Annotated in this window: 50 protein-coding genes; 27 read left to right on the forward strand and 23 right to left on the reverse strand. The window is 38.9% G+C overall.

Translation table 11 applies throughout. The annotated features are described in order from the left end of the window. Window positions 1-69: 69 nt before the first annotated feature. The 3 genes from AAEY68_RS15875 to AAEY68_RS15885 all read right to left on the reverse strand — a co-directional run bounded on the left by AAEY68_RS15875 (window position 70) and on the right by AAEY68_RS15885 (window position 2,399). Complete coding sequence (locus tag AAEY68_RS15875) at window positions 70-906, reverse strand: hypothetical protein (RefSeq protein ID WP_350586346.1); 837 nt, start codon at window positions 904-906, stop codon at window positions 70-72. A 156-nt stretch (window positions 907-1,062) separates the two neighbouring features. Continuing rightward, on the reverse strand, window positions 1,063-1,359 hold the full coding sequence (locus AAEY68_RS15880; RefSeq protein WP_024593920.1) for a hypothetical protein: 297 nt from the start codon (window positions 1,357-1,359) through the stop codon (window positions 1,063-1,065). Window positions 1,360-1,394: 35 nt separating this feature from the next. Continuing rightward, window positions 1,395-2,399, reverse strand: coding sequence for a YHYH protein (locus AAEY68_RS15885; RefSeq protein ID WP_024591658.1), 1,005 nt, complete (start codon window positions 2,397-2,399; stop codon window positions 1,395-1,397). A 206-nt stretch (window positions 2,400-2,605) separates the two neighbouring features. Here AAEY68_RS15885 and AAEY68_RS15890 point away from each other — a divergent pair, with 206 nt between their 5' ends. Further along, complete coding sequence (locus AAEY68_RS15890; protein ID WP_024591657.1) at window positions 2,606-3,364, forward strand: sulfite exporter TauE/SafE family protein; 759 nt, start codon at window positions 2,606-2,608, stop codon at window positions 3,362-3,364. Between the two features lie 179 nt (window positions 3,365-3,543). On the opposite strand, the gene AAEY68_RS15895 is transcribed toward AAEY68_RS15890, so the two are convergent. The 3 genes from AAEY68_RS15895 to mnmC all read right to left on the reverse strand — a co-directional run bounded on the left by AAEY68_RS15895 (window position 3,544) and on the right by mnmC (window position 6,763). After that, the gene (locus AAEY68_RS15895; RefSeq protein WP_007581997.1) at window positions 3,544-4,179 is read right to left on the reverse strand and encodes an SDR family oxidoreductase; all 636 of its coding nucleotides are present in this window, start codon (window positions 4,177-4,179) and stop codon (window positions 3,544-3,546) included. Between the two features lie 183 nt (window positions 4,180-4,362). After that, a complete protein-coding gene (locus AAEY68_RS15900) occupies window positions 4,363-4,686 on the reverse strand; it encodes a hypothetical protein (RefSeq protein WP_024593919.1) in 324 nt (107 codons plus the stop codon). A 67-nt stretch (window positions 4,687-4,753) separates the two neighbouring features. Then, on the reverse strand, window positions 4,754-6,763 hold the full coding sequence (gene mnmC, locus AAEY68_RS15905) for a bifunctional tRNA (5-methylaminomethyl-2-thiouridine)(34)-methyltransferase MnmC2/FAD-dependent 5-carboxymethylaminomethyl-2-thiouridine(34) oxidoreductase MnmC1 (RefSeq protein ID WP_024593918.1): 2,010 nt from the start codon (window positions 6,761-6,763) through the stop codon (window positions 4,754-4,756). A 178-nt stretch (window positions 6,764-6,941) separates the two neighbouring features. Here mnmC and fabB point away from each other — a divergent pair, with 178 nt between their 5' ends. Beyond that, a complete protein-coding gene (fabB, locus tag AAEY68_RS15910; RefSeq protein WP_007582000.1) occupies window positions 6,942-8,153 on the forward strand; it encodes a beta-ketoacyl-ACP synthase I in 1,212 nt (403 codons plus the stop codon). A 103-nt stretch (window positions 8,154-8,256) separates the two neighbouring features. Here fabB and AAEY68_RS15915 read toward each other — a convergent pair whose 3' ends face one another. After that, window positions 8,257-8,622 (reverse strand): hypothetical protein, encoded by a 366-nt coding sequence (locus tag AAEY68_RS15915; protein WP_024591652.1) that lies wholly within the window; start codon window positions 8,620-8,622, stop codon window positions 8,257-8,259. Window positions 8,623-8,673: 51 nt separating this feature from the next. Here AAEY68_RS15915 and AAEY68_RS15920 point away from each other — a divergent pair, with 51 nt between their 5' ends. After that, window positions 8,674-9,216 (forward strand): GNAT family N-acetyltransferase, encoded by a 543-nt coding sequence (locus tag AAEY68_RS15920; RefSeq protein ID WP_024593917.1) that lies wholly within the window; start codon window positions 8,674-8,676, stop codon window positions 9,214-9,216. Between the two features lie 92 nt (window positions 9,217-9,308). Next, window positions 9,309-10,982, forward strand: a complete 1,674-nt coding sequence (gene ggt / locus AAEY68_RS15925) for a gamma-glutamyltransferase (protein ID WP_024593916.1) — start codon at window positions 9,309-9,311, stop codon at window positions 10,980-10,982. Window positions 10,983-11,029: 47 nt separating this feature from the next. On the opposite strand, the gene AAEY68_RS15930 is transcribed toward ggt, so the two are convergent. The 9 genes from AAEY68_RS15930 to AAEY68_RS15970 form a co-directional block, all read right to left on the reverse strand. Further along, window positions 11,030-11,890 (reverse strand): Tim44 domain-containing protein, encoded by an 861-nt coding sequence (locus tag AAEY68_RS15930; RefSeq protein ID WP_024593915.1) that lies wholly within the window; start codon window positions 11,888-11,890, stop codon window positions 11,030-11,032. 164 nt (window positions 11,891-12,054) lie between these two features. After that, window positions 12,055-12,807 (reverse strand): DUF3379 family protein, encoded by a 753-nt coding sequence (locus tag AAEY68_RS15935; RefSeq protein WP_007582005.1) that lies wholly within the window; start codon window positions 12,805-12,807, stop codon window positions 12,055-12,057. Continuing rightward, the gene (locus AAEY68_RS15940; protein ID WP_032827217.1) at window positions 12,807-13,364 is read right to left on the reverse strand and encodes a sigma-70 family RNA polymerase sigma factor; all 558 of its coding nucleotides are present in this window, start codon (window positions 13,362-13,364) and stop codon (window positions 12,807-12,809) included. The genes AAEY68_RS15935 and AAEY68_RS15940 overlap by 1 nt, the downstream gene beginning before the upstream one ends. Before the next feature lie 61 nt (window positions 13,365-13,425). Then, complete coding sequence (locus tag AAEY68_RS15945; RefSeq protein ID WP_024593914.1) at window positions 13,426-15,084, reverse strand: BatD family protein; 1,659 nt, start codon at window positions 15,082-15,084, stop codon at window positions 13,426-13,428. Then, on the reverse strand, window positions 15,078-17,018 hold the full coding sequence (locus tag AAEY68_RS15950) for a VWA domain-containing protein (RefSeq protein ID WP_024593913.1): 1,941 nt from the start codon (window positions 17,016-17,018) through the stop codon (window positions 15,078-15,080). The genes AAEY68_RS15945 and AAEY68_RS15950 overlap by 7 nt, the downstream gene beginning before the upstream one ends. Further along, entirely contained in the window at window positions 17,018-18,004 is a 987-nt protein-coding gene (locus AAEY68_RS15955) for a vWA domain-containing protein (RefSeq protein ID WP_024593912.1), read from the reverse strand. Before AAEY68_RS15955 ends, AAEY68_RS15950 begins: the two co-directional genes overlap by 1 nt. Next, window positions 17,997-18,431, reverse strand: a complete 435-nt coding sequence (locus tag AAEY68_RS15960) for a DUF4381 domain-containing protein (RefSeq protein ID WP_004335624.1) — start codon at window positions 18,429-18,431, stop codon at window positions 17,997-17,999. Before AAEY68_RS15960 ends, AAEY68_RS15955 begins: the two co-directional genes overlap by 8 nt. A gap of 2 nt (window positions 18,432-18,433) precedes the next feature. Continuing rightward, on the reverse strand, window positions 18,434-19,378 hold the full coding sequence (locus AAEY68_RS15965; RefSeq protein ID WP_010554656.1) for a DUF58 domain-containing protein: 945 nt from the start codon (window positions 19,376-19,378) through the stop codon (window positions 18,434-18,436). A gap of 3 nt (window positions 19,379-19,381) precedes the next feature. After that, on the reverse strand, window positions 19,382-20,338 hold the full coding sequence (locus tag AAEY68_RS15970; protein WP_004335627.1) for an AAA family ATPase: 957 nt from the start codon (window positions 20,336-20,338) through the stop codon (window positions 19,382-19,384). Between the two features lie 306 nt (window positions 20,339-20,644). Between AAEY68_RS15970 and fadI the strand changes: the two genes are divergently transcribed. The 3 genes from fadI to AAEY68_RS15985 all read left to right on the forward strand — a co-directional run bounded on the left by fadI (window position 20,645) and on the right by AAEY68_RS15985 (window position 24,745). Then, entirely contained in the window at window positions 20,645-21,955 is a 1,311-nt protein-coding gene (gene fadI, locus AAEY68_RS15975) for an acetyl-CoA C-acyltransferase FadI (protein ID WP_004335629.1), read from the forward strand. Then, on the forward strand, window positions 21,955-24,162 hold the full coding sequence (fadJ, locus tag AAEY68_RS15980; RefSeq protein ID WP_024593910.1) for a fatty acid oxidation complex subunit alpha FadJ: 2,208 nt from the start codon (window positions 21,955-21,957) through the stop codon (window positions 24,160-24,162). Before fadI ends, fadJ begins: the two co-directional genes overlap by 1 nt. A 73-nt stretch (window positions 24,163-24,235) precedes the next feature. Further along, window positions 24,236-24,745, forward strand: a complete 510-nt coding sequence (locus AAEY68_RS15985) for a GNAT family N-acetyltransferase (protein WP_024593909.1) — start codon at window positions 24,236-24,238, stop codon at window positions 24,743-24,745. Window positions 24,746-24,781: 36 nt separating this feature from the next. Here the strand turns inward: AAEY68_RS15985 and AAEY68_RS15990 are convergent, their stop codons facing one another. After that, window positions 24,782-25,168: an MmcQ/YjbR family DNA-binding protein gene (locus tag AAEY68_RS15990; RefSeq protein WP_007580596.1), complete on the reverse strand. Its 387-nt coding sequence runs from the start codon at window positions 25,166-25,168 to the stop codon at window positions 24,782-24,784. A gap of 194 nt (window positions 25,169-25,362) precedes the next feature. On the opposite strand from AAEY68_RS15990, the gene efpL reads away from it, so the two are divergent. Both efpL and AAEY68_RS16000 read left to right on the forward strand, forming a co-directional pair. Further along, window positions 25,363-25,935 (forward strand): elongation factor P-like protein EfpL, encoded by a 573-nt coding sequence (gene efpL, locus AAEY68_RS15995; RefSeq protein ID WP_024593908.1) that lies wholly within the window; start codon window positions 25,363-25,365, stop codon window positions 25,933-25,935. A 301-nt stretch (window positions 25,936-26,236) separates the two neighbouring features. Continuing rightward, the gene (locus tag AAEY68_RS16000) at window positions 26,237-26,431 is read left to right on the forward strand and encodes a hypothetical protein (protein WP_350586380.1); all 195 of its coding nucleotides are present in this window, start codon (window positions 26,237-26,239) and stop codon (window positions 26,429-26,431) included. Here the strand turns inward: AAEY68_RS16000 and AAEY68_RS16005 are convergent. Together AAEY68_RS16005 and AAEY68_RS16010 are read right to left on the reverse strand one after the other, a co-directional pair. Beyond that, window positions 26,428-28,680 carry a sensor domain-containing protein gene (locus tag AAEY68_RS16005; protein ID WP_350586389.1) on the reverse strand — a complete coding sequence of 751 codons (2,253 nt, stop codon included), beginning with the start codon at window positions 28,678-28,680 and terminating at the stop codon, window positions 26,428-26,430. The two genes, AAEY68_RS16000 and AAEY68_RS16005, sit on opposite strands and share 4 nt — an antisense overlap. A gap of 54 nt (window positions 28,681-28,734) precedes the next feature. Then, window positions 28,735-31,458, reverse strand: coding sequence for an insulinase family protein (locus AAEY68_RS16010; protein WP_350586391.1), 2,724 nt, complete (start codon window positions 31,456-31,458; stop codon window positions 28,735-28,737). Between the two features lie 192 nt (window positions 31,459-31,650). On the opposite strand from AAEY68_RS16010, the gene sixA reads away from it, so the two are divergent. Together sixA and AAEY68_RS16020 are read left to right on the forward strand one after the other, a co-directional pair. Next, window positions 31,651-32,121, forward strand: a complete 471-nt coding sequence (sixA, locus tag AAEY68_RS16015) for a phosphohistidine phosphatase SixA (RefSeq protein ID WP_024608902.1) — start codon at window positions 31,651-31,653, stop codon at window positions 32,119-32,121. Window positions 32,122-32,145: 24 nt separating this feature from the next. Further along, complete coding sequence (locus AAEY68_RS16020) at window positions 32,146-32,496, forward strand: RidA family protein (RefSeq protein ID WP_350586393.1); 351 nt, start codon at window positions 32,146-32,148, stop codon at window positions 32,494-32,496. 52 nt (window positions 32,497-32,548) lie between these two features. Here AAEY68_RS16020 and AAEY68_RS16025 read toward each other — a convergent pair whose 3' ends face one another. Together AAEY68_RS16025 and smrB are read right to left on the reverse strand one after the other, a co-directional pair. Further along, window positions 32,549-33,490, reverse strand: a complete 942-nt coding sequence (locus AAEY68_RS16025) for an AEC family transporter (protein ID WP_350586395.1) — start codon at window positions 33,488-33,490, stop codon at window positions 32,549-32,551. 27 nt (window positions 33,491-33,517) lie between these two features. Beyond that, on the reverse strand, window positions 33,518-34,075 hold the full coding sequence (gene smrB, locus AAEY68_RS16030) for an endonuclease SmrB (RefSeq protein ID WP_007377742.1): 558 nt from the start codon (window positions 34,073-34,075) through the stop codon (window positions 33,518-33,520). A 152-nt stretch (window positions 34,076-34,227) separates the two neighbouring features. Between smrB and prmB the strand changes: the two genes are divergently transcribed. From prmB to AAEY68_RS16075, 9 genes are all read left to right on the forward strand, one after another. Continuing rightward, the gene (gene prmB, locus AAEY68_RS16035; protein ID WP_007580615.1) at window positions 34,228-35,163 is read left to right on the forward strand and encodes a 50S ribosomal protein L3 N(5)-glutamine methyltransferase; all 936 of its coding nucleotides are present in this window, start codon (window positions 34,228-34,230) and stop codon (window positions 35,161-35,163) included. Window positions 35,164-35,227: 64 nt separating this feature from the next. Beyond that, complete coding sequence (gene aroC, locus AAEY68_RS16040; protein ID WP_008138551.1) at window positions 35,228-36,325, forward strand: chorismate synthase; 1,098 nt, start codon at window positions 35,228-35,230, stop codon at window positions 36,323-36,325. 120 nt (window positions 36,326-36,445) lie between these two features. Next, window positions 36,446-36,823 (forward strand): DUF4112 domain-containing protein, encoded by a 378-nt coding sequence (locus AAEY68_RS16045; protein WP_024591638.1) that lies wholly within the window; start codon window positions 36,446-36,448, stop codon window positions 36,821-36,823. A gap of 106 nt (window positions 36,824-36,929) precedes the next feature. Continuing rightward, complete coding sequence (locus AAEY68_RS16050; protein ID WP_197117940.1) at window positions 36,930-37,577, forward strand: glutathione S-transferase family protein; 648 nt, start codon at window positions 36,930-36,932, stop codon at window positions 37,575-37,577. 61 nt (window positions 37,578-37,638) lie between these two features. Beyond that, complete coding sequence (locus AAEY68_RS16055) at window positions 37,639-38,100, forward strand: zinc-ribbon domain containing protein (protein WP_010554668.1); 462 nt, start codon at window positions 37,639-37,641, stop codon at window positions 38,098-38,100. A 117-nt stretch (window positions 38,101-38,217) separates the two neighbouring features. Next, window positions 38,218-38,772: an elongation factor P hydroxylase gene (locus tag AAEY68_RS16060; RefSeq protein WP_350586398.1), complete on the forward strand. Its 555-nt coding sequence runs from the start codon at window positions 38,218-38,220 to the stop codon at window positions 38,770-38,772. Then, window positions 38,762-39,925 (forward strand): ATP-NAD kinase family protein, encoded by a 1,164-nt coding sequence (locus tag AAEY68_RS16065; protein WP_350586400.1) that lies wholly within the window; start codon window positions 38,762-38,764, stop codon window positions 39,923-39,925. Before AAEY68_RS16060 ends, AAEY68_RS16065 begins: the two co-directional genes overlap by 11 nt. Further along, the gene (locus AAEY68_RS16070) at window positions 39,922-40,197 is read left to right on the forward strand and encodes a YfcL family protein (protein WP_002962183.1); all 276 of its coding nucleotides are present in this window, start codon (window positions 39,922-39,924) and stop codon (window positions 40,195-40,197) included. The genes AAEY68_RS16065 and AAEY68_RS16070 overlap by 4 nt, the downstream gene beginning before the upstream one ends. Window positions 40,198-40,340: 143 nt before the next feature. Continuing rightward, the gene (locus AAEY68_RS16075; protein WP_350586402.1) at window positions 40,341-41,894 is read left to right on the forward strand and encodes an AbgT family transporter; all 1,554 of its coding nucleotides are present in this window, start codon (window positions 40,341-40,343) and stop codon (window positions 41,892-41,894) included. Window positions 41,895-42,800: 906 nt separating this feature from the next. On the opposite strand, the gene AAEY68_RS16080 is transcribed toward AAEY68_RS16075, so the two are convergent. Beyond that, on the reverse strand, window positions 42,801-44,666 hold the full coding sequence (locus tag AAEY68_RS16080) for a DEAD/DEAH box helicase (protein ID WP_007585469.1): 1,866 nt from the start codon (window positions 44,664-44,666) through the stop codon (window positions 42,801-42,803). Between the two features lie 160 nt (window positions 44,667-44,826). Beyond that, window positions 44,827-45,090 carry a GrxA family glutaredoxin gene (locus AAEY68_RS16085; RefSeq protein ID WP_007585470.1) on the reverse strand — a complete coding sequence of 88 codons (264 nt, stop codon included), beginning with the start codon at window positions 45,088-45,090 and terminating at the stop codon, window positions 44,827-44,829. A gap of 257 nt (window positions 45,091-45,347) precedes the next feature. On the opposite strand from AAEY68_RS16085, the gene AAEY68_RS16090 reads away from it, so the two are divergent. The 7 genes from AAEY68_RS16090 to AAEY68_RS16120 form a co-directional block, all read left to right on the forward strand. Next, window positions 45,348-46,385: a response regulator gene (locus AAEY68_RS16090; RefSeq protein WP_350586404.1), complete on the forward strand. Its 1,038-nt coding sequence runs from the start codon at window positions 45,348-45,350 to the stop codon at window positions 46,383-46,385. A gap of 22 nt (window positions 46,386-46,407) precedes the next feature. Then, window positions 46,408-47,016, forward strand: a complete 609-nt coding sequence (locus AAEY68_RS16095) for a cysteine hydrolase family protein (RefSeq protein ID WP_024593896.1) — start codon at window positions 46,408-46,410, stop codon at window positions 47,014-47,016. Then, the gene (locus tag AAEY68_RS16100; protein ID WP_350586406.1) at window positions 47,009-49,819 is read left to right on the forward strand and encodes a PAS domain S-box protein; all 2,811 of its coding nucleotides are present in this window, start codon (window positions 47,009-47,011) and stop codon (window positions 49,817-49,819) included. Before AAEY68_RS16095 ends, AAEY68_RS16100 begins: the two co-directional genes overlap by 8 nt. A gap of 336 nt (window positions 49,820-50,155) precedes the next feature. Continuing rightward, on the forward strand, window positions 50,156-50,446 hold the full coding sequence (locus AAEY68_RS16105) for a hypothetical protein (protein ID WP_165725684.1): 291 nt from the start codon (window positions 50,156-50,158) through the stop codon (window positions 50,444-50,446). 427 nt (window positions 50,447-50,873) lie between these two features. After that, window positions 50,874-51,686, forward strand: a complete 813-nt coding sequence (locus AAEY68_RS16110) for a putative bifunctional diguanylate cyclase/phosphodiesterase (RefSeq protein ID WP_350586408.1) — start codon at window positions 50,874-50,876, stop codon at window positions 51,684-51,686. A gap of 108 nt (window positions 51,687-51,794) precedes the next feature. Then, window positions 51,795-52,169, forward strand: a complete 375-nt coding sequence (locus tag AAEY68_RS16115) for an Hpt domain-containing protein (protein ID WP_024591627.1) — start codon at window positions 51,795-51,797, stop codon at window positions 52,167-52,169. Between the two features lie 9 nt (window positions 52,170-52,178). Then, a partial coding sequence (locus tag AAEY68_RS16120) for a response regulator (protein ID WP_350586410.1) occupies window positions 52,179-52,612 on the forward strand: 434 nt, incomplete at its 3' end.

Genomic DNA, 52,612 nt, shown 5'->3' on the forward strand with positions numbered 1-52,612 from the left:
TAAGAGCAAATGAAATTCGGTGTCAACCGGCCACGATAATTGACGCGGAACCGGCCAAGTTAATTGACGCTAGATAATCAGTTGCTGCCAAAATTCATTTCTAGGGCCTAGGTCATCTATTTCTTGTAGGTGCTGTTGTAATTTATCACCCCCCATCGTTTTTATATCAGCTTGTCCTGTACTTTGCGCGTAGCTATTTATTAGTGATGAAAAGCGACTAAAGTACTCATTACTTTTTTGCTGTGTAGGGTTAGCTGTTCGCTCGTTTGTTACTTTTTGTGTTGGTTGATTTAGGCTATTTTGATCAATCAAATATTGTTTATAGTTTTGGTAACTTAAGTTGTTTGTAGTTGTGTTATTTGTAGTTGTGTTATTTAGAGTGCCAAAGTTGTTTTTAAGTGCATTAACACTGATCACTACACCTACTAAGGTAATAATACAAAGTGCGCTATAGCAAAAGTACAATGCGCTTTTTAAAGTGTTACGCAGTAGTTTATATTTATTATAACTTTGCTTAATAGCTGCAGCTGTATTAGGGGCTTCGCCTGTATCTAGGCGTTCGTTTTGTATTGAGGTACTTTTGTCGTTAGTACTTTCACTAATGTGTTTATCTGTATTTTTACTGTGCTCAGTGAGTGCTATTTGATTATTTTGAGATTGAGAGATTACAGTAATGAGTTGAGGTTCTACTTTAGTAATCAAACCTAGCTTTTTAAGTGAGGATTCTGTTTTAACAGCATCAATACTCGATAAGTCTTTTTTTAAAGCGTAAGCTTTTCCATCAAATAACTGAATAACAATATTATGAGGAATATTAAGAAGTTGGCTGAGTTGTTCTTGGGCAGAGGTAAGGTCAGTATTTTGATATAACTGACCATTAAAAACAATTTTAAATGTAGCGCTCACGTTAGTACCTTGCTTGTGTAATTCCATTTTTGGAATTTTATTTTTATTATTTGATACACAAAGCTAACTTAACAGATAAAGGGTATGCTTTCTAATGATTTGCGATTAAAAAAGCCTTAACAAACAGCGTTAAGGCTTTGGCGTGTAGCTGTTACTTTATCGTTTAGCGAGTGATTTTACAGGTTGCTTTTGATCACTTGCTGGTTGGGTTGCTATGTCTATTAATGTTTCAAGTGGTTTATTTCGAACGCACATAAGCACCTTGTTCATTGCTTGGCATGTGCCTGTCGCTTTTTTATCATGGCTTGTGTAGCTGCAATCTTCATTAATGGCTTTTGCTTCACATGCTTCCCAAGGCGCGTTTGAGCCGTGGCCTGCATGGCTTAGCGCTGAGCATGAGGCAGCAAGTAAAAAGCCAGTGGTTAGTGCTTTTATCACGTTAAATATTTTCATTAGTATCTCAGTTAATTATTTAGCCAGAATGCGAGTTATCTTGCGGTAGCACCTTTAAAACAACCAATAAACATGTTTTCAGATACATCGGCTGCATGGTAGTGGTAACCGCGTGTATCGTCGGTGTGGCCTCTACATTCGTCTAAATCAGTGGGTTCTAATCCATCTTCGTTAAGCATGCCAAATATACCAAATCCATCGAGTGCATAACCCATCATGGCGGCATGACCGTCTGATTGAATTTGTGTTTGGCTACAACCTGCTTCACCGTGGTAGTGATAGCCTGCTACTAAGTTAATATGGCCAGCGCAATCATCAAAGGCTGCAATAGTGTATGCGCCTAAAATAGCCTCAACAGGCGCGGGTGCAGCAAGTACAACACCATTGAGAGCAACACCTACATTAGCGTTACCAATACTGCTATTTTGAGTGGTTGCAACAGGCGTTATTGGAATTAAAAATGATTCTGATATACCGCCATCAACATAATCAATAGAGCATTCTACGCAGTGGTTTTGGTATTGTTCTTCTACGTTTGGACGTGCAGCGCCATCACACGATTCTTGTGTGTCGGTTACATTTACAAGGCCTGTACCTTCGTCGTATAGCTGCCAATGACTATCGTTATATAATGTTGGTAGATTTAAAATAAAGTCTCCGGTTATATCGTAAACCTCACCGGTACCATCAAACCAAATACCGGCTTCGTCAGCTGTTGAGGTGATATTTTGAGGGCAAAATACACCAATCTCGTAATTTGAAGGCGCACCGGCAATATCAATTTTGTAGCATGAGGCTTCATCGCCATTACTTAGCGTACATGTTTGAGTGGTAATTGATGAAATGAGCGCATCGCTTTCAAAGTTAAAAGGGTCGACTTCTACAACAAAATCGGTTGAAGTATCTGTTGTAGTTCCCTCATCGGTGGTTGTTTCAGTTACGACGGTACTTTCAGCATCGCTACCGTTACAGGCAGCTAAACCCAGTGCGAGTATGCACACTGCAAGCGGTGTCAAAATTGGTGTGTTAAATCTTCTCATCAAAAATATCCGGTAATGAAGTTGAATGTATAATATTTGTTAAATGTGCAAACAAAGTGCAAAAACAACGCAACATAGTACATAGCACGAGATAGAAGCTGATAAAGTTTCTCTAAATGTGTTTAGTACCTTTTTTACTATTTAAATACTGCGACTTAAAAGTACTTAAAAGTACTTAAAAGTACTTAAATAGGCAGTGGAGTTTTATGGATTTTTTATTTCCCGACAGCATGTCTTTATTTTTGTTTTTATTGTTAATGATCACCGCTGGCTTTACTTCTTTTATATCTGCTGCATTTGGTGCTGGTGGCGGATTAATGCTGCTTGTTGTTATGGCGTCGTTTATGCCAATGGCAGTTGTTGTGCCTGTGCATGGTTTAGTACAGCTTGGCTCTAATGCAAATAGGTTTTTACTCAGCTTTAAGCATATTGATAAAAGCATGTTTGTATATTTTGCGTTAGGCGGCTTAGTAGGGGCGGGGTTATCAAGTTTTGTTATTGATGATATATCGCTTGATGCTATGAAGTTAGTGGTCGCTATTTTTGTTATTTATTTACTGTGGGGTAAAACGCCACCTATAAAATTAACCTCTAAGGTGTGGCGTATGGTCGCCGGTGGAATAACTACTTTTATTTCTATGTTTGTGGGGGCAAGTGGCCCATTAGTTGGTAGCTGTTTATATATTAATAATTACGAAAAGTTAAAATTTACGGCAACGTTTTCGAGCATTATGAGTGTGCAGCATTTATTAAAAGCGATAATTTATGGCGCTGTTGGCTTTAGTTTTTGGCAATGGATACCGCTTGTAATTGCCATGGTAATAAGTGGCGCTGTAGGAACTTGGTTCGGAATTAAATTACTTAAAAGGATGTCTGGGGATAAATTTAAGCATATTTTTAGGATAGTTTTAACGTTATTAACGCTACAACTTGGTTGGCAAGGTATAAAAATATTACTCCACTAATTTGCTTAGTGGAGTAAATTTAATTTTATTAAACATAAATTATTTAAGAGGATTAAATAATTCATTGCGCCAAAAAGTTACTGATATAGAGCGACTACACTGTAATTTTTTGCCTTATCGATGAATTACATATTCTTTGTAATAATTGTTCATACGTTTAATTAAATTGGTATTAAAGCTTATTTAACAGCGGCTTTAATTGGCTTGTCGCCATCAAACAACTTAAAAATGCGGTTACTAATAAATGAGTTGGTCGCAATATGTAATAATGCATTGGCTACGTTTTCGCGGCTAATTTTAGCTTCTGAACGATCACTTGGTTGCTGCGTAGTTACTTGCATTGAAGCACTATCGTCAGTCAATGTACCAGGGCGAACAATGGTATAATTTAAACCACTGTTTATTAGGTGCTCGTCAGCCATATGCTTAGCAACTAAGTAAGGTTTTAAATCACCTTGAATCGAATCTGGATCGTCAGCACCAATCGAACTGACCATAATAAAGTGATTAACGCCGTGCTCTTTAGCGAATGTAGCTGCTTTTGTTGCAGCCCATAAATCAATGAGTACAGTTTTATCATCGCCTGTACTTCCACCAGAACCAGCAGCAAAAATCACTTGGTCACAGCCTTTCATTGCATCACCAAAATCGCCTTCAAGATCTTGCTCAACAATAGTTAAAAAAGAGCTGTTTAAATCGCTTAACTTATTTTTGTCACGCACTAATGCCACAACATTTTGCTCATTTTCTAAAAGTAGCTCAGTTGTCATTTTACCTATTTGTCCGCTTGCGCCAATAATTAGGGTCTTACTCATAATTAACTCCTTCCAATAAATAGTAAAAGTAATGTGCTTACAAACAGACCTTGGGGTAGGGGATTATTTTTAAAGGGTAAAAAAGAGTTTAAATGAGCTAATTTCAAAAAATACTTTAATTAAAGTGCGATGCTTAACTGAGTATTAAAATCAGCTGCTTTTGGTGTGTTTTTTTAGACCTTTTTATTCAACCATTATACTCACTTCGGTCACATAACTACGGCGGTATAGACTAATACGGACTTTATGTTCTTGGTAATTATAAAACAAAGTGCGATATGTACTATTGCCATTTGTTTTTAAAGGTTCACCTAATTTTTGCTGATAAAAGCGAGTGATATCAGAAATTGAATCTGTTAAATAACCAGTGCGTACCATTGGGTATTCGCTTGCTACGTCCATCGTTGTAACAAATTCTTCAGGAAGTGGGATTTCAGTGACGTTTTGGCTAAGTGCGTTAAACGATAGAGTGCATAGCAATATTATTAAAAATGCTAAAGTTTTCATTAGGGTCCTTTGAGTAATAAATTCCTTTTATTGGTACTTATTTTACCTCAATAAGCACCAATGTCATTTAAATTTTATTACGAATTAAGTCTCGCACTATAAACCGAGCTGGGTGAATCGCTTGGCTTACACGTTCGCTTAATGGACGGGGTTCGTTATTTAAACAACTTACGAGGTGGTCTGCACTTAGCGGTGCGCTGCATAAAGCGCGTGCGCCAAAACCGGTGAAAATATGTAGGCCTTGTTGTGGTTTATTAAGTTGCTCATATTGGTAGCGTTTACCTAAGCGTAGATTAGCAAAGGCCATTATGTAATCACTTTGTTCGCACCATTGCCCTGCCATTGGTAGGTGATCTATAAATGTGCAGCGAACAGCCGCTTTTGCCGAGTTTATATTGCCAAGGGTGGAGGCAAATTCACTTTGCTGATAAAAGCTAAGTAGTTGCTCTTGGTTTAATTGGTTGTCGAGCGCTGTAACTTGGCGGCTTTTAGTGTTTTTTTCAAATGTGGCACCCATACAGTGATGATCTAAATAAGCCGGGGTAAAATACCCTTTATGGCATAGCACTGTTTTAAGTTTGCGTGATTGCTCACTTGCCTCAATATGTGAAACCTGACCGCGTACGCCTACTATAGGTAGCGCTTTTGTTTGCTCAAATGAATCGCTGTGCTCACCTGCACAAATAATTACATCGCTAAACGGGCCTAGCTGCTCATCATTCGTTAATAAAAACCAACCGTTGTCAGTTTTTTTAAGCTGCTTTATATTGCAGTTAAATAGGCTTTTAAATGGGTTTATGCTATTTGCAGCGCTTAGCATAGCGTTTACTAATTGCGGCGGGTTAACCCAGCCGCCTTGTTCAAAAAATACGCCTGAATAACCTGTTGTTACGCCGGCTATTTCATCGCCTTGCTCTGCGGTTACGTTACGCATTAGCTGGGTTGGCCACAGTTGTTTTTGTGCTAAGTTTTCGTGCTTATCAGCTAGAGGTTTTTTCACTGCGTGTTGTAATACGCCGCACCAATCGTAATCAAAGCTAAAGCCGTTTTTGAGTAACTGGTTATACAAACGTTTTGCGTATAAAAAGCTATGTGCAAACAATTCACTGTGTGGCGAGTTTTTAGCTTGTAGGTGAGGGTAAATAGCGCCTTGCACATTGTGCGATGCCCCCATTGCAGGCTTTTCATCTTGGCAGAATAATTGGCTGGTTATGCCTCGTTTAGCCAAGCTGTATAAAATACAGCTACTGGCAATACCACCGCCAATGACCGCTACATTTTTTAAAGTACTGCTATCTTGATTAAAATAAGCGGGGGTTGATTGAGCGTTATTAACATGTTTAAGTTGGCCAGTAAGCATATCTTCTTTTTGATTAAAATTTTTGGCTTTTTTAGTACTAAAGCCAGCCTCTATTAATCCTCGTTGAACAAAGTCAGCGGCAGTAAAAGTCGATAAGGTTGCATTAGCTCTTGATATATCAGCCATGGAGTTAAATAAACTTTGCTGCCACATATCAGGATTTTTACTTGGCTCAGGCCCATTTAAATACCAAGCATCAACAATTCCTGTTTGCGGATAGCTCATTGCTTGTATTGATTCAAGCGCATCACCAAAGTATAAATCGAGAACAACACTGCCATTATTAAATTCGAGCCGGTGGCATCCTTCTAAATTAATTGGGTAGTTTACTGTTAATTGCTCACTAAAATAACTTAAGGTAGGCCAAGCGGTTAATGCTTGTTTTAAGTCTGTTAATGTTAAGGGATACTTTTCAAACGAAATATAGTGAAGGCGTTTTACGCTTTTTTCACATTCATTTTGAACTTGCATCCGCTCAAGGTGGTCTTTAAAGCGTTGCCACGTATTTAAAAAGTTTAAACCGGTGCCAAAACCGGTTTCGGCAATAACAAAATGTGATTGGTCATGATTTTGTAATCGTACATCTATATTATTTTGCTCATAGTACACATAATGCGATTGAGCTAAGCCATCGTCATTAGAAAAATAAATATCACCGGAGTCATTAGTCAAAGGTGTACCTAAATTATTAATGTGACTATGTGCGTTCTTAATCATAATTTTTTAAATTTATAGATATATTTTTAATTATTTTACGGGTTTTCTTTGTAATAGTCTGGCGTTATTTATAAGCTAGCAGTTCAGAGTACAAGTGTACGCTAGAAAGCTGACCACTTAGGTGATTAAATTCGCGTAAAATAGAATGCAATTAAGTATTAAGCTAAGGGAATTACCCATGAGAAGAGCTGTAATTACAGGTATCGGTGTTGTATCAAGCATTGGTAACAACAAAGAAGAAGTATTAGAATCGTTAAAAACGGGCAAAAGCGGTATCGCTTTTAACCAAGAATTTGCCGATTATAAGTTACGTAGTAACGTATCGGGTAAAATTGATATTGACGTTAAAGCACATGTTGACCGCAAAGCAATGCGCTTTATGGGTGATGCTGCTGCATATTCTTATATTTCGATGACTCAAGCAATTGAAGACTCAGGTTTGTCTGACGACCAAGTATCAAATGAGCGCACGGGTATTATTGTTGGCTCTGGCGGTGGTTCGTCTAAATGGCAGGTAGAAGCTGCTGATATTTTACGTGAAAAAGGCGTAAAACGTGTAGGGCCTTATATGGTTCCACGTACTATGGCGAGCACTACATCTGCTTGTTTAGCAACACCCTTTAAAATTAAAGGTGTTAACTATTCAATTAGCTCTGCATGTGCAACATCTGCGCATTGTATTGGTAATGCAGTAGAGCAAATTCAATTAGGTAAGCAAGATGTTGTATTTGCTGGTGGTGGTGAAGAGCTACACTGGACATTGGCAATGGAATTTGACGCTATGGGCGCACTTTCTACTAAGTACAACGAAACACCTGAAAAAGCATCTCGTACATACGATGCAAATCGCGATGGTTTTGTTATATCTGGCGGCGGCGGTATTGTTGTAGTTGAAGAACTTGAACATGCGCTTGCACGTGGCGCGCACATTTACGCTGAAATTGTTGGCTACGGTGCAACATCAGATGGCTACGACATGGTTGCTCCATCTGGCGAAGGTGCAGCACGTTGTATGCGCCAAGCTATGCAAGATGTAGACAGTATTGATTACCTAAATACGCACGGCACATCTACACCTGTAGGCGACGTTAAAGAGCTTGGTGCGATTCAAGAAGTGTTTGGTGGTAAGTCACCAATGATCAGCGCAACTAAAGCAATGACGGGTCATGCCCTCGGTGCTGCAGGTGTTCACGAAGCTATCTTCTCATTATTGATGCTAGAGCACAGCTTTGTAGCGCCTTCAATTAATATTGATGAGCTAGATGAGCAAGCGGCAGGTTTAGATATTATTACTGAGCGTCGTGATGTTGAGTTAAATACTGTAATGTCTAATAGCTTTGGCTTTGGTGGCACAAACGCGACTTTAGTTATGAGTAAGTACAAAGGTTAATTTGAGCTTATAAGCCCTAAATATGTAAACACATATCAGGGCTAAATAGCTTAAAACAAAAAAGGAAAGCCGAGGCTTTCCTTTTTTATTATCGAAAGTTAAATTAACCTTCGTTATGTTCTTTACGCGCTTGCTCAATTTCGTCAGCAATATCTTGCGCTTTCTGCTTAGTTTTTTCAGTTAACTCGCCAGCAGCTTCTTTGCTTTTAATCCATGCATCAACCGCAATCTCTTTGCCGTCGTCGTACATGTCTAAGCCCATTGTTTTACTTTGCTCTAATAGCTCGTTTAAAGACTCGTCATTTTTAAGATCGTTAGTTGTCTCTTTAACGTCGTTCCATGCATCACCAAGCTTTTCTTGCATTTGTGCGCTTTTATCTTTTGCATCTTCTTTTACTTCGTTGGCATCTTCACAACCAGTTAATGTAATTAAAGTGCCTAATAAAGCTAAACCTGCTAATTTATTCATGTGCTATCTCCTTTAGAGACTGATAATTAATTCGAGGCAGACTATACAACAATGAAAATGAACGCCCCCGTAACAAAACGATTAAATTTTAAATTAATGAGTGAGCGTGATTGGCCTCAATTATTTGAACTCGACCAAGACCCCGCCGTAATGCAGTATTTAACGCGAGGTGTACCTACCTCTTTAGAGCAAATAAAAAATGAGGGAGTGCCTCGTATGCTCGCATATCGAAATGAGCTAAAAGGCTGGGGGCTGTGGAGTATCACTATAAAGCAAACCAATACATTTATAGGTTGGGTATTAATAAGGCCTATGGGCTTTTTTACTGATACACCAAACTACAGTGATATTGAAATAGGCTGGCGCTTTAAACAAGCGAGTTGGGGGCATGGTTATGCAACCGAGGCGGCTTTAGCATTATGTGATGAACTCATTAAGCAAGATGACGTTAAGGCGATAAGCGCAACTGCACTAAAAGATAATACGGCCTCTATAACAATAATGAAAAAGTTAGGCCTGCAATTTATAAAAAACTATACACATACAGATGAGCAAGGCGACTTACCTGCGGTACTTTATTCAAAAAACGTTTGAAGATGATTAAATATCAACAGCATAAAGATTGACCTGCCCTTAAATGACGTGCATTAATATGGGCAACAAAAATAATAAATTAAGGATGTTGTATGGGATTGTTTTTTTCACCACGTAAATTAATCGTCAAAAGTGTACTGGTTTTACAGTTCACTACTTTTAGTGTTTTGGCGCAGCCTTTAGCGCAAAGCGCGGTCGCAATGCCTGACTCGTTCAGTGCCGATGCTGCTAAAAGTATATTAGAGCAAGGCGGTAATGCTGTTGATGCGGCTATTACGGCACAATTTGTACTTGCAGTGACGCTTCCTGAAGCCGGAAATATTGGCGGCGGGGGATTTATGCTTATTCAAAAAGATGGCAAAGGCGATTTTATAGATTATCGCGAAACAGCGCCAACAGCGGCTCATCGTGATATGTATTTAGATGAGCAAGGTAATGTTATTGCAAACAAATCAATATATGGCATTCACGCAAGCGGTGTACCTGGCAGTGTAGCGGGTATGTGGCTTGCCCATCAAAAGCATGGCACTTTAAAGTGGGAAACACTAGTACAGCCTGCTGTAACGTTAGCTGAGCAAGGGTTTGTAGTTCCGCCTAAGTTAGCAAAAGGTGTTAGCCATTATATAGCCCATCTAAAAGAGCAAAAAATAAATGTAAACTTTGAAAAATATTTTGCTGATGTAAAAGCCAATAAAGTTTTCAAGCAACCAGAGCTAGCGGCAACGCTAAAGCGTATTCGTGATAACGGCCAAGATGGATTTTATAAAGGAGAAACTGCAAATATTATTGCTAAATTTATGCATCTACATGGTGGTATTATTAATCAAGATGATTTAAAAAATTATACCGCTAAATCACGTACACCTATTAAAGCTAGTTGGAATGGTTATGAAGTACTTACTTCGCCACCGCCGAGTTCAGGTGGTATTGCTATTTTACAGTGGCTCAAAATGTATGAGTTACAAAAACCAGATGCAGGCTTAGCGCATAACTCGACTCAGTATGTGCACTTACTTTCTGAAATAGGTAAACGTGTATTTGCAGATAGAGCAGAGTATTTAGGCGACCCTGATTTTTTTGATGTTCCAGTAAACGCGTTAACTAATATTAACTACCTCAAAGAGCGCAGTAATTGCATTTCGTTAACCGCTATCTCGACTACCGAAAATATTAAACCGGGCCTTAAAGAAAGTGAGCAAACTACGCACTTTTCAATCGTTGATAAAATGGGTAACGCTGTAGCAAATACCACCACAATAAACTTAGGGTTTGGTAGCGGTGTAGTTGTTGAAGGTGCGGGATTTATTTTAAATGATGAAATGGACGACTTTAGCGCCAAACCAGGCGTTATGAATGTGTTTGGTGCAATAGGCGGTAAAGCTAATGAAATACAGCCACACAAGCGTATGTTGAGTTCTATGACACCGACAATATTACTTAAAGACAACACCGTTAAAATGGTGACAGGTTCGCCTGGTGGCACAACCATTATTAGCTCTGTGTACGAATCTATCTTAAATGCAGTAGAGTTTGATATGAGTGCAGAGCAGGTTGTAAATAGCCCTCGTTTTCATCATCAATTGTGGCCTAAAAATATAATTAGAACGCACATAGGTTTAACCGATAGCGTAAAAGCAGAGCTTACAAAAATGGGTTACACCATAGACGAGAGACACTTTGGTGACTTACACGTTATTATTAATAAAAATGGTCAATTAGATGCCGCTTCTGAAGCATCAGGGCGCGGTAAATCAATTGTTTTTTAAATAAAAAACACCGCGCTAAAAAGCGCGGTGTTTAAAATAATAAAAGCTTATTGAGTATCAATTAAATCTTCAACACCCACTATTAGCCATGGAGCATCGTCTGAAATTAGACGCTCTAAGTGCCAAATTTCTAAAATAGGCTGTTCTTTTTTATCGCCTAAATCACGGTACTTACCTTTAAAGCGAACACTAACCTGCCACGATTGCGCATTTGTATCTGCACGCACAAGTTCGGCATCAATAAACATTACTTCAGTGTCTACGCTCTGTATAGCTTCACGCTCAGCTTTAAATTCGGCAACAAGTGCAGGGCTTAAGTATTCAGCCATTGTGGTGTAATCGGCATTATTCCATGCAGTTTGTAGCGTATGGTAATGACTACGGGCACCTTGCAAAAAGCCATTAACGTCAAAGTTAGGTGGTAAATTAAAAGGGACACTTTCACCTTGTGGGGCGCTGTTAGCAAAGCCTGTACTCATTGGCTGCTCGATTGGTGCTTGTTTAAAAGCATTTTGCTGAGCACTTGTATCTGCACTGGCATTTGCAAGTTGTGGGGCACGATTAGCACGTAAAAAGCCTGTTACTAGCTTAAATAAAATAAATAGTCCGCCAGCTAATAAAATCATTTCTAATAGCTGAAAACCTTCAAAATCGTCGCCTAACATTGCTGCAATTAAGCCACCCGCTAAAAGACCACCCAAAACGCCAGCCATAATGCCTTTTTTATTTGATGTGGCTTTAGGTGCTGCTGTTGGGGTTGTTGTATCTGCTTTTTGTTTTTGTGCTGTTTGTTGTGTTGCAGGAGTTTGTCCACGTTTACTACTGCCAAACTTTTTACGTGCGTGTGCATCAAAACTGGCAGTACATAATAATGCCAATAATGAAAAAATAACGATGATGTTCTTCATGAAATTCCCTAATTAAAATCGAGCCGCGATTATAATTTACTTTCTTAATGAATTTAATTAATTACTTTAAAAATCAGAGGTTTTGAGTATAAAAGAAAAGGTTTATTGGTAGGTATATAATCAAAAAACCGCTTAGTAGAGACTAAGCGGTAAATTTGTTTATTTTAAAGCCAACGAATAGCGCCAGTAACGCGTTCGTTATAAGTATTTAGAGGTGCTCCAACACTTGCCACTAAAATAGTATCTGCTTGTGAGCCTCGGTTAATATGACCTTCAAAGCGCTCGTCTTTGAAATTATCATCGCCAAAACCAAATGATTTATTTTCAGAAGGCACTATAAATACCGTCATAGGACCAAAGTCAGACTCAAATATCAAATGTAGCCCTTTTTCGCCTTTAAAATCACAAAACATAGCGTAAGTTACATCACCAGGAAGCTCATCAAGATGACCACCTAATACTGCAAGCTTGTCGTTAACGCTTTGTAGGCTAATGGGCTCTTTTTTATCAAGCGCACTAATTTCGTAGTACACATGGGCAAGCGCATGCTCACCCGCTTCGTGTGCAATATTTTGCTCTGTACTAAAAAAGAAAGCACTAATAGCCACTACAAAAGATGCAGCTAATGCAAGATGCACGCGGTCAAGCTTAAAACGCGAGCGGGCATCAACTACATTTTTTCCTGTTGCTTGCTCTTCTTGTAGTGCTTTTTCTTTTAACGATGTGTTTAAAAGAATGCGGTCTGCAAGGTTTTCAGGCACAGGTATATCTAAAGAGTCTTGAATAAATTTATCAAAATCTTTCATATCGTTAATAAAACTTTGTCGCTCTGGGTTATTGTTAGCAAACTCCATGAGCTCCTTGTCAATGTCGTTTGGCTGCGCAATAGTGCGGCGACGAAACTCAAGTTCATCCATTATTTTGATGCCCCTTTAAGTTGTTCATCATCACGGCTTAAAGCCTCTTTAAGTTGATTTCGGGCACGGTATAAACGAGTCATTACCGTGTTTTTATTTAAATTAAGTATGCCTGCGATCTCTTCGCCAGAGCAGCCCATTACAACTTGTAGTAATAATGGCTCTCGGTATTCATCAGATAGCAGGGCAATCTGGCGTTGGATAACCGTTTGCTCCATTTCATCATCTAATGAGTGGCTGGTTTCATCAACAAGCGTATCGTTTTCTACGTCGCTGTAATCAAACTGTTTACGTTCAAATCGGCGCGCATTTTCTCTTCGTAATATAGTAAGCAGCCAGGGTTTAGCTGCCTTTTGATCAAGTAAAGAGTCGAGAGAACGCCACGCGCGTAAAAACGTTTCTTGTACTAAATCATCTGCTATGTGCGGATCACGGCATAACCAATAAGCAAAGCGATAAAGCTCTTTATTGTAAACGTGGACCAAGGCTTCATAACGCTTTTGTTTCTCTGCCATATCGATTAAGACCTGATTGTTTGATTTTTTCTTTCCAAGCATAAGCACTTTTTTAATTAAAAATTATTATTTATTGCAAAAAAAGACCTGAGTATCGTAGTTATTAATCATAAAGGTCTTTTAATACAGCTTGTTGCGACTTTGATGCTTGAGTTTGATAGTTCTCAAGAATTTTAATAATAGCATTAAGATCCGTGTTTGCGCCTTTATTACTATAAAGTTGTGCCTGCAATTGGCTAATGAGGCCATTAAGCTCGCTGCTGTTTACCCGGACGCAAAGCTCATCAATAGCTCCAACATTTTTGTGAGTCACCTTTACAGAAAAACTATTTAATGCGGTGTAAAAAGCTTTCACATCGTGTGTTTTAGCGAGCGTTTTAAGCTCATTTAAGCTCGGCTGAGAAATATCACGGTTGTTTGGTTGTAATTTCTCAGTCGTATTTTTAGTAGAACGGGTCATTAAGTAAAAAATTACAGTACCAATCCATAAAATATACCCTAAAGCGGCAACAACTATTAACCAAAGAGGAGTATCACTTTTAGTTTCAATACGTTGTGTGCCTGTCGCTTCATTCGAAACATTTTCAATAGCAGGTAAATTGTTTGGGTTTGATTGTGGGTTTGCCACGGCGGTATTAGGTGCGGTACTACTTGGCGTTACCGTTATAGTGCGCTTTGGTAATGTAGCTACGCTAATACGGTTCATTTTAGTATTAAACCAAGGCAGCTGTATTTCAGGTAAAGTGTAAGTACCTGGTTTTTGCGGTAGTAATGCATACGATGCAGTTTGCTGCGATACAACACGTCCGTCACGTACTGCATTGTTATTTTCTTTTTTATCAGGGTAGCTGCGTATGCCATCAATGGTAGGCATAGAGATTTCAGGTAATTGCTCTTTTGTAACACCAAGCGCGGTAAGTGTAATAGTACGTGTTATAGGCGTACCTACTTCTACGGTGTTGTCGTTAGGTTGCCATTCTTCATCAAGACTAACTAGCTCGCTTGGTAACCACGCACCTTTATAGTCACTCGGAATTGGTTTGATTTCTACTTGCTGATCGTCGCCAAGAGCTGATACTTCTAATTGACGATAATTTTGTTGTACTCGTCCTTGAAAAGCGGGGCCTGCAATAGTGTACGCACCACTTTTTTGTGGCTGAATCAAATACTCGCGAGTAATAACAAGGTAGCGTTTACCATCAACAAGCTCATAGCTTTCAGTTTGTTTACCCAATTGGGTTAGCTGAGCATCTTCCATACTTGGTGTGCTTAAGCTGCCATCAAGCAGTTCTTTGGCAAGGTAAAGCTTAATAGTGTAAACGCCGGCTTCTTGGACAAACAATGAATTACTCGAGAGCGACGTTTTTAAAAATATTTCGTTATTTTTATCTGCATCAACTGAGCGTTTTGCCACTTTTAATTTAATAGGCTGTGAGGTTAACCCTGCAACGCTAAATGCCGGAATAGTGTAATCACCCTCTGCACGGGTCATTAATTTAACTGACCACGTGGTTTGTTTATTAATGCTGCCATTAATAATGTTGGTACGAGAACTTAAGCTTGTTGGGCCTACCACAAAGTCTTTTAACAGCGATGAGGTGTCTGGTTGCTCGCCCTTAACTGTATCGTCTACGGATATATTAAGCATAAAAAATTCACCCGCTAAAACAGGGTTTTTATCTACGCTGGCTTCTAATTTGGTTGCAGCCCACGAAGGCATCGCACTTAATAGCAATAAACAGCAAAATAATCGCATTACCATGATTTTTCGACTCCTGTAGGGCGACGTTTATATTGTCTTTTTTGGGCTTCTAATTGCATTTTATTCCGTAATAAAATAGCCGGATCGTCCGGGACTTTTCTAAGTAGTTGATTAAGCTGTTGTGCTTTTTCTTTTTCTTCATTAGTGAGCTCACTTGCTTGGGCTTGCATAGCTTGTTGCTGAGCATTTTGTTTTTGCTCATCAGTAGCAGGTTGCTCACTCATTGTTTGTGGCTTACTTTGTTGCTGCTCGTCTTGAGGCTGGTCAGCGTCTTTATTTTGCCCTTGCTCACTTTGTGGCTGAGCTTGCATATCAGGTTCATTTTGCTTGTCTGATTGCTCGCCAGGCTCACCTTGTTGATCTTTTGATTGTTCAGACTCTTTATCTGATTCTTTATCAGATTTTTCATCGCTTGAGCTTTGACTTTCGTTTTCGCCTTTTTCAGAATCGCTTTTATCACCATTTTGTTGCTTATCCTGTTTTGACTCATCAGAATTTTGCCCTTGGTTTTGCTCATCTTTTTTCTGGCTATCATCTTGGTCTTGAGAGTCGTCGCCGTCGCTTTGCTGATCTTGCTGGTTTTGTTGCTCTTGTTGATTGAGTAATTGTTCAACTAAAGCTTGGTTGTCAGTTGCTTGTGTAAAGTCGTCATGTAAGGTTTGGGCTTGTTTGTAGGCTTCAATGGCGTCCTCAAGCTTGCCAGCTTTGGCAAGGGCATTACCGTAGTTGTATAAACCGGTAGCCGACTTATCATTACTAAACTCATTAAGTGCAGCATCAAAATTACCTTGCTGGTAAAGCGCCGCGCCTTTTAACTCACTCGATTGCGCCTGTGTTGCTGCATCGTATTCTTTATTTTTGTAAGCCTCTAATGCACGTTGATCTGCATTTTGCAAAAGAGTAGGAAGCTCTACGGCATACGCATTTTGCTGCGGTAAAAAGCTAAAGGCTAAAAAAGCCCCCAGCAAGGCAGCGCGTCTAAATAAATACAAGCCAAATGGCAGTAATAACAAGAGTCCGTATATACCTGCATCTATTCGCCAAAGTGCGTGGCTTTGTTTTTCGTCTTTCAATAATTCACTCTGTGCATTTGGGGCAAACGTATTTATGTCGTTATTACTAGGCTGGTAACTAGCAAATTTACCACCACTGCTCGATGCTAAATTTTTAAGCTGACTGGCATTGAGAGTAGGTACTACAATTTGGCCGTATCTGTCTTTCAAAAAACCACCTTCAGGTAACTTAATTGGAGCGCCTTGAGCGGTACCCACGCCATATATATTTAATCTATATTGGGTGTTACTGGTAAAGCTACTCACGTCGCTTTGTTCTTGCTGGTCAATACCGTCGGTCACTAAAATAATGTCGCCATCAATATAACCCGCTTGCGTTAATAGCTCTTTGGCCATATCAAGACCGGCTAAAACGTTTGAGCCTTTGTCTGGCATTATTTCAGGGCTTAAGCTTGGAATTAAATTACTGAGTGTTGTGGCGTCGTTTGTTAGCGGCGATATTATATAGGCTGTGCCTGCGTAAGCTACAAGCGCGGTATCACCTTCTCTAAATAGCTCAATCATATCAAGCGCTTTAAAGCGTGATTGCATTAAACGATTTGGTAAAATATCGGTGCTGTACATTGAGTACGACATATCCATAACAATTACACGGGCACTTTTACTTTGAAATACAGGAACTTGTTTTTTCTCAAAGCTAGGCCCAGCACTAAATAAAATGCCAAGGCTGCAAAACAAAGCAACTAACCAAAGTGGCTGGCTGGCTTTAGTGTTTGCTTCGCTCATTATAAATTGTGCTAAATGCGGTGCAATTAGCTGCTCACTAGTCGTTTTTTTATGCTTAATTAAGGCGACAAAAAATAATGCCACAGCAGGTATGAGTAACCATAAAAGAGCGGGGCGAATAAATTCAAAATCCATTAGTTTGGCTCCTTTAATGCACGCAGTGTACTAAGCATTACTTTTAAGCTAATAAGTAAAATAGCGATAAGTAACGGGTAGTAAAATAATGAGCTTTGTGGGCGAAATGTTTGTTCATCAGCGCTAATAGGTTCAAGTTTATCAAGCTCTGCGTAAATTTGTTGAAGGCCTGCTACATCTTTGGCCCTAAAGTATAATCCGCCAGTTTGCTCGGCAATCTTTTTAAGTAAGCTTTCATCTAAACTACTGCCACTAGAGCCACCCATGTTAAAGAGGCTAAAGCCGCGCGGATTATCTGAGCCAACGCCAATGGTGTACACTTTAATACCTTCCTCGCGAGCTAGCAGCAGAGCATCTTCTGGGTTTAAATTACCAGCGGTATTTTGTCCGTCGGTTAATAGCACCACAATACGGTTACTCTCATCTTTATTGGCAAAGCGTTTTACCGAAAGACCCAATGCATCACCAATGGCTGTTGCGCGTCCCACTAAACCAATTTGCGCTTCACTGAGCATTTTACTTACTGTTTTAACGTCGCGCGTGAGGGGGGTTTGTAAAAATGCGGTGTCGCCAAATAATATCAGCCCAAGCTTGTCGCCTTGACGCTGCTCTATAAAATCACTGAGTACGGCTTTTACCATGGTAAGGCGGTCAACATATTGGCCATTGTAAGCCATGTCTTGTTCGGTCATCGAGCCTGATAAGTCAACTGCTAACATTATATCGCGCCCTTCATTTGGTAATGAGATTGGCTCATCTAACCATGTTGGATTGGCAGCGGCAGTAACAAGTAATAACCAAATTATCCATTCGAAAGGATTTAAACGTCGTGCGTGTGGCTCAATGCTTTGGCTGGTTAAATTGTGCTTTGCAAAACTGGGTATACGTAAACGCGTACTGGCATTACTTGCCGCGGGTTTTAATAGTAAAAGTAACAAAGGCAAGGGCAGTAATAAAAATAACCATGGCCAGCTAAATTCAAACATTTACTGACTCCTTTATTTTAAATTGCTTAATACCTTGGCGAAATTTTTCGCACAGTGTTGTATCTTTTTGGCTGGGGTTATACAAGCTTAGTATTTCTTGTTCTGTAAAGCTCAAACCGGTAAGCGTATTAAGTGTTGTGCACCATTTAGAGGTAGATTGCGCAGCAAGGCGCTTGTCGTAATATTCAATCACTAAACGTTTTAAAATAATATGCAGTTGCTGAGGATTTTGCTCACTTTGGCTCAATTGTATTGCGTAGCGTTTAGGCTTTTTAAATTTATGTTTTTTGTAAAATATATAAATAGCTGCGCACAGTGCTAAAAACAGCAGTGCAATAATAACCCACCAAGCAGGGGCGAGTGGCCACCAATTAACTTGGCTTGGCGCTATTATATCGTGCAGGCCATCGAGTGGATTGGTTTGCATGGTTATTTTCTCACTAATTGCAGCTCAAGCGGTGTTGCTGCATTGAATGATATTAAATTAAGACCCGATTTAGTTAAGCGATTAAAGCGCGTACTAAATGCTTGCTCAGCATTTTTAGCAAAGCGTTCTCTAAAGCTGTTATCCATTAATGGTAGGGCAAAGTCTTGACCATTTGCATTAACAGTAACGGCTTGCTTAAACGCAGGTAACTGATGCTCAAATGGATCGCTTATATGGCAACCAATCAGCTCGCAGTGGCGGCTTAATATTTCGAGTTGCTTAAAGCTAGCATCATCCAGAGCATTAAAATCAGACACCAAATACACTAAGCTGCCTGGTTTTGCTAAATGATTAAGGCGCTTTAGGTTATCGCTAAAGTTGTTAGGGGCTGTTTTATCAATATTGTTGAGCGCTTGCTGGTGGTTGTCGCATAAATTATGACAAAGCTTAAGGACTGCTTTTTCACGGGCGCTGGGCTTTAGCTCCAAATGCGAGTGCTGATTAAACACAATACCGCCAATTCTATCGCCGCGCTGACACGCCGACCATGCAACAAGAGCGCTTATATGCGCAGCTTGCACCGACTTTAATAGTAACTTTGAACCAAACAGCATTGAGTTAGAAAAATCAGTAAATACAAACACAGGGCGCTCTTTTTCTTCTTGAAAGAGCTTTGTGTGAGTCTCGCCGGTACGCGCAGTAACTCGCCAATCAATAGAACGAATATCGTCACCTTGCTGATAATGTCGCACTTCGGCAAATTCCATTCCTCGACCTTTGTGCGGTGCAAGGTATTGCCCTGTTAAGGTGTTTTTTATTTTTACCTTAGGGGCAAGTTCGAGCAATTGCGCTTTGGCTTTGTAATACATCAGCTCTTTGAGTGCTAAATTAACACCGTGGCTATGGCTCTGTTTGAGCCATGCTTGGGATTCTAATTGTTTTTGCATAACTTATGGTACGGCTACAAGTTCAACTATACGGCTTATTACTTGATCTTTAGTAATGCCATCGGCTTGGGCTTCGTAACTTAAAATAATGCGGTGACGCAGTACGTTATGCACAACAGCTTGAATGTCATCAGGTGCTACAAAGTCACGGCCTTGAAGCCATGCATGAGCACGAGCACATTTATCAAGTGCTATTGTTGCACGCGGACTTGCACCAAATTCAATCCAGCTACCTAGTTGCGCATCTAATTTAGCGCCTTCACGGGTGGCAATAATAAGTTGTACTAAATATTGCTCAAGCGGCTCTGCTAAATAAAGGCCTAATATTTCTTTACGAGCTGCAAATAAATCGCTTTGACTAATTTTTTGCATTACTGGTTGTTGCTCGTTAAGCGCTTCGCCGCGTGTTAAACGTAGTATATCAAGCTCATGCTCTGCGCCAGGGTAACCAATACTTAGGTGCAGTAAAAAGCGATCCAGCTGGGCTTCTGGTAACGGGTAAGTCCCTTCTTGCTCTAGCGGGTTTTGTGTTGCCATAACTAAAAATAGTTCGCTAAGCGGATAAGTGTTTTTACCCACGGTCACTTGGCGCTCTGCCATGGCTTCTAATAGTGCTGATTGTACTTTGGCTGGTGCACGGTTAATTTCGTCAGCTAAAATAAGGTTATGAAAAAGGGGGCCTTTTTCAAATACAAACTCGCTAGTTTGTTGGCGGTAAATATCGGTACCTGTTACATCAGCCGGTAATAAGTCTGGCGTAAACTGTACGCGCTGAAATGAGCCTTCAATACCTTTAGCAAGTGCATTAACTGCACGTGTTTTTGCAAGCCCAGGAGGGCCTTCTACTAATAAGTGACCATCAGCTAAAATAGCAATAAGTAGCGCTTGTGTAAGCTCTGGCTGGCCAATGATTTGTGTATCTAAGTACGTTTTTAATTGTGAAAATGCGTTAGCTGCCATAATAAGTGGACTGTCCTCGTCAGCTGGGTTTGTACCTAATAGTGTTAGGTGATAAATACTGACCTATTTATAAGGTTTATAATTGGGTAACTCAAGAGTTAGACTGTATTTTTTAAAATAGTTCGTTATTTTTTAACGATTTTTAGCGTACCACAAAACTTTGTAAATGCGTCTAAAAAAGCCTATTGTGATAGTCGTAATTAAACACTATTTATATAAATTTGTGTTTATCTATTGGCTTTAGTACACGGGTTGTTTAGAATCGAGGAAAACAAACAGGTCAGACCTGTCAGCGGGAGAGCATAAATGTCTGAGCAAAACATACTAAAAACACCAAAGGGCGACCGTATTGCCATAGTTAGCGGCTTACGTACACCTTTTGCAAAGCAAGCAACAGCGTTTCACCATGTACCTGCACTTGATATGGGTAAATTGGTGGTTAACGAAATGCTTGAACGATTAAATTTCAACAAGTCAGAAATTGATCAACTTGTATTTGGTCAAGTAGTACAAATGCCAGAAGCGCCAAATATTGCACGTGAAATTGTATTGGGCACCGGTATGCCGGTATCGGTTGATGCATATTCTGTATCGCGTGCATGTGCTACCAGCTTTCAGGCTATTGCTAATGTAGCTGAGTCTATTATGGCGGGATCTGTAAGTGTAGGTATTGCAGGTGGCGCAGATTCGTCATCAGTATTGCCAATTGGTGTTAGTAAAAAGCTAGCAGGCAGCTTAGTTGATTTAAATAAAGCGCGTACGCTTGGTCAACGTTTAAAAATATTTTCAAAACTGCGCTTAAAAGATTTATTACCAGTGCCTCCTGCAGTTGCAGAGTACTCAACAGGCCTTTCAATGGGGCAAACTGCTGAGCAAATGGCTAAAACACATAATATTAGCCGTGAAGATCAAGATGCGTTAGCGCATCGTTCTCACTCACTTGCAACGCAAGCATGGGCTGATGGAAAGTTAAAAGATGAAGTAATGACGGCACATTTACCGCCATATAAAAGCTTTATTTCAGAAGATAATAACATTCGTAAAAACTCAACTGTTGAAGGCTACGCCAAGCTTAAACCTGTTTTTGACCGTCAGCACGGTACTGTTACCGCCGCAAATGCAACACCATTAACTGATGGTGCAGCGGCCGTACTTATGATGAGCGAAAGCAAAGCAAAAGCACTAGGTTATGAAATACTAGGTTACGTACGTAGCTTTGCATTTTCGGCAATTGGCGTAGAAAAAGACATGTTAATGGGCCCAGCTCATTCAACGCCTATTGCACTAGATAGAGCGGGTATTACGCTTGCTGATTTAGATTTAATTGAAATGCACGAAGCGTTTGCATCGCAAACACTTGCCAATATGAAAATGTTTGCTTCAGACAAATTTGCACAAGAGCATTTAGGTCGCAGCAAAGCAATTGGCGAAATTAACATGGATAAGTTTAACGTTAACGGCGGCTCTTTAGCATATGGTCACCCATTTGCAGCAACAGGTGCACGCTTAATTACGCAAAGCTTACACGAGCTTAAACGTCGTGGTGGCGGTTTAGCATTAACAACAGCGTGTGCTGCTGGTGGTTTAGGTGCAGCCTTTGTATTGGAGAGCGCGTAATGACAGATTCAGTATTTAATTTAGCGGTAGATGAAAATAAAATCGCCGTGGTAACGATTGATGTGCCGGGTGAGAAAATGAATACCCTGCGCAGCAGTTTTGCCGATGATTTAAAAGCGTTACTAGAAGACGCTAAGTCGCAAAATGTAAAAGGCATGGTATTTATAAGCGGAAAAAGCGATAACTTTATTGCTGGCGCCGATGTAAAAATGCTCGATAGCGTTCAAAAGCGTGAAGATGCTTTAGCTATTAGCGAGCTATGTCATCAAGCGTTTTTTGATATGACAAAATTGCCATACACAACAGTAAGTGCGATTCATGGCGCTGCATTAGGTGGTGGTTTAGAGTTTGCTTTAGCATGTGATTACCGTGTTGGTACCGACAGTGATTTAACAAAAATTGGCTTACCAGAAGTACAACTTGGTTTACTTCCAGGTGGCGGCGGCACCCAGCGCTTAACTAAAATTGTTGGTATTCAAAAAGCACTTGAGTGGATGCTAACAGGTAAACAAATTCGCCCTACGCAAGCTAAAAAAGCAGGCGTGCTTGATGATTGTGTACCGCACAGTGTGCTGCTAAAAGTTGCAAAAGAATTTGCCGCGAAGAAAAAGCCACAAGCAAAAGAGCCAAAGCTCGACAATATTAGTAAATTACTAGAGTCAAACCCGTTTGGTCGTAACTTTATCTTTAAAAAAGCAAAAGAAAACGTACTTAAAAAAACGGGCGGGCACTACCCAGCACCACTAGCTATTATTAAAGCAGTGCGAGCTAGTGTAGAGCTTGATGAGCTAAAAGCGTATAAAACAGAAGCTGAAAGCTTTGCAACACTTGTAATGAGTGACGAATCTAAAGCGCTTCGCGGTATTTTCTTTGCAACCACTGAAATGAAAAAAGAGTGGCGCAATGATGACGCACCCGCAATAAGCAAAACTGCTGTTTTAGGTGGTGGACTAATGGGCGCAGGCATTGCGCACGTAAGTGCTGTTAAAGCTAAAGTACCGGTACGTATTAAAGATGTAGCAGAGCAGGGCATTAGTAATGCAATGAGCTACACCTATAAAATTCTAGATAAGCGTCTTAAGCGTCGTATTATGTCTAAAGCTGATGTGCAGTTAACAATGAACCGTATTACAGGTACAACTGACTACAGTGGCTTTAAACACATTGATTTAGTAATAGAAGCGGTGTTTGAAGATCTTGCACTTAAGCAAGGTATGGTTGCAGACGTAGAGCAGCAATGCCAAGTAAATACAATTTTTGCAAGTAACACGTCATCATTACCAATATCGCAAATTGCAGCGCAGGCAGCACGTCCTGAAAATGTAATTGGCTTGCATTACTTTTCACCAGTGGAAAAAATGCCATTAGTGGAAATTATTCCACACGAAGGTACATCTCAAGAAACAATTGCCCGCGTTGTTAACTTTGCACGTAAGCAAGGCAAAACGCCAATTGTTGTAAAAGACATGGCCGGTTTTTACGTCAACCGTATTTTAGCGCCTTACTTAAACGAAGCTGCTAATTTGATGCTTGCAGGCGAGCCAATTGAAAAGATTGATGCAGCGCTTGTTGAGTTTGGTTTTCCGGTAGGCCCGCTGGCTCTACTTGATGAAGTAGGGATTGATATTGGCTCTAAAATTGCCCCAATTCTTGAAAAAGAATTAGGCGAGCGTTTTAAAGGCCCTGATGCATTTATGCGTATGATTGATTCAAAACGCCTTGGCCGTAAATCGGGTCGTGGTTTTTATGAATACGATAAAAAAGGCAAAAAGGTTGATGAGTCAGTTTACGAACTATTGGGTGTTACCCTGGCTCCACGTTTAAACAAGAGCGAAATTGCTAAGCGTTGTGTATCGCAAATGCTTAACGAAGCAGTACGCTGTTTAGATGATGGCATTATTGCCAGCCCACGTGATGGCGATATCGGTGCAATATTTGGTATTGGTTTTCCACCATTTTTAGGTGGCCCGTTTAGCTATATGGATAAATTAGGCGCAAGTAAAATAAGCTCTGATATGTCTACATTAGCTAACAGCGATGCTAACTTTGCACCATGTGAATCACTGGTAACAATGGCAAGCTCTGGTGCTACTTTTTATAACGCAACACATGTTGAGGTTGTAGCTCCTGAAGTACAAAGCACTGAGTCACAAGAGCAAAGTGTAACTGAGCCTGAAGTTATTAAAGAGATTGAAACGAAAGAATAAAGTTTCTGCTATCTAAAAAAACCGCATTTAAATGCGGTTTTTTTACAGTTTTTATAAATAAATGAGGAGCTTAATGACATTATTTACACAAAGATTGAGCATGTACCAAATGGAAGAATCTGATTGGCCTCTTTTTCTAGCGCTTCATCGCGATCCTCAAGTCCTTAAGTTTTGTTTTGATATGCCAATGGAGTCACTGGTAAGAAACCGCTTTGAGATACGCTTGCCTAATTGGAATGCTAAATCACGTCATCCCCTGTGTTTACTCATTATTAATAATCAAACAAAACAACCTGTGGGTGTTACAGGTTTTGCCTATGACGGAGAAACCGCAGAGCTTGGTTATTTATTATTGCCAGAGTATTTTAATAAAGGCTACGCGACAGAATCCCTAAGAGCTGTGATTGACTGGGCTTGGAAAGAATGTGGTATTAGGCAGTTTAAAGCAGTCGTAACGCGTGGCAATATTGGTTCTGAAAAGGTGCTTGGTAAGTGCGGTTTAACCCATACCGATACACTTTTTAAAGTGCATACAATAGGCGATAAATTATATGACGATTTAATTTATACGCTTAAGGTGTAGGGTTTTAATGGGCTAGTAGCCTAGCCCAAAAAGTGTTTACAAGTGAAGTGAAATAGCTTTTCGGTCTTTTTCTGGCATGTTTTCTACGACTAAATTAAATGAGTTATCAATCATTCTCTCAATTTCACCTTGTGGAATTGTGCCGTCTAAAATTACTGTGTTCCATAAGCGTTTATTCATATGGTAACCAGGGATCACTGCCGGGAAAATATCACGCAATGATATTGCTTCATCAGGATCGCACTTTAAGTTAAGCCACCAAATAACCTCACCATCATCATTAGTTTGACCGTCATTGCCAATAGCAAGAGTCGCAAACATTTTATGATTCACTTTATATACATCAACCTCTTGCGCAAATGGTTTTGTAACCTGAACAAGTGGTTTTTTAACTAAATACTCATGTACTTTTTTCTGGTCCATGATCCATTCCTTGAAGTCATACTCGGTAAAGCTACCATAGCAGTTTTTTTCACATTTGATTATATGTATTTTAGTATAAATTAAAATTTTACAAGCTAATACAACATGTAGCGTAAAACCAACGTAATTTTAGTTGAACAAAATCCAGTTCGTGGTATGTTTCTGGCAATCAAAAAAATAATAGGAATTCACACATGCCAAAGGCGAGTGATGTTAAAAAAGGTACTGCTATTGACTTCAATGGCCGCGTTTTAGTTGTAAAAGATATTGTGCGCTCTGTGCCGCAAGGTCGTGCTGGTGGTAGTTTATACCGTATGCGTTTATACGATGTGGTAACCGGTGGTAAAGTTGACGAAACATTCAAAGACAGTGACATGCTAACGCTGGCTGATTTAACACGCCGTGAAGTAATGCTATCGTACATTGATGGTGACGAGTATGTGTTCATGGATAATGAAGATTACACGCCTTATAACTTAAGCAAAGATGCTATTAGCGAAGAAGTTTTATTTGTTAATGAAGAAACACAAGGCGTACACGTAATTGTTATTGATGGCGCGCCAGTAGGGCTTGATTTACCGTCAAGTGTTGAACTTGTTGTTGAAGAAACAGACCCATCTATTAAAGGTGCATCTGCGAGTGCTCGTTCAAAACCTGCACGTATGTCAACTGGCTTAAATATTTCTGTGCCAGAGCATATTTCAACAGGTGACCGTATCCGTATTAATACTGTTGAACACAAATTTATGGGTCGTGCTGAAAAGTAACTTGTAATACCAACCTGCATAAATCCTTGATCAATTTAACGAATTAAATTGCACTATAACGTCGTTAAAAGTTTTTTATTTAGAACAACTAGATATAAAAACTTTTGCCTAGTTCTAGCGTAATTTTCTTAACGTTAAATAGACCCCATATATAAGCAGATTGGTATAAATTATAATTTTAAAAGCCGAATCTGTATTTAACAGGTTCGGCTTTTTTGCGCGCGGGGATTTGTTGCTTTAAATTTAATCACGTTAGCGTTAGAATAAGCGCCGTATTTTTGAGCAACTTTAAGGCGTGATTTTGTTTATAGTTTTACTAAGCAGTATATTTATAGCTTTAATGTATTTAGAAGCCATTAAAAAAGGTATGCCAATTAAGCGATGGCTTATTTTAGGCGGTTTACTTGGGCCTGTGGCCTGGTGCTTATTTAATCTACATTATCGTCGTGCTTTAGTTAAAAATGTAGGTATAAATGCGTGTATATGGCGCCCTTAATTTATCGACGCCACATTTTTATTTTTTCTAATTAAGCTTGGGGCTGCTTTAGTTTGTTGCTGCTTTAAAAATTCAGTAAATTCACTTTTTGATAGTGGCTTAGAATAGTAATAACCTTGTACTGTTTCGCAATTAAGCTTTTTAAGTATATCAATTTGATGAGCTTGTTCTACACCTTCAGCAACTACATGCAAATCAAGGTTATGCGCAATAGTGACTATTGAGTCGACCATATTACGCCCACGTTCGTTGGTCATGTCATCTATAAATGCTTTATCTACTTTAAGTGTATTAAGCGGAAATTGCTTTAAATACGCTAATGATGAATAACCAGTACCAAAATCATCCATTGCTAAATGAATACCTCGGGCACTTAACGAACGCATAATTGCAATGGCTTCTTTAGGGTCGTCCATTACAGTACCTTCTGTTATTTCAAGCTCTAAAAAGTAAGAAGGTAATTCGTTTTTTTGCAAAATAACGTCAATACGAGAAGTTAAATCGGGGAGGCTAAATTGCTTTGCTGATAAGTTGACAGCTACTCGGCCGCTAAATAAACCGCTATCTAGCCATTCTTTTACGTCTCTGCAGGCTTTGTTTAATACAACTTCGCCAATTTCAATTATTTGGCCCGTTTCCTCGGCTATGGGTATAAAAACGCCTGGGCTAATAATGCCCTTTTTGGGTGTAATAAAGCGCACTAATGCTTCCATTCCGGTTAGCTTGCCTGTGCGAATATTCATTTTTGGTTGGTAGTACACTTCAAAATGATCTTCTTTTAAACCAAAGCGCATAAGGTTTTCTATTTGCAGTCGTTTAACGGCTTGACGGTTCATTGTGTCGTTAAAAAATAGGTAGCTATTACCTTTCTTTTTAGCATGATACATCGCGGTATCTGCATTTTTTAGGAGCAGTTCAGGCGTATTACCGTCTTCTGGAAATAATACAATGCCTACACTTGAGGTGATTGCCAGTTCGTGGCCAGCCATTTTAAATGGTGTAGCAATGGCTGCTAAAAACTGTTTTGCCATACGTGTAATTACATGTATGTCGTTAGTGTCAGACATTACAAGAGCAAACTCATCGCCGCCTAAACGATAAAATACATCATTTTCGCGGGTTAGTTTATTTAAGCGCATTGCTAGTTTAGCTAATAAGCTGTCACCTAGTTGATGCCCTAACGAGTCATTTATTTTTTTAAAGTTATCTAAATCGAATACAAGCAAGGCGTGATGCGAGTTGAGCTTTACTAGCTTTTGCAAATCAGTAAAAAATAAATTTCGGTTAGGCAGACTAGTTGTGCGATCTCGATTCGATAAGTTATGTAACTGCGATTCGGCTTTTTTACGCTCTGTTAAATCTGAATAAACAACGACATAATTAGTTATTTGATTTTGATCGTTTTTAATTTCATCTATCGATATTTCTATAGGCAATAAAACACGCTCACTATTACGAAGCTTCACTTCTTGTTGGATATGTTCGCGCTCTTTTACTATTTCAATAATTCTGTTTGTGTAGCTTGGCTCATACCCAGATAGGTTGAAATCTTTTCCTAAGTATTGCTCGCGTACGCCACCAAACAAGGTTAAAAAACTCGGGTTTATATCAACCAGTTTAAAGTTTTTATCGTAAATTGCTAAGGCGTCAGTGAGAGATTCAACACATTTAGCAAAAAGGTTTAAGCGTTCTTCCGTTGATTTTAACTGTGATATATCGCGAACGGTACCTGTCATTCTAAGGGGTGATAAGTTGGCGTCTTTTTCAATTATTTTTCCGCGATCGAGTACCCAATGCCAACGACCAAATGTATCTTTGATTCGGTAGGTGGCTTCAAAAAAAGCAGACTGCTCTGCAAAGTGTACTTTTAACAAGTGCTCAACGTTATTAATATCGTGAGGGTGAATAAGGCCTTTGTTTGGCGGAAACCCCATTAAGGTAGTCGAATCCATTAAGTACTTATCGTTAATACGAATAACTTCGCCTGTTTTTATGTTCCAGTCCCAAAGTGTATCGCCGCTACCTTCTACAGTACTTTTAAGGCGTTTTTCCGAAAGGCGGAGTTGGCGGCGTGAGCGTCTAAGTTTGTGGATTACAAATAACAGGTAGGGCAAAGCAAGCGCTATAATGGCGCTTGCTAGTATAAGTATATTGTCGGAGTTGTAATTAAATGATGACTCAAAGGCAAAAAGCTCAAATGAGCAAGCAAGTATTACAAGCATGCTTAGTTTTATTATTATTTTTATCATTTTTTTATTACTTCTAATTTACAAATGATAATTTAAAACAAGCTAAACCTAGTGTCAAAGAGATTGAGAGTAAACGGGCATATTTTGAGATTTATTGACTTTTGCCGAGCTTAAAAGCTCATATCTTGGTCTATTATCATCAAATAGGCTTAGTGCATAAACTTTTAGTTCTTTTAGGGTTAGCGCATTTAAGGCATCTAAAAGTCGTTGTTGCATATGAAATTCATGATCTCTATTACCAATAGCAAGCCATAACCGTTGTGAGCGTAGGCGCAGGTTTTTATCTTTTTCTGCAATATGAGTACTAAGGCCGTGTTTTTGCTGTTGCCAATCGTTTTCATCAAGTGCATCAATGTTATCAAGGTAGTTTTTAATAAAACGGTTATGTCGATGCAATAAAGTTTTTGCATCAAACTTAGGTGACTGCACATAAAATGCTATACCAGCACGCGTGTTAAATGGTGCATAGCCTGCGCCTACTAAATAACCAAGTTGCTGTGTAGTTCGTAATTCATTAAAGTAATCTTGATTAATTAAATGATTTAACGCCATCATTTTTACTTTTTCGGCCACGCAATCCGTTTGCGCTTGATAGTAAATAACCATTGCATGGTCGTTACAAGGAAGCTCTAACTCGTAGCGAGTTACTTTTTTAATTTCAAAAAGAGGGCGTCTTAAATCTTCAATTATGGTTGCGTTTTTTAAGTGATTTGCGACCTTTTTTTGAAAGGCTATTGCATCACTTTGCTGCCAGTTACCATGTAAAAATGATTCAACATGTAGTGCTTTAAAAAAGTCTGTTCTGAACTCATTAAATTGCTGAAAACAGGTGTTTTTTAATGCCGATGCAAGCTCCCCAGGTTGTGGGTTCCAAGGCATTATTTTTGCGCCTAAAATGCTAAATAACTCACTGACTGGTTTGTTTTGGTTGCTATTACGCCAATGCCTTACAAGCTGTTTTTTATATTCAGCAAAGCGTTTTGCACAGATCTCTACATTAAATAAAGCATCTATTAATTGATCAACAAGCTCTAACTGGCTAGATGAAAGCCCCGCGGTATGTAGAGTTAATCCACCTTGATGCGAGGTTAAGTGGTAGCTAAGTCCCGCAAGTTCTGCTGGATAAAATTGCTCGCCCACACTATCCATAAATAAATCTGTAAATAAGCGGGTGAGTGCCATATGTTTTACATCTTTTACGGCAAAATCAGAATCCATGGCCAAATAAAAATGGCCTTTAGCAACACGAAATGTGTTGTCTTGTTTAAACCAAAAGTCAAAACCGGGTTCTTTTACTAATAACTCGGGTTTTGTTTGTGGTTTTACGACATCAAATAACACCACTTCTTTTGTTAAATAAGGATTAGCTGTAGGTAGCAGCATTTCGCTCAACGGCTTATTTATCTCGCTAAGGGCATCAAGCCAACTAGGTGAAATATGTTCTACTTTATATGGTGTGTTGTACCATGCCGTTTTATGTTCAGGCTCTACATCTGGATGTATAAGTACGATGCGCATATTATGTGGCGTTAACCACTGCATGGCCATTTCGTGGGTCGCTTTTTTAAAGCCTTCCATTAAATAGTCGCCTTGCACGTAATTTGCTTCGTCGTAATGCTGCATATTAATGCTTAAATTACTGACCCAATCAATTAAGCGTGATTTTTCTTGGTTATCGAATGCTATTTGTAATAGATTTTTTTTATCTTGATATAAGCACGGCAATTTTTCGGTGTTATCGTTAATTAAACAAATGTATTCAAACACCATTTCAATAATATCTTCAAAGTATTCAATACCCTCATCGGTAAGCGCTAAGCTAATATTAAAATCTTTGAAGTTGCTGCCATTAATACCACCGCCAGCAGAAAGTGCATTGATCCAGCCTTGTTCTTTTAAAATAGAATAAAGAGAACCCGCGCCTTCATAGCCAAGTAAGTGGGCAATAAAACTTACTGTTTTATGGCGATAAAAGTCGTCAATATTAGGCATAGCAAAACTTATAATAAGTTTTTGCATATGCTTATGTGGCTCAATATGGAGTATTTTTCCTATGTCTTGTTTGCGATAAAGTGGCTCACTGATCTCTGGCTTTTTAAGGTTTTTGTTGCCGTTAATTGCGCCAAAGTAAGTTTGAGTCCAGCTTTGTAGTGTATCTAGTGTTTCGTTTGCGCAAATAACTAAGGTCATCCACTGAGCTTGGTACTGGCTATTAAAAAAGTCACGAAGCTCATCACTAATACATCGCTCTCTGTCAGCTAAGGTTTGTAGGTTTCCTACAGAAAATTTAGCAAATGGATGAGCAGGGTTTACCGTTTCTTTGTGGGCTTGATAAATACGGCGACCGTCGTCTTTTATTTTTAGTTTAAACTCGGCTTCAATTGCGTTACGTTCTTTTTCTGTTTCGGCTGAATTTAAAAGAGGCGCAATAAAAAAGCGGCTAAATTGGGTAAGTGCTTGTTCAAATTCTTGATTGTTAATATCAAAAAAGTAACAGGTATGCTCAGTGCCGGTCCACGCATTGGTGTTGCCGCCAGCTTGCGAAACAAAATTATTAAAACTGCCTGAATCTGGGTATTGGTCAGTGCCTAAAAAAAGCATGTGCTCTAAAAAGTGTGCTAGGCCTTGCCTATCAAGAGGGTCGTCAAAATGTCCGGCGTTAACTGCCATTGATGCTGCCGCTTTTGTAGAATCTTTATCTTGCACTAATAGTACTTTTAGACCATTGTCCAGTGTAAAGGCGCGGTATGCTCTGTTATCATTGCGGCTGATATTCAAATGATGCTCCTGAAACTAAACGTTTACTTGTTAACAACAGATGATGGCTTCAGGAAAGCGAAGTACAGCTTAAAGATTTACCTGAATCTCATGAAAGAACTATTTTAGAAATAAATAGATTTATATTGTTAATATAGCTGACAAACGGGCAAACTGGCTACTGTTTTATATTCTTTAATCGGTTGATTTTTTATGAAAACAATCCTAATAATGCGCCACGGCGAAGCAACACCCATGCAGGCTGATGATGCAGGTAGAAATTTAACCCAAGCAGGGCACGATGAAGCTGAAAAAATGGGCCTTTGGCTCAGTAAAGCACATTACCCTGATGCACTGTTAGTTAGTCCTTACATTCGAGCACAGCAAACAGCTGCAGGTGTGGCTAAAAATAACGTATTTAAATTTAGCGAAACCACGTCTGATATAATTCCCGAAGGCAAACCTCAAATTGCTGCTGACTACATCGAAACACTTATTGCTACTCACCCCCAATGCAATACATGGCTTGTTGTATCACATATGCCTATTGTAAGTTATTTAGTGGACCAGTTAAGCCCTGGCAATATGCCCATTTTTAATACGGGCGCTGTTGCTGTTATTAGTTACGATGAGCAAACCCAGCGTAGTAGTTATTTAAGTATAAATGCCCCAGAAAACGTTTAAATATAAATAATTGAGTAAAGTAAAATGACAATAGAACGTTTACAAACAGGTGCGCGCATGAGCCGCATTGTAAAACATAACGGCACTGTGTATTTATGTGGGCAGGTATGCGCCGACGCGCAAAAAGGTATTAAAGAGCAAACTCAAACTATGCTTGATAAAGTAGAGGCATTGCTTGATGAAGCGGGAAGTTCAAAAGAACATATGCTTAGCGCGACTATTTATGTAAAGAGCATGGAATACTTTGCTGATATGAATGCAGTATGGGATGCGTGGGTAACCGAGGGTTATGCACCAGCACGTGCCTGCGTAGAAGCTAAAATGGCACGTGATGCATTACTCGTAGAAATATCTGTTGTAGCGGCCTTAAAGTAATTTGATTAAACAATTATATAGCTCATGGCAGTTTTGTTAGTTATATAGTTGTTTAAAGCAAAATAGCCAACCAAAAGCTAAAACTCAACATACACAATATAGTAGAAAGTACCACCGTCCCTGCAAGCGTTGCTTGATGCTGTTTTAACTGACACGCAGTTAAGTAAGCATTTACCCCTACAGGCGATGCACTCAATAGAACTAGCACATTTCTTATTTGCTCATCTAACTCAAACACATAAGTTGCTGCAACAAATACCCCAGCCGGTAATATAATAATTTTTAATAATGAAGATATAAGCGCGGGCTGCCAGTTTGAGGCTATTTTATAAAATACTAAGTTTGCGCCTAGTACAAATAAAGCACACGGAATAGCGGGTTTGGCGAGTAAGTCTATACTGCTTACTAAATTGTCATATAAGCTAAGCCCAGATACATTAATGATCAACCCGCAACCAATACTCAGTACGATAGGGTTTAGCACCATGCTCTTGCTAAAGTTATACCATGAGAAGTTTTCAGCATTTCCTTTTGCCCCAATTAAAAAGGTCAGGGCAAATAGCAATGTGCTATGAAAGGTGATGATCATAAATGCAATAGCAATCATCTCTTTACCCAGTGACGCTATAACAATTGGGATACCTACCAACACCATATTTGAATAACTACCTGCCAAACCAAATACGCTGTGTTGTTGATAATTTATTGCTTTATTATTGAGACATGGCTTATTTAAGTAAAAGCGGTCAATTAAAATGCCTAATCCAAACACACACAAAACCGGTATGTAAAAGCTCATAAATGCAAAAAGGCTGATGCTTTGCTGCAGGTTTATTTGCGACATATTTAGTACTAAAAAGGCTGGTAAACTCACATAAAAAGTAAATTTACTTAGACCCGCAATGTTTTGTTCGTTAAAAAATTTTAACTTACAACAGCCATAACCCAGTGCAACAATAAAAATGAGCGGAAAAATAATTGAAAAAATATGCACGTAGTTACATCTTAGTAATAGCTATAGTTAGCGTCTAAATTCATCACTTTGCGGTAAATTAATTAGTATGAGTACAGCGCCTCTACCACCATATTCGAGAGGGGCTTGGTGCATCGCTATTACGTCAGGGTGCTGTACTAAGTACTGAGGCACTTTGTGCTTTAGTACGCCGCCGCCAATACCGTGCACTACACATGCACAATAGTAATGCTGCTTTTTACATTCGTGAATGAGTCCAGCGAGTTCATCTTTAGCAAGTTCTTTATTTAAGCCATGTAAATCTAGCGTCAAATCGGGTGCAAAGTCACCACGGCGAAGCTGTTTAGCTAGGAAGGTATCTTGGCCTGGTTTTACATATTTAACCGTGCCGTGGGTGTCTATATCGGGAATATAAACGTCTGAGAAGAAAAATTCAGATTGAGCCTGCTTTTTTTGCTGGGCAAATTGCTTAGCTTGTGACACCTTAGGCTTTGTATCAAAACGATGAGTATCTTGTTTAAATACTTTGGCGCCTGTGATCGTTTGACGAAATAAGCTTATGTCGTCATTGCTTAGGGACGAATGTGATGGAGTGTCTTTTTTCATAACTATTACCTAAACAAAAAAACGTAAAAACGCAGCGCAAAAGGCGGTACAATACTTAAATGAGGGGCAATTGTAATTTGCCCAGCGCAGATAGGCAATGCAATCGTCTTAAAGACTCAAAACAGTCAGTAAGCTAATACAGGTAAAAATATATGAGCGATTTACAAATAGAAGAAGCAACACTCGAAGAAGCCGTTGCAGAACTGTCAACTTTACATGACTGGTTACGTTGGACTACAAGCCAATTTGCAAGTAGTAGTATATTTTTTGGACACGGTACAGATAACGCATGGGATGAAGCTGTAAGCTTATTACTGCCTGCGCTTAGCTTGCCTGTTGATGCGCCAAAAGAATTAATGCACGCGCGTTTAACAAGCACAGAAAAAAACCGACTTGCGGGTCTTATTGCAGAACGTATTAACGACTGCACACCAGTACCTTACTTAACAAACATTGCATGGTTTGCGGGTATGCCATTTTATGTGGATGAACGTGTACTTATACCTCGCTCACCGTTTGCTGAGCTTATCAGCAACCGCTTTACACCCTGGCTTGAAGAGCCACAATCGGTTAACCGCATATTAGATTTATGTACGGGGTCGGGTTGTATCGCAATTGCACTTGCTCAAGCTTTTGAGGAAGCACAAGTTGATGCGGTAGATATATCGTATGAAGCGCTTGAAGTGACAGATATTAACATTAACGATTACATGTTAAGTGATCGTGTGTTACCCATTCAGTCCGATGTATTTAGCGGTGTACCAGGTCAAAAATACGACCTAATAGTTGCAAACCCACCGTATGTTGATGCAGAAGATATGGCTGACCTGCCACGTGAATTTCATCATGAACCAGAGCTTGGGCTTGCATCAGGCCACGATGGTTTAGATGTAACCCGTACTATTTTAAGTGAAGCGAGTGAACACCTAACTGATAACGGTTTGTTATTTGTAGAAGTTGGTAACTCTATGGTACATATGGATGCACTGTATCCGGGCGCGCCGTTTGAATGGATTGAATTTGAACAAGGCGGCTTAGGTGTATTTGTAATTAGCAAAAAGCAGCTAGATGAGTATTTTGCAAAATAAGTGAAAAATGAATAGCCAAGCCGTGTGCTTGGCTATTGGTAGTCATTAGGAATGAGGAAAGTTAATGGCAGGTAATAGCATTGGACAGTTATTTAAAGTGTCCACCTTTGGTGAGAGCCACGGCGTTGCATTAGGCGGCGTTGTTGATGGTACTCCCGCAGGTCTTGAAATCACAGAGGCCGACTTACAAATTGATTTAGATCGCCGAAAACCAGGCCAAAGCCGTTATACAACGCAGCGCCGCGAAAGCGATCAAATAAAAATATTAGCAGGCGTTTTTGAAGGTAAAACCACAGGTACTAGCATTGGTTTATTAATTGAAAACACCGATCAACGTTCGCAAGATTACGGCAAAATTAAAGATGTATTTCGCCCAGGTCATGGCGATTACACGTATTGGCATAAGTACGGCCTGCGCGATTATCGTGGTGGCGGCCGTTCGTCTGCACGCGAAACCGCGATACGCGTAGCGGCAGGCGCTATCGCTAAAAAATACTTAAAGCAATTTCATGGTATTGAAGTTAAAGCATGCTTAAGCCAGCTAGGTCCTATTAAGGCGGAAACGTTTGATTGGGACGAAGTTGAAAATAACTTATTCTTCTTCCCTGATGCAAGTAAGCTTGAAGCGCTTGACGAATATATGCGTGACCTTAAAAAGCAAGGTGACTCAGTTGGCGCTAAAGTAAAAGTAGTGGCAAGCAACGTACCAGTAGGTCTTGGTGAGCCAGTATTTGACCGCCTTGACGCTGAACTTGCACACTCATTAATGAGTATTAATGCAGTTAAAGGCGTGGAAATTGGTGATGGCTTTGATGTAGTTGAGCAAAAAGGCTCTGAGCATCGCGACGAGCTAACCCCTGAAGGTTTTACATCAAACCATGCAGGTGGCGTACTTGCGGGTATTTCGACAGGGCAAGATATTATTGCTTCTATTGCGCTAAAACCAACGTCGAGCATTACCATCCCAGGTAACAGCATTAATACAAGCAACGAAGCGGTAGAGATGATCACCAAAGGTCGTCACGATCCTTGTGTGGGTATTCGTGCAATCCCGATTGCGGAGGCAATGATGGCTATTACCTTAATGGACCACTTACTGCGTCAACGCGGACAAAATCCGCATGTAAACCACGAACACGGGCCAATTAACGGCTCTGTGTAAGTATTTATAATTATAAAAAAACGCGGATTACCGCGTTTTTTTATGTCTGTAATTTAGTTTAAAGCCTTTCAGGAGTTGTTCAAGTAGGCCCTATATACTGCAAGAAGGAGGGTAGTAATCATGAACGATAATATTAATGAACACTCACAAATAAAAGCCCAAGCTGCAATAGCCCGCTTAGAGCGATTCAGTAAGTTAACTGATAGCAGCATTGGCATTCCTTTTACTAAATTTAATATAGGGTTGGAGGCTGTGATTGGTTTAATTCCCGTTATAGGTGATGCCGCAGGGCTAATTTTATCAAGTTATGTGCTGATAGAAGCCCAGCGTTTAGGTGTGAGTAAACGTATAAAAACTAAGATGATTATCAATATGCTCATAGACTTTGTGGGCGGTTTAGTGCCATTTTTTGGTGATATTTTTGATGCCTTTTTTAAAGCTAACACGCGTAATACACAACTATTAAAAAAGCATTTAAACAAGCAGTTGAGTGAGTAATTAATAGCTTTAAGTAACCGTTAGCAAAGAGACTTTAAACAAAATGTTGTTGGTTGTTAAATCACCTAGTAAGGTAGGAACGTCTATTCACTTTGGTATCTACAATATGCAATTATTTATCGGTAATAAAAACTACTCTAGCTGGTCATTACGCGCATGGTATTTAATGAGTAAATTTGATGTTGAGTTTAGTGAAACCCAGCTGGTACTCGACACCCCCGACTTTTACAATGAACTAAAAAAGACCTTTGCTTTGCAAAAAGTCCCAGCGTTAATTGATGGCGATTTACAGGTATGGGATTCGCTAGCAATTTGTGAATATATTAACGATGCTTACTTATCAGGCGCTGCATGGCCAAAATATATTACCCAAAGAGCTAAAGCGCGTGCACTAAGCGCTGAAATGCATTCAGGCTTTATGGCACTGCGCAGCGAAATGCCAATGAATATAAGAGCAACCCGTAAAGTAGACCTATCGAGCGAAGCACTAAAAGACATAGCCCGTATAGACGAGATATTTGCACAGCAACAAGATGTGTTTCCAAATGAGTGGTTTTTTGGTGACTTTAGTATTGCTGATGCCATGTATGCGCCTGTTGTACTGCGCTTAAAAACCTATCAAATTACGTTATCGCCAGAGGCGCAGCAATATTGTGACTTTGTTATGCGTTGCCCAGTATTGCAAGTATGGATCACTCAGGCATTAACCGAAACCGACATAGTAGAGTGTGATGAAGCAGGAACGCCTGTATAATTATTGTTTTTTATATGGCATGTTTTATGCCTTAAAATCATAAGTTTAAACTAGGCAGCTCATGTATCTAAATCACCCAAGGTATGGCAATACACCAATAACTACCAATACCCCAGTGACAATAGAGGCGATAGAGAATGCGCACTGGCGTTACTCGAGCCTTAAATACTTCCCTAATACGGTAATATTGGCTGATATAAAAAAGCAAAACTATGCCATTTATCCTCGGGCACTTTATGTTGATATTGAAGAGAAGTGCGGGACTTGCTCTAAGGCATTTATTTTTTTTGCTCAAGAGCAGCAATATTGGTTTGAAACATTAAGATTTTGGGTCGATTCACACTGTACTCATTGCTTTGAATGCCGTAGACATGCCAGATATATACTAACTCTACGTAAACGGTACGATATGTTAACTAGCTTAGCCAATAAAACCTCAGGTGAAAAAACACAGCGTAAAGAACTTGGTAATACTCTTTACTGTTTAGGTATTATTAAAAATATCAATAAAGTGAAAGATTAGTCCGCTTATATTTTACTATCACGCCTTATTTTTACTTTAGTTGTAAAAGCCCGTACAATTCGTCTCGTTTTTACTGCGCAAAATAGCGCTGCAACCGAGAAAAATTAGCCTAATTTTATGCATCAAATAGCTGATCTAATTTCAATTTTTGAACGCACTTTTTATCAAAGTCATAATACATGTCTGATAAAAGGCGATTTTGAACCTGTGTATTTACCAGCAACAGAGCACGTGCCATATCACCAAGTTGTATTCGCTCATGGTTTTTACGCGAGTGCACTGCATGAAATTGCGCATTGGCTAGTAGCAGGCGATGCACGTCGTTTATTAGAAGATTATGGTTATTGGTATTGCCCCGATGGGCGCGACAAGCAAAAACAAGCTGAGTTTGAAAGCGTAGAAGTAAAGCCTCAAGCTATAGAGTGGTTATTAAGCACCGCAGCAGGGTTTACTTTTAATGTGTCGGTGGATAACTTAAACGGCGAGCAAACATGTCGGTTTGATTTTCAGCAGCGAGTACATGCACGCGTATTATCGTTAATCGAAAATGGCTTTAACTCTCGTACAGAGTCACTTTTAAAAGCACTCTCTGATTTTTATAATACACAGTGGCCATTAACAGCGCAGCAATTTAATTGGCAACACCCAAAGGAGCTTTGTAATGGCGTTTAAATTAGGTTTAATTGTAAACCCAGTAGCGGGTTTAGGCGGCACAGTTGCCTTAAAAGGTAGTGATGGCGCACACACAGCCGCTAAAGCAATCGAATTAGGTGCAGAACCAAAAGCAAATAGCCGTACAAAAGCAGCGCTTGAAGTGCTATTGCCTTATAAAGAGCGCTTAACCATTTACACCGTTAACGGTGACATGGGTGAGCAAACAGCAAAAGCCTTGGGCTTTAATGTAGAGGTTGTATACAACTCTGAAGTAATAACAACTCCAGATGACACAGAACAAGCAGCAAAAGTACTTAAAGACTTTGGTGTTGATTTAGTTTTATTTGCTGGAGGCGATGGTACAGCGCGTAATATTTGCCATGCAATCGAAGATACCATTCCTGTACTTGGTATTCCTGCAGGCTGTAAAATTCATTCTGGTGTATACGCCATTACACCCAAAGCAGCAGGGCGCGTAGTCGAAATGCTGGTTAAAGGGGAGTTAGTTACCTTAGCTGATGCAGATGTAATGGATATAGATGAAGATGCCTTTAGACAAGGCACAGTAAAAGCAAAGCGCTACGGCGAAATGCAAACACCTAGCGAAGTACGCTATATGCAAGCGGTTAAAAATGGCGGCAAAGAAACCGACGAACTCGTACTTGCCGACATTGCTGCGCATGTTGTATCGCAAATGGATGAAGACACATTTTATATAATGGGTAGCGGCTCAACCGTTGAGGCCATAATGGAAGAAATGGGACTTGAGAATACGTTGCTTGGCGTTGATTTAATAAAAGATCAAACCTTAGTTGCTCAAGATTTAACGGCGAAGCAATTACTTGAGCTTACACATGATCAAAGTACTAAGTTAGTCATTACGCTCATTGGCGGGCAAGGGCATATATTTGGCCGTGGTAATCAGCAATTGAGCCCTGCGCTTATACGTGCAATTGGCAAAGAAAACATTATTGTAGTAGCAACAAAAACAAAACTACAAGCGCTTAATAGCCGCCCCCTTATTTGTGACACCGGCGATGGCGAATTAGATGATGAATTATCGGGTTATATTAAAGTAACCACCGGATTTAACGACCATATTATGTATGCAGTAGGGCACCAAAACCTTGAAAATACAGGTGCTTTGCAAAACCAGGAGATTAATAAATGAGTTTAGTGAACTATATCGATGCAGCCCAGCAGTACTTCGATGATTTAGTAATAAAAGCAACTGACGATGAGTTATTTGCAGGCGGCTATTTACGAGGTCATTTTGATCTTGCAGTTGGTTATGCCGAAGTAGAAAAGCTGACAATCAGTATAGATGAGCTAAACGAAACTGTAGAGCAGAGCTTAGTTAAAGCGTATCGTAATGGTGAGCTTAACGAAGAAGATAAGACATTAGTTGCACGCTTGTGGGAAGAAGTTAAAGCCCTCGCTTAAAAGTAAGTGATACAAAAAACACGATTTGTTTATCACTATCGTGTTTTTTTGTGCCCAAAACTTTTAAAGCTGATTTTTATGTTAATTTACTGTTTTGTTTTTATGCGATATTGTTACTAAAATAAATTTTAGGAACAATAAGAATGAATAATAATCAAGACGCTTTACCTTCAGGTGTTGTAGCGCGTTTTTTAAACTTTGTTGAGCGGGTTGGCAATAAGCTTCCAGATCCAGCCGTAATATTTCTGTTTGCAATGTTATTAATTTGGTTTTTGTCGTGGTGGTTTTCAGGTGTAAGCTTTGATGCAATAGACCCACGTACCGGTGAAGCGATTATTATTAATAATATGCTGGCAAGTGATTCGCTCGCTACTTTTTTATCCTCTATGGTAAAAACCTTTACCGGCTTCGCTCCCTTAGGTGTCGTTTTAGTAGCTATGTTAGGTGTAGGTGTTGCAGAGCATTCGGGCTTTATTAATACTGGTCTTAAGTTAATGCTTAAAGTTACTCCTAAAAAGCTATTAACGCCTTCAATCATTTTAGTCGCTATTGTGAGCCATACAGCTACTGACGCAGGTTATGTGTTAGTTATTCCGCTTGCTGGTGTTATATTTTATGCTGCAGGACGCCATCCGCTTGCGGGTATTGCAGCTGCATTTGCTGGTGTGAGTGGTGGTTTTGGGGCTAACTTCATTCCATCAGGGATTGATCCATTGCTACAAAGCTTTACCCAAAGTGCGGCGCAAATAATTAATCCTGCAATAACAATTAACCCGTTAAATAACTGGGCATTTGCTTCAGCATCTAGCTTATTTATTGTGGCATTAGGCTGGTACATTACCGATAAAATTATTGAACCACGTTTACAAAAAACAACGGTTGATGGTGCTAAAGAGGATTTACCTGTATTTGAAGATGCACGTAGTGATGAAAAACGTGCCTTTTATATAGCCAGTACCGTGATGATTGCAGGGCTTGCGTTATTAGCATTTGTCTCTGCTCCAGACGATTCTGCAATGCGCAGCAGCGATGGCTCATTAACTAATTTTAGCTCGCCATTAATGCAATCTATTGTACCGTTAATCTTTTTATTATTTTGGATACCCGGCGCGGTATATGGCTTTACCGTAGGCACATTTAAAACCTCTAAAGACATGATAGATGCCATGAGTAAAGCGATGAGCGGCATGGCATATTATATTGTTATGGCATTTTTCTGTTCGCTATTTATTGCTGCATTTAGTAAATCAAATTTAGGTGCATTACTCGCAATCGAAGGCGCGCAGTTATTAAAGGCAATGGAATTGCCAAGTGCAGTAACGGTTGTGGGCATTATCTTTTTAACTGGCTTTGTTAACTTGTTTGTAGGTTCAAGTTCAGCAAAATGGGCATTACTTGGCCCTATTTTTGTACCGATGTTAATGCAACTTGGCATTTCACCAGACTTAACTCAAGCCGCTTATCGTGTAGGTGACTCAAGCTCTAATATTATTACACCGTTAATGCCCTATTTCCCATTAGTGGTGGTGTACTGTCAAAAGTATGTGAAAGGCACCGGGATAGGCACTTTAATTGCTATTATGCTACCGTACTCAATCGCCTTTATGATTGGCTGGAGTATCTTTTTATTAGGTTACTGGGCACTTGGTATTCCACTAGGGCTTGATGCTAGCTATGTTTACCCAGCTTTGCCTTAACCTAAACCTTGATTTATGAACCTCACTCACTTGAGTGAGGTTTTTAAATAAAAGTCCTGTAATGTAAAAGTAAGTCTAAGTTACCTTTCTAAATCTCTCACTATATAGCCAAATAAGTTGGCCTCACCAACAATATACACATAATCGTTTTTGTTGTTCATTATTGTAGACTTAGCGTCGTACCACCTAAAATCATGAATTTTATTCGTTTTAGGGTCTTTGAAGTATAAATGAGTACAACTATCTTCATACTCGGTGCCACACTTTTGTACATCGGTCAGTATATATTCCTTATACCAATAGCCGCCTTGCGTGTAGTAAGCCCATAGTTTAATGGGATCAGAGATAAAAATATAGAGTATTCCCTAGATTAATAAAGGGGATAATGGGTACATGAAAATGGATGCCAATTTCATTTTTGTATCTGAAAAATTGTATTTAAGTGATTCTCTATATTTACTGCAGCGTTTGTATTTATTGAATATAAGTATATTTAAATAGATAAATAGTGCGCAACAGATAATAGGGAGGGCTATAAAGAAAACAACGTCGTATAGCTCATTTGAGATGAATGGTGGATCTGTAAAGTCCATTAAAATAGGAATAGTGATGCATAATAAAATGGAGAGTATTATTGCTACAAAGAGCAAGTTGTCGTAAATCTTTTTCAATTTTTAATTCGTCTGTGAATTATAGCCTTTGTTTAGTTTACAGAGTTTTGTTGTTTTAAAAATCAAAGAAAACGTATTTATGGGTACAAGCAACCTGAACTCTGGCTAATAAAACTATCTCAAGTCGCTATTGAACTGACTCGAAAGTTTACTTTGTATTCACTGTGGCAGCAGCTTAAAAACAAAAAAACCTTGTCACTTTCGTGGCAAGGTTTTTTTATTAAAGAGTCGTTGCTTATTTAGCTGTGAAGCTTACTGGGCGACGTTCTTTACGAGGGCCAGTACGCTTATCACCGCGTTGGCTATCGTCTTTATCTTTACTAAAGGTGCGCTTTTTGTCACCAGCTGGACGCTCAGAGCGTTCTGCACGTGGCTCAGCAGGGCCTTGATCTTGTGTAATTGTTAAGCCCATAGGACGTTTACAAATAAACACTTTTTGGAAATGATCAAGTACATCTTTAGGCATGTTTTGCGGTAATTGAACCGTACTGTGATTGTCGTGTAAACGAATATCACCAATAAACTTGCTTGAGATGTCAGCTTCGTTAGCTATAGCACCAACAATGTTCTTAACCTGAACACCGTGTTCACGACCTACTTCGATACGGTAAGTATCCATAGGGCCTGCATCACGACTGTTACGTTCGCGAGGTTTACGCTCAGCGCGTTCACCACCACGTTCGCCGCCACGTTCGTTACGACGTCCACGGTCACCACCGCGATCATTGCGGTCGTTACTACGTGGGTTGCGATCGTTACGCTCGTTACGTTCACGAGGTTGAATCTTAACTTCTTCAACTTTAATTGGAGACTGTTGCTGTGCTAAACACAGTAACGCACCCGCTAAGCTTTCAAGAGGAAGTTCAAGTTTTTCAGCCATGTTAGTAGCTATCTCGTTAAAGAATGTAATATCTTTGTTTTCAAGCGCAATAGTTAATTTTGCTTGTAACGCTTCAATACGTTTTTCTTCAACGATTTTTGCAGTTGGTAATTCAACTTGTGCAATTTCAGACTTCGTATGACGAATGATATTTTTAAGTAAATAACGTTCGTTATGTTTTACGAATAAAATTGCTTTACCAGTACGACCAGCACGACCTGTACGGCCGATACGGTGAACGTAGGCTTCAGAATCTTGTGGGATATCGTAGTTGATAACTAAGCTTAAGCGGTCAACATCTAGACCACGAGCAGCAACGTCTGTTGCAATAACAACATTTAGCATGCCGCTTTTTAAGCGTTCTACAGTGCGTTCACGTGCTTGCTGGTTCATATCACCATTAAGTGGAGCAGCAGAGAAACCTTCGCGCTCTAATAACTCAGCAAGTTGTACTGTATCGTTACGCGTACGTACGAAAACAATAGCACCTTCATACTGTTCAGCTTCTAAGAAGCGAACAATAGCTTTATTTTTATGTACGCTTGCATTCCAAAACACTTGCTCAACAGATGATACTGTAGAGTTACGCGCAGAAATATGAACCTGTTCAGGGTTGTTCATATACTTGCTGCTGATGTTTTGAATTTGCTTAGGCATAGTCGCAGAGAAAAGACATGTTTGCTTTTCGCGCGGTGTTTTTTCCATGATGCTTTCTACATCATCGATAAAGCCCATACGTAACATTTCATCGGCTTCATCAAGTACAAGTGCTTGTAGAGCATCAAACTTGATAGTGCCACGGTTAATGTGATCGATTAAACGACCTGGAGTTGCAACAATAACCTGAGCGCCACGACGAAGTGCGCTTAATTGGATACTGTAGCTTTGGCCACCATATAGTGCCAATACTTCAATACCACGAACATGTTTAGCATATTGTTCGAATGCCTCAGCAACTTGGATCGCAAGCTCACGTGTTGGTGTGAGTACAAGGATCTGTGGCTGTTTCACAGACGGGTCAATATTATTTAGTAATGGCAGTGCAAATGCTGCGGTTTTACCTGTACCCGTTTGAGCTAGTCCCAGTACGTCCTTTCTTTCTAGCAATAACGGTATACATTGAGCTTGGATTTCAGATGGTGTCTTGTAACCCAACTCTTCAACTGCCTTCAAAATTGCAGGAGAAAGATTTAGAGATTCAAACGTGACTGGTTCTGACATTAATACGCCTCAACGAATTTAAAGAGGCGCGCATTATATAGGATTCGCGAGGCAAATGCTTGTATAAATTGAAACTAATTTGTATGTGTTTGATGTTGGTCGAAATTTAACCAGCTCAATGTAGGGTTTATTAAACTGGTTAACATATTTAATACAAAGCTTATTTATACAAGCCTAGGTTTTCTTTTGCGTAAGCTTCAAATTCTGTAAATCCACCAATGTGATTTTGGTCTACAAAAATTTGTGGAACAGTAGGGCAAGGCTTACCCGCTGACTTTTCAAGGTCGGCTTTACTAATGCCTTCTTTAATTATGTCGATGTAACGAAATTTAAAGTCATCACGTTCATTTGATAATTGCTCAGCAACATCTTTCGCACGAACACAAAATGGACAGCCTTCACGGCCAAAAATTACGGTTAACATAGCTTTCTCCTCAATTTGATTAATATCAGTTTAAATGAATGGAAAATTATTTAAAGAGAAAAAAATCGATTGCACCATTCTAATAAAAGCATAAATCATATTATGCATAGCAATATGATTTGCAAAATGCGAATGAAAAACCAGAGCCCTGTTTGTCTAATACTTAAGTCTATGAATGCAAGTGTGTTTACAAGAATTAATTTATGGCACATAACTTGATGATGTAGAGCTATACATTGGGTTAACGAGAATGCTTTATGAATATTAATAGTCACGTTTTAGAAATTATCCAAGGGGTAATAGGTAAATATTGTGAAACCCAGAGTCAAAAATTCTCTATTACCTTAATCAATAAGTTGCAATGTAACTACGTCTGTTTGCAAATTCCGCCAGAGCAAATGATTGCACAATGTGAGGCGTTTCTTACTCCGGCGCTAGCAGCAGTAAAGCAGTGCTTTTTACTTAACCTCGAAGCAAATATTCAGGGAGTTAGTATTCACTATCAGATTGATGATTCTGAACAAGTAAACACGTTGGATTTTCACGGGCTCTTAGCAACTAAAGAGTCTGTTAGTTTAGCGCTTGATGTTAGACAAGATGTAGACGTTTTAACTGATTGCGAAGCGTTACTCAAAAGCTGTTTAAAAATGTCAGCTAATACTCACGATCGTTTTGGTTTAAATTTTAAATTATTTAATAGCACGCTTAGAGAGTCTGCACAGCTAGAGGATTTACGCCATCTTAGTGGTAACGCATTAATTGATAAATTAAATAGTGACAGCTTAAATACACACATAAAGTTGTGCTCTATTAACGACATTTACGAGCTGAGCCAAGCTCATAAACTATCTAAAAAAATATTAGGCTGGCCATTTTTTGATACCGACTTAATTACTATTTTAACAACATTTCACACACAAACACGTTTATCGGTATTAGTAGCAGACGACAGCTTACCGAGCCAAATTGCTACAAAAGTAATGCTTGAAATGCTGGGCTGCTTAGTAACGTGTGCAGAAAATGGTGCTAGTGCATTAACGCTTGCTCAAAATGAACCATTTGACTTGCTACTTTTAGATGAGCGTATGCCAGGAATGTTTGGTAGCGATGTGGCGCAGCAATTAGTTAGGCAAAATACACCTAATAACAATACTCCTAAAGTTATTTTAACGGGGTTAACAGGCGATGAGCAAATAGCTGAGTTGTTTGATAAAGGAATTACTCACTATTTACAGAAGCCAGTGACAAAAGCGGTACTTGAGAAATTTATTAAACCTTGGCAGTTAGCCTCTTAAATTGATTAATAAGGAGAGAGTTATGGATGATTTCTCTAAGACAGCACCTATTTTAATTGGTTTTCAAAACAATTACTTTTTGCCAAAAGGCATTTTGTATGACGAGGTTGAAGAGTCATCAAGAATTACTGGCGTGGGGGAAAATACACTCTATTTATTGACCTTCTGCGCAGAGCAATTTGCTTTAGTTATTAATACACCCATTCACTTTACGCAAAACTATAGCGAGCTTAAAAATCCGATTGGTATATTAAAAGTCATTGCGGTGGGGGCATTTAAAGCAGGTTCGTACGGTGCTCAAACCATTAAGCAGCTAGACCTTTTTAGTAATATTATAGAGGTGGTATTTGGGAAAAGAAGTTTAAATGCTTTTACACATATAGGTTTAGCCGAAAACATCAAAAAACATGGGACCACTAATATAATTTTAGCGGGTACTGTGTCTTCTATCTGTATTGATTCAACTGTGCGCACTGCTGTTGAACTTGGTTTTAATGTCACTATTTTAAGTGACTGCACACCGAGACGCACTCCTTTTGAACAAGCATTCTACCGTGAAAAGGTTTCCCTTCTTTATGCACGAGTTTGTCAGAGTAATACTTTTATAAAGTATTGGAGAGATCATGAATAATAATGATGAGCTACAAGTTCAAATCCAATATGCACTAGTTGAAAAACTTTCCAATAGTAATCGACGTCAAGCAAAGCTATTAGCTATTTTAGATGAGTGTATTTTTGAGTGTGATAAACATTTGAATTTTACTTATATAAATGAAGCTTGGGAGAAGAAGTTAGGTTACTCAACCGATTCATTAATTGGCTCCAATATTACTAAGTTAATGAATTGCGATGATATTATGCATTTTGTCGCATACAGCTGTTGTTTACTAGAAGGGAAGCAGGCTCCCAGTGTAGAAATACAAATTAAAAGCAGCATCGGGCTCATGAACTGGTTTGAGTTAAGGTTAGTTTATGATGAAAAAAGCGGCTTTATAGGCTCGTTCTATGACATTCAACGTCATAAAGATTCTCAATTTTTGCTAACGCAACAGCAAAAATATGTTAAACGCTTATCGCTTGTTGCGAGCCATACAAATAACTTAGTGATTATTACAGATAAGTTTGGTGTGATTGAGTGGGTTAACAATAGTTTTGAAGTGCTTACAGGCTACACCTGTGATGAGGTTATAGGCACTAGCCCAGGTCAATTACTGCAAGGGCCAAAAACATGTGAAAAAAGTCGTAAGGTTATGTCTCACGCTGTAAAAAATGGGCTTCCTTTTCAAGTTGAAACCACAAATTACGATAAAAATGGTAACGTTTATTGGGTTGCTATTGATGCAAATCCAGTGCGAGATGATGAAGGTAAAGTAAAGCATTTTATCGCTATAGAAACTAATATTACGCAGCGAGTTAAAGCTGAACAAGCAATGGCAGAGATAGAATATAACTATCACTCTGTCGTAGATAATATTCCTGATATTGTTCTACGCCTTGATACATTTGGCAACCTATTATTTATAAATCAAGCATGGCAACGCGTCTTACACAGCAATGTAGATGAGAGCCTTGGCTTACCTATAATTAAGTTTATAGCAAAAGAAGATGTAGAAAAAATTAGTAGCACTTTGCTTGATTATAAACAAGGTAAGCGTGATATACGTCGCTTTGATATACGTTTGATTAATGCACAAGGGATAAATAATTGGGTTGAAATGACACTTACTCCCATTGTGGGTGGCTACGAAAGCGATTTGTTATCTATTGCCGCAACACTTGTTGATATACAAGAACGTATTGAAAGCGAGCAAATATTGCTTGAAGCTAAACATCAGGCAGAAACATTAGCTGAGTCTAAAAGCCGATTTATGGCAAATATTAGCCATGAAATTCGCACGCCATTAAATGCCGTTATTGGCTCTGCAGATATTTTGCATCATACCGGTTTAACTTCTGAGCAAATGCGTTACACACAAATGATTAAAACAAGCTCTGATGCATTACTGAGTGTATTGGATGATGTATTAACGTATTCGCGTTTTGAAGCACAAGCTATAACACTCGATAATCAGCCATTTAGTATTGATACGTGTATTGAAGAAGCAATAGATATTATTACCCAAAGTGCTTTACAAAAAGGGCTTGAGGTTGTTTTTGATTTTTATCCTGATGTCCCAGCTCAAGTAATTGGTGATCATGCACGTATAAGGCAAATAGCCATTAATTTATTAGCCAATGCGATTAAGTTTACTCAGCAAGGCGTAATAACGGTGACCGTTAGATGTACTTACATTGGAGCCAATAATTTAAATCTTCATTTATCAGTAAAAGACACTGGAATGGGAATCGCAAAAAATAAAATAGAAAGTATGTTTATGCCTTTTATTCAATCAGATAATTCAATTACCCGAAAACATGGTGGTAGTGGCTTAGGCCTTGCGATATGTAAGCAAATTTGTGATGTAGTAGGGGGAGATATTTCGGTTAACTCTGAGCTCAATAAAGGGAGTGAGTTTATCGTTAATTACCCGTTAAAAATAGACACAACCGACTCAATATTGCGAGAGGGGTTTGCAGCACGAAGTAAAAAGCCAAGAGTATGGATTGTAGGACATAACCAAATTTTAAAAACCGCGTTGGAGCACACACTCACTCGGTTTTCTATCGCTTTTGAGCACTATGAAATATGCCCAGATATCCCTGAGTATGATAGTTTTCCTGATGCAATTGTATTAACTGATCCTCGAATGCTAGCCCAAACACGCGAGTGTATAAATACATATAACTCCCTTAATTCACCATGTTTACTTATCTTAGACTTACTAGGTGAAAGCTTATTACCGCAAAATCTTAACGACAGAGAGCTTAGGTTAAATGGCCCTTTTAAAGTATCGCATGTACCGCGAGCAATTAGTTTATTAGAAGAGCAGTTATTTCATTTAGATATTATATTTACTAATCGTGAACAAAAAGAAGTCTTAGAAAGCTCTTCAGGGTTAACTCAGTTGAATGGAACCAATGTATTGGTTGCTGAAGATAATACTAATAATCAAATAGTAATAAGACAGTTTTTAGAGCAAAAAGGTTGTCGGGTATATATTGCTAGCGATGGGCAAGAGGCAATAACCAAGGCTAAAAACAATAAAATTGATATTATTTTTATGGATATCCAAATGCCAATACTAGATGGGATCTCTGCAACCAAAGCAATCAGAAAGTTAGGTATAGCCACCCCTATAATAGCGCTCACAGCAAATGCAATTCATGGTGATAAAGAGCGATTTATTGAAGCGGGGATGAATGATTATTTAGCTAAACCAATTGTAAGTGAAACACTTTATTTATTGCTTGATAAATATGCACCAAAGCAGGCTATTGAATCTAAACATTTAAAGCTCTCTCGTTTAGCGCAAGTGTGGGAAAAGCTGGGTTGAGCAATGAAGAGTAATATAAAAAGTGGGTTTGTGTTGCATAAAACTTGATAAACGAAGAAATTAACCTAGTATTTTAGGAGTAAGTTAAATTTATTTTTTAGTATTTAATGAGTGTTTTTATTATAGTTTTTCAATTTGATTCGCAAATTGCAATTCAAAATAAAAATACAACGTTACGAATTATTTTTGGATTCTAAATTACATTTTTAATTTTTTTAATACTTTGATTTTGTTGTTTATTTTATCTTTCGTTTGTTTTTGTTTAGTTGGCACGGCTTTCGCAACATATTAAATATCAAATCAAGACAATTTAGTTAAATTTTTAAGAGGTGCAATATGCAAACAAATACAAAAGCCAAACAACAACCTAAAAGTAATAATTGGGTACTTACACCTGAAATCATGGTTTTGTCTATTTTGCTTGTAGCTACCTTAGTAATAGGTATTACAGTTCTGCGCGGTAGCGATTCTGTAGAGCCGTTAACGGACATACAGCCGATTACTTTTACACAAGTTGATGTTGAAAATGCACAGTCGATGAGTAATACGTTTGACTCGCAAAATACTAACTATGCACAACATGTAACAGCCCCTAAAAACGAAAATAACGACACTCTTTCAAACTAGAGACTTTTGCGCAGGTAACTATTTATTGTTGCCTGCGTTTTTTTTATGTTTCCTATCACCGTTTTAACTTTTTCTCCCTAGCTTTAAAATTACGTGTACGCTTTTTAATTCAAGCTGTGCGTAACTAAATTAGTTTTATCCAGCCTTTCTTTATACTCATCTTCAATTACTAATCCTTACTTTTAGCCAACAATTACTAACTGGTTTCTCTGTGCTGTTTGGGCTTGAGTAAGCTCTTATTTATTAATTTAGGTGCATTGCAAATTGAATTGCAAAATGCAAATAAAATGGAAAAATTTAGACACTCAAATAACTAAACTTAACCTTTTGAATTTGCTGTTTTTATTTTTGTTTTATTCACTTTCTAAATGGTCTGTAACTTGCTCTTGATTACATAAGTCACTAAGAGTGAAAATCGGAGCAAAATATGAATGCATTTAAGTACCTAGAATCAGAAAGCCCAGTCAATCTCGCAAGATGGCATGAGTTAGAGAGAATCATGTCGGATGCAATGCAAAATAATTATTTTAAAATGGTTTATCAACCGCTTGTGTCATTAGGAACGGGAAAGTTGGTCGGCTTTGAATCGCTAGTAAGGTGCCAATCACCCCGCTTTGGTATTGTAGGCCCTGATGAGTTTATCCCTCATGTAGAGCAATCGGGAATGATTTTAGAATTAGGTGACTGGATTTTTGAGCAATGTTTGTCTGATTTAAAACAGATGCGACATTTTGGTATGACAGATATTGCTGTTTCTTTAAATATTTCACCGGTACAAATTTTAGATGGTGATGTGTTTTCAAAAGTAATGGCTTTGCTAGAAAAGCACCAAATACCACCACAAGCTATTAAAGTTGAATTAACGGAAACAGCGCTCATTCATAGTCCTGTTAAAATAGCTAAGGCGTTTGAAAACTTCCATAAAGAAGGCGTAAAGGTGTGGATTGATGATTTTGGCACTGGATACGCGTCTTTAGGTCTACTTCGTCAATTTGATATCGATGGTTTAAAAGTTGATCGCAGTTTTGTAAGTGGTATTGCAACTAATAATGAAGACTTTACGTTATGTAGCGCAATTATTGCGATGGCTCAACGATTGGGCTTACAAACTGTAGCAGAAGGCATTGAAGAGAATGAGCAATTACAAATATTAGAACAACTTGGTTGTGATATTGCTCAGGGGTACTTGCTCGATAAGCCGCAAACATTAACAAAAAGTATTGATACCTGGGCTCTGTAATTGTTTATATTCATTTTGATTTGCAAAATGCAAAAAACAAATTACTCTTAAACTACAATTCTTACATTTTATTAGTGTACGAAGCTTTAACTTACACAAAGGTTATCTATGCCTATATCAGAGCAGTTTATCGATAAAAGTATTACGGAGTTAAATGTTTTAATTCAACTTGAAAAGGATGTTGGAATAAGCGTTTTAGCTCGATTAGTAAACTTATTTATCGATGAATTAGTTACTATGGCTAACCAATTAGATACGGCAATTAGTAATGCAGATATTATAAAAATTAGAGAAATAATGCATGTTTTGAAAAACTCGGCTGCTTTATATGGAGCCGCTCCTTTAGCTGCATTGGCAACACAGTTACACGATTCACCACCACCAACCACAGAAGAAAACTTGCACGCAGCGCTTGTTATTAAACATAACTTGGATAAAACCCGAGATGCATATCAAATAATGAGTAAGAGTATAGCTATCTAGGAGAAAGCCGTGTCAGATATAATGGGTAAAGGCCTTGTTTATATTGTTGAAGATAGCATCGCAAGTGGTGCTTTGTACGCAAGTCAGCTAGAGCAAGTAGGTTTTGAATGTAAGCATTTCGCAGATGGATATTCTGCTTTGGTCGGTATTAAAGAAAAAATGCCTGCGGTGATAGTACAAGATGTATGCTTGCCTGATATAAGTGGGCTTGAAGTTTTACAATTTGTAAATAAACAAAAAAATCCTGCTAATGTAGTCATGATCACCTCAAATAGTTCTATTGATATTGCAGTGGAAGCTATGCGTTTAGGTGGCTTCGACTTTTTAGAAAAACCCTTCACAAGTCAGCGACTTATTAGCTCAGTATGTTGTGATTCAATGAAACCGGACACAAATTTAGGTGGTATTATTACCACTCAAACAGAGGTGTTCTATGACAAAAC

Origin of the sequence: Pseudoalteromonas sp. RB2-MNA-CIBAN-0110 (assembly GCF_040309305.1) — a bacterium.
In the GTDB taxonomy this organism is placed as follows: Bacteria; Pseudomonadota; Gammaproteobacteria; order Enterobacterales; family Alteromonadaceae; genus Pseudoalteromonas; species Pseudoalteromonas arctica.

Bases quoted from the DNA above. Each gene is read 5' to 3' on its own strand.
- mnmC (WP_024593918.1), bottom strand. From the start codon at position 6,763: ATGATTAAGAACGCACATAGTCACATTAATAATTTAGGTACACCTTTG.
- AAEY68_RS16105 (WP_165725684.1), top strand. From the start codon at position 50,156: ATGCAAACAAATACAAAAGCCAAACAACAACCTAAAAGTAATAATTGG.
- AAEY68_RS15935 (WP_007582005.1), bottom strand. From the start codon at position 12,807: ATGGATGAACTTGAGTTTCGTCGCCGCACTATTGCGCAGCCAAACGAC.
- AAEY68_RS16020 (WP_350586393.1), top strand. From the start codon at position 32,146: ATGACAATAGAACGTTTACAAACAGGTGCGCGCATGAGCCGCATTGTA.
- AAEY68_RS16060 (WP_350586398.1), top strand. From the start codon at position 38,218: ATGCATCAAATAGCTGATCTAATTTCAATTTTTGAACGCACTTTTTAT.
- AAEY68_RS16115 (WP_024591627.1), top strand. From the start codon at position 51,795: ATGCCTATATCAGAGCAGTTTATCGATAAAAGTATTACGGAGTTAAAT.
- fadI (WP_004335629.1), top strand. From the start codon at position 20,645: ATGTCTGAGCAAAACATACTAAAAACACCAAAGGGCGACCGTATTGCC.
- AAEY68_RS16045 (WP_024591638.1), top strand. From the start codon at position 36,446: ATGAACGATAATATTAATGAACACTCACAAATAAAAGCCCAAGCTGCA.
- AAEY68_RS15890 (WP_024591657.1), top strand. From the start codon at position 2,606: ATGGATTTTTTATTTCCCGACAGCATGTCTTTATTTTTGTTTTTATTG.
- AAEY68_RS16095 (WP_024593896.1), top strand. From the start codon at position 46,408: ATGGATGATTTCTCTAAGACAGCACCTATTTTAATTGGTTTTCAAAAC.
- AAEY68_RS15970 (WP_004335627.1), bottom strand. From the start codon at position 20,338: ATGGCAGCTAACGCATTTTCACAATTAAAAACGTACTTAGATACACAA.
- AAEY68_RS16100 (WP_350586406.1), top strand. From the start codon at position 47,009: ATGAATAATAATGATGAGCTACAAGTTCAAATCCAATATGCACTAGTT.
- AAEY68_RS15930 (WP_024593915.1), bottom strand. From the start codon at position 11,890: ATGAAGAACATCATCGTTATTTTTTCATTATTGGCATTATTATGTACT.
- AAEY68_RS15895 (WP_007581997.1), bottom strand. From the start codon at position 4,179: ATGAGTAAGACCCTAATTATTGGCGCAAGCGGACAAATAGGTAAAATG.
- AAEY68_RS15920 (WP_024593917.1), top strand. From the start codon at position 8,674: ATGAAAATGAACGCCCCCGTAACAAAACGATTAAATTTTAAATTAATG.
- prmB (WP_007580615.1), top strand. From the start codon at position 34,228: ATGAGCGATTTACAAATAGAAGAAGCAACACTCGAAGAAGCCGTTGCA.
- AAEY68_RS15985 (WP_024593909.1), top strand. From the start codon at position 24,236: ATGACATTATTTACACAAAGATTGAGCATGTACCAAATGGAAGAATCT.
- fabB (WP_007582000.1), top strand. From the start codon at position 6,942: ATGAGAAGAGCTGTAATTACAGGTATCGGTGTTGTATCAAGCATTGGT.
- AAEY68_RS16085 (WP_007585470.1), bottom strand. From the start codon at position 45,090: ATGTTAACCGTAATTTTTGGCCGTGAAGGCTGTCCATTTTGTGTTCGT.
- aroC (WP_008138551.1), top strand. From the start codon at position 35,228: ATGGCAGGTAATAGCATTGGACAGTTATTTAAAGTGTCCACCTTTGGT.
- AAEY68_RS16075 (WP_350586402.1), top strand. From the start codon at position 40,341: ATGAATAATAATCAAGACGCTTTACCTTCAGGTGTTGTAGCGCGTTTT.
- AAEY68_RS15900 (WP_024593919.1), bottom strand. From the start codon at position 4,686: ATGAAAACTTTAGCATTTTTAATAATATTGCTATGCACTCTATCGTTT.
- sixA (WP_024608902.1), top strand. From the start codon at position 31,651: ATGAAAACAATCCTAATAATGCGCCACGGCGAAGCAACACCCATGCAG.
- AAEY68_RS16055 (WP_010554668.1), top strand. From the start codon at position 37,639: ATGTATCTAAATCACCCAAGGTATGGCAATACACCAATAACTACCAAT.
- AAEY68_RS16080 (WP_007585469.1), bottom strand. From the start codon at position 44,666: ATGTCAGAACCAGTCACGTTTGAATCTCTAAATCTTTCTCCTGCAATT.
- AAEY68_RS15945 (WP_024593914.1), bottom strand. From the start codon at position 15,084: ATGGTAATGCGATTATTTTGCTGTTTATTGCTATTAAGTGCGATGCCT.
- smrB (WP_007377742.1), bottom strand. From the start codon at position 34,075: ATGAAAAAAGACACTCCATCACATTCGTCCCTAAGCAATGACGACATA.
- AAEY68_RS15950 (WP_024593913.1), bottom strand. From the start codon at position 17,018: ATGGATTTTGAATTTATTCGCCCCGCTCTTTTATGGTTACTCATACCT.
- AAEY68_RS16070 (WP_002962183.1), top strand. From the start codon at position 39,922: ATGAGTTTAGTGAACTATATCGATGCAGCCCAGCAGTACTTCGATGAT.
- AAEY68_RS15915 (WP_024591652.1), bottom strand. From the start codon at position 8,622: ATGAATAAATTAGCAGGTTTAGCTTTATTAGGCACTTTAATTACATTA.
- AAEY68_RS16090 (WP_350586404.1), top strand. From the start codon at position 45,348: ATGAATATTAATAGTCACGTTTTAGAAATTATCCAAGGGGTAATAGGT.
- AAEY68_RS15885 (WP_024591658.1), bottom strand. From the start codon at position 2,399: ATGAGAAGATTTAACACACCAATTTTGACACCGCTTGCAGTGTGCATA.
- ggt (WP_024593916.1), top strand. From the start codon at position 9,309: ATGGGATTGTTTTTTTCACCACGTAAATTAATCGTCAAAAGTGTACTG.
- AAEY68_RS16065 (WP_350586400.1), top strand. From the start codon at position 38,762: ATGGCGTTTAAATTAGGTTTAATTGTAAACCCAGTAGCGGGTTTAGGC.
- AAEY68_RS15880 (WP_024593920.1), bottom strand. From the start codon at position 1,359: ATGAAAATATTTAACGTGATAAAAGCACTAACCACTGGCTTTTTACTT.
- AAEY68_RS15965 (WP_010554656.1), bottom strand. From the start codon at position 19,378: ATGCAAAAACAATTAGAATCCCAAGCATGGCTCAAACAGAGCCATAGC.
- fadJ (WP_024593910.1), top strand. From the start codon at position 21,955: ATGACAGATTCAGTATTTAATTTAGCGGTAGATGAAAATAAAATCGCC.
- AAEY68_RS15960 (WP_004335624.1), bottom strand. From the start codon at position 18,431: ATGCAAACCAATCCACTCGATGGCCTGCACGATATAATAGCGCCAAGC.
- AAEY68_RS15955 (WP_024593912.1), bottom strand. From the start codon at position 18,004: ATGTTTGAATTTAGCTGGCCATGGTTATTTTTATTACTGCCCTTGCCT.
- AAEY68_RS15940 (WP_032827217.1), bottom strand. From the start codon at position 13,364: ATGCTTGGAAAGAAAAAATCAAACAATCAGGTCTTAATCGATATGGCA.
- AAEY68_RS16110 (WP_350586408.1), top strand. From the start codon at position 50,874: ATGAATGCATTTAAGTACCTAGAATCAGAAAGCCCAGTCAATCTCGCA.
- AAEY68_RS15990 (WP_007580596.1), bottom strand. From the start codon at position 25,168: ATGGACCAGAAAAAAGTACATGAGTATTTAGTTAAAAAACCACTTGTT.
- AAEY68_RS16050 (WP_197117940.1), top strand. From the start codon at position 36,930: ATGCAATTATTTATCGGTAATAAAAACTACTCTAGCTGGTCATTACGC.
- AAEY68_RS16005 (WP_350586389.1), bottom strand. From the start codon at position 28,680: ATGATAAAAATAATAATAAAACTAAGCATGCTTGTAATACTTGCTTGC.
- efpL (WP_024593908.1), top strand. From the start codon at position 25,363: ATGCCAAAGGCGAGTGATGTTAAAAAAGGTACTGCTATTGACTTCAAT.